The organism is Streptomyces sp. NPDC000348 (genome assembly GCF_042898795.1).
Lineage (GTDB): Bacteria > Actinomycetota > Actinomycetes > Streptomycetales > Streptomycetaceae > Streptomyces.
Genome location: NZ_JBIAZD010000001.1, coordinates 1 through 55210, shown reverse-complemented (window position 1 = coordinate 55210; position 55210 = coordinate 1). Strand labels below are relative to the sequence as shown.

Genomic DNA, 55210 nt, shown 5'->3' with positions numbered 1-55210 from the left:
GTTGGCCCGGGCGCCCTCGACCAGGGTGCCGAGGCCGTCGAGGGTGGGGGTCGCCGCCGGCTCCCGGTCGTCGGCCCCGTCGCGCAGGATGCCGATGAGCCGTCGCATCTCGGACAGTCCCTGGACGCTGTTCTCCCGGATCACGGTGAGCGCCTCGCGGGAGGTCTTCTCGTCCTCCAGGGAGAGCGCCGCCGTGGAGTGGATGGCGATCGCGGAGAGGTGGTTGGCGACCATGTCGTGCAACTCCCTGGCCATCCGGGCGCGTTCCGCGGTCACCGCCTGGGCGCGGTCCATCTCCGCGAGCAGCGCGGTCTGTTCGGCGCGCAGCCGCGCGGCCTCGGCGGCGTCGCGGTGGTTGCGGACGATCAGGCCGGTCGACGCGGGCGCGAACGACACGACGCCGACCCCCACCCCGATCAGCAGCGCCTCGGGCGTACGCCACACGGCGTACGGCACCAGCGAGCCGACGATGCTGAGCAGCCCGGTGATCCGGGGGATGCGGCGGGCGGAGGCGGGCGTGCCGTACAGGACGGCGGCGTACATCAGGTCGGTGTACATCAGGAGGGTGACGACGCTGCCCTGGGTGAGGGTGTCCGCGGTCAGGGCGGCCGTGCCGGTCAGCAGGGCGGTGCGCGGTGCGGTCCTGCGCAGCAGCTCACAGCAGGCCGTCACGAACAGCGGCAGCAGGATCGGCCAGCGGCCGTCGAACAGCACGATCGGCTCGTCGGCCGGCCGGGTGCCCAGCCCTATGCCCCACAGCAGCAGTCCGCCGAACAGTCCGGCGAGCGCGACCCACACGTCGAAGCGGCGGGGGCGGGGCAGTCGTACGGCCATGGCACCATCCAACACGGTGCGCGCACCCGGCGCCTGATCCCCGCGGACGGTCCTGGAGTGCATCCTTCGATGTACCGCGGGTTCGTCGGCGGCGACGACGAAACGGGCCGCTTGGCACGGGAGCCTGAAAGGGTGACCGAAGGGAGCGAACCGTGATCGTCGCCTTGATCGCCGCCTGTGAGATCGGCTTCTGGGTGCTGCTGGCCGCCGGACTGGCCTGCCGCTATCTGCTGAGGATGCCGCGCACCGGCCTCGCGCTGCTGCTGTGCGAGCCGCTGCTGGAGGTCGTCCTGCTGGTCGTCACCGCACTGGACCTGAAGAACGGCGCCGAGCCGAACTGGACCCACGGCCTGGCCGCCCTCTACATCGGCTATACCGTGGGCCACGGCCACCGCACGGTGAAGTGGCTCGACGGCCACGCCGCCCACCGGCTGGGCGGCGCGCCCAGGCCGCAGGGCCCGCCGAGGTACGGCATGCCCCGCGCCCGCCACGAGGCCATGGTGTGGCTGGGCACGCTGATCGGCGCCGCCGTGGCGACCGCGCTGCTCCAGCTCGCCGTCTGGTACGTCGACGACCCGAGCCGCACCACCTCCCTGGAGGCCTGGCGCCTCACGGCCTGGCGGGCGGCCGGCATCCACGGCCTGGTGGCCCTGACCTACTGGATCTGGCCGAAGAAGGCCCCGGCGGGCGGGTCCCCGGCCGAGCCGGACCTCGGCAAGGAGCGTGCCGGCCGATGACGCGGGCCTCGTGGAATCTCCTCGCGGGGGCCGCGACGCCGGTGGCCGGACCGGGGCTGTGGCTGTTCGCCGGGGGTGTGGACCTGCCGGTGGTCGACCCCGCCAGGGCCGGCGTGGTGATGACGCGCGCCGGCGGCGCCGAGGTCCTGCCGGGTCCGTACCGGGCCGCGCGCGGCCCGGCGGAGCCCCGGCAGGGCTCAGCGCTCCCCGCCGGGCACCCACAGCACGTCCCCGGTCTCCTTGTTCGCGATGCGGGCCAGGATGAACAGGAGGTCGGAGAGGCGGTTCAGATAGGTGGCGGTCAGGGGGTTCATGGTGTCGCCGTGGACCTCCAGCGCCGTCCAGGTGGAGCGCTCGGCCCGGCGCACGACCGTGCAGGCCTGGTGGAGCAGGGCCGCCCCGGGCGTACCGCCCGGCAGGATGAAGGAGCGGAGCTTCTCCAGCCGCCCGTTGAAGCGGTCGCAGTCCTCCTCCAGCCGGTCGACGTAGAACTGCTCGACCCGCAGCGGCGGGTACTCGGGGTTCTCCACCACCGGCGTCGACAGATCGGCGCCCACGTCGAACAGGTCGTTCTGGACGCGGGTGAGGACCTCGACGACCTCCTCCTCCAGACCGCCCAGCGCGATCGCCGTGCCGATCACCGCGTTCGCCTCGTTGGCGTCGGCGTACGCGGAGATCCGCAGATCGGTCTTGGCGACCCGGCTCATGTCACCGAGAGCGGTGGTGCCCTTGTCGCCGGTCCGGGTGTAGATACGCGTCAGGTTGACCATGGGGCCAGCCTAGTTACGCTCCGGCCGTCCGGAACACGCGTGTGCCCACCGTCACGGCGAGTACCGCGAAACCGACGGCGACGACGGCGCCGTACAGCATGGTGGTCGTCGCGTAGGCGCCGACGTAGGCGTCCCGCACCGCGTCGACCAGATAGCGGAACGGCATCAGGTGGGACAGGACGTCCAGCCAGGCGGGGCCCAGGGTCATCGGGAGCATGAGGCCCGACAGCAGCATCGACGGCATGGTCAGGGCGTTGACCGCGGGCCCGAACGTCTGCGGGGTCTCCAGCCTCATGGCGAGCGCGTAGGACAGCGCGGCCAGGGACACGGTCAGCAGGGCGACGAAGGCGAAGCCGATCAGCACGCCGGCCAGCGGCGCCCGCAGCCCCATCAGCAGCGCCGCCAGCACCAGCAGCACCGCCTGGAAGACGAACACGGTGGCGTCCCGCAGGACCCGGCCCAGCAGCAGGGCGAGGCGGCTGACCGGCGTGACCCGCATTCGCTCGACCACCCCCTGGCCCTTCTCGATGATGATCGAGAAACCGGCGAACGAGGCACCGAACAGGCCGAGTTGCAGTAACAGCCCCGGGACCAGCAGCTGCCAGGAGCTGCCCGGCCCGCCGAGCGGCAGACCGGTCAGCAGCGGACCGAAGAACAGCAGGTACAGCAGCGGCATCAGCACGCCGAAGAGCAGGGCGAAGCGGGAGCGCAGGGACTGGCGCAGATAGCGCCCGTAGATGAGCGCGGTGTCGTGGAGCAGCATCGTGGAGGTCCTATACGGCTACGGGGGCGGCGTCGGCCGGCGTGGCGCTGCGGCCCGTGACGGCGAGGAACGTGTCCTGGAGCGAGGCGTCGACCGAGCCGCCGTACTCCAGCTTCAGGGCGCCCGGTGTGCCCTCGGCGGCGACCACGCCCCGGTCGACGACGACCAGCCGGTCCGCGAGCGCGTCCGCCTCGTCGAGGTAGTGGGTGGTCAGGAACACGGTGGTGCCGTGCTCGTCGCGCAGCCGCCGCACCAGCTCCCAGAGGTCGGCGCGGCTGCCGGGGTCGAGACCGGTCGTCGGCTCGTCCAGGAACAGCACCGCCGGGCGGTGGGTGAGCGCCATCGCGATGTCCAGGCGGCGCCGCTGGCCGCCGGAGAGCGCGGCGCACTTCCGGTCGAGCAGTTCGGTGAGGTCCAGGTCGCGGGCCAGCTCCTCGGCGCGTTCGGCGGCCCGCGCCGCGCCGAGCCGGTACAGGCGGCCCTGGGTGACCAGCTCCTCCCGCACCGTGATCTGCGGATCGACCCCGCCGGACTGCGCCACGTAGCCGCAGGACCGCCGCACGCCGGCCGGGTCGGCCGCCAGGTCGTGGCCGGCCACGGTGGCCGCGCCGCCGGTGGGGGCGAGCAGGGTGGTGAGCATCCGCAGGGTGGTGGTCTTGCCGGCGCCGTTGGGGCCGAGGAAGCCGAGGATCTCGCCCTCGCGGACGGTGAGGTCGATGCCGCGCACGGCCTCCACCGGGCCGCGCTTGGTCTGGAAGGTACGGGCCAGTCCGGCCGTACTGATGATTGCCATGACCCCAGAAAAACAGAGTCGCTTAAATTTTGCAACGCCCCCAAATTTTCAGAGAGCCCAGCAATCCTCGGGTCGGCCTACGATGAGGGCATGGCAGAGGGGCTCAGGGAGCGGAAGAAGCGCGAGACCAGGCAGCGGATCTCGGACATCGCCACCGGACTCTTCCTGGAGCACGGCTTCGTGACGGTGACCATCGCCGAGGTGGCGGAGGCCGCCGACGTCTCCGTGAACACCGTCTACAACTACTTCCCCGCCAAGGAGGACCTCTTCTTCGACCGTTCCCGGGGCGTCGTCGACCAGCTCGCCCGCTGGGTCCGGGGCCGGGACACGGGGGAGTCGGCCGCCCACGCCGTCCTGCGCGAACTGCGCGCCGACATCGAGGCGGTGTCACCCCGGGTGGGCCTGATGGAGGGCTACGACCGCTTCCTGCGCGTCATCCACGACTCCCCGCAGCTGCGCTCCCGGCTGTGGAGCCTGCAGCAGGAGGTCCAGAACAACCTCGAGGCGGCGCTCCGCGAGGAGACGGGCGCCGCCCCCGGCGACCCGCTGCCGGGCCTGGTGGCCGGTCAGATCTGCTGGATCCACAGCACGGTGTTCGCCGCGATCGGCCGGGAGATGGTGAAGGGCCGCGCACCGGCCGAGGTGTCGCGCGAGATGCTCGGACTGGTCGACGGCATCGAGGAGCTGCTGAGCGACAGGGTGCTCGGTTACGCGGTGCGCGGCTGAACCGGGTTACGCCGTGGAGGCCGTGCGCAGGACGCAGAGGAGGCCCCGCACCCGGGTCCCGTCGGGCAGCTCCCAGGCGCCGGCGACATGGCCCGACGCCCCCGGCTCGGGAAGCGGCGAGCCGTCCGGGGCGGGCTCCGGGGTGCGCAGGACGCGCAGGACCGTGCCGTCCGGCGCGGACAGCGCGGTGTGCTCCTCGGTGTCCTCGACGGCGCCGAAGTCCGCCGGGACCGGGGCCTCGTCCGCGTAGGCGCGGACGACCTCCGGGTCGGGGGTGTCGCTGACGCTCTGGGCCTGGGCCCGCACCCGGCCCTCGATCAGCGCCGCCAACTCGGCGACGGCCACCGGGTCGTGGCAGCCGTCGTAGACCCAGCGCCGCCCGAGGACACCGTGTTCCGCGGTGCCGACGAGGGCGTGCTCCGCCCCGTCGAGGGGAGCGCCCCGGTAGGTGAGCGGCACCAGGTAGGCGGCCGGCGCGGAGCCGGAGGCGTCGGTGACGACCATGAACTCGATGCCGACCTCCCCCTTCGGGTCGTCGAGCCGGAAACCGCCGGCCCGGGTCAGCCGCGGAGCCCCCGCCCCTCCGTGGTACCAGGGGCGCGAGGGCAGCCAGGCGGCCAGCAGTTCGAGCTTGGTCGGCTCGAGGGTGGTGCGGTGGATCACGGCCATGCTGAGGTTCTCCTCCGTCGACGGGACACCGGCCCTCCTACCCTCGCACCCGCCACGGGCGCGGCGGCCGCTTCCGGCCGGGTCGGCGCACCGCCGGCGGACGCGGGACCGGGCGGTCCTGGCGGTCCTGACGGTCCGTCGGCTCCGCACGCGCCTGCCGTCGGTGTGATGTCCGTCATGTGAGACGTGACGCGCGTTACTTACCGGTCACACGGCGCCCCTCGAACGCTAATGTCCGCTCCTGGAGAACAAGACAGCGCGTATCAGGGGAGTCGCACAGTGGCACGCAAGCTCGCCGTCATCGGGGCCGGTCTCATGGGGTCCGGCATCGCCCAGGTCTCCGCCCGGGCGGGCTGGGAGGTCGTTTTGCGGGACGTCACCGACGAGGCGCTCACGCGCGGCACCGACGGGATCAAGGCCTCGTACGACAAGTTCGTGAGCAAGGGCAGGCTGGAGGCGCACGACGCCGACGCCGCCCTCGCCCGGATCACCCCGACCACCGACCTGGACGCCTGCGCGGACGCGGACGTCGTGGTCGAGGCCGTGTTCGAGAAGCTCGAGGTCAAGCACGAGATCTTCCGCGCGCTCGACGGGATCGTGCGGGAGGACGCCGTCCTCGCCTCCAACACCTCCGCCATCCCGATCACCAAGATCGCGGCCGTGACGGAGCGCCCGGAGCGGGTCGTCGGCACCCACTTCTTCTCGCCGGTCCCGATGATGCAGCTGTGCGAACTGGTCCGCGGTTACAAGACCAGCGACGAAACCCTGGCCAGGGCGCGGGAGTTCGCCGAGTCGGTCGGCAAGACCTGTATCGTCGTCAACCGCGACGTCGCCGGCTTCGTCACCACCCGTCTCATCTGCGCCCTCGTCGTCGAGGCCGCCAAGCTGTACGAGTCGGGCGTGGCGAGCGCCGAGGACATCGACCTGGCCTGCAAGCTGGGCTTCGGCCACGCCATGGGACCGCTGGCCACCGCCGACCTGACCGGCGTGGACATCCTGCTGCACGCGACGTCCAACATCTACACCGAGTCCCAGGACGAGAAGTTCGCCGCTCCCGAGCTGATGCGCCGGATGGTTGACGCCGGTGACATCGGCCGCAAGAGCGGGCAGGGCTTCTACGGGCACTGACACCGCGCATGCGCCCCGGCACGCATCACACGCCGGGGTGAATTCGGTATCGGTTCGCTCACAGGCAGCAACCTCGGGCGCCACCACGCAGTCAGAGGTTGCGTCACCTGCCGTTTCAGAAAACGCGGAGCACGAGACGTACCACGGGGAGCGCATATGTACATCAGGGGCGACCACGTCGAGCTGGTCGTCGGGGGCCGCCTCGACGTCCGCAGCGCGGCGGACGCCCGTACGGTCCTGCACTCGGCCGTCGACGACGGAGTCGGCGACCTGGTGCTCGACCTGTCCGATCTGGACTCCTGGGACGCCACCGGACTCGGTGTGATCATGGGGGCCCACCGGCGGGCCGGCCGCTGCGGCCGGCGCCTGGTGCTGCGGGACGTGCCGCCGCAGATGCAGCGCCTGTTGGTGGCCACCCGGCTGCACCGGATCCTGGCGATCGAGGGAGGCATCGGGGTGGACACGCTGCCCCGCGTGTGAGGGCGTACGCGTGCGGGACGGACGGCCCCCGACGACCCGGCCCGACCTCGGCGAACCGTGCGACGCGCGCACAATCCTCACGAGACTGTGATGTCTCGGACCACGCGGTACCCCGAACTGTCATGGATACTGAGCGAAGGTTTAGGGTTCGGCTGCCCGCTGCCCTGTAAACCCCGAGTGGGCCCGGACCGGACGTGACAGCGCGGTGTGCGGCGAGGTCGGGAGGGGCTTCCACCACACGACGCTTTTGGGGGGCTAGGACCTATGGACCCGAACAACCCGGGACCCGAGGAGTACGGCCAGGAAGGCGCCGGCCCTGCGCCGCGCCAGCGTCCGCCCCGGGAATCCCTCACGTCCGACTTCGGACAGCCCGCGCTCGCCCGCACGGTGCGGCTCGTCTCCGGCGACTTCCTGCTGACCGTCAACCCCGTCGACGGCAGCGAGATCGAGCCCTGCCCGCCCGCCGAACGGCCGGCCCGCCCCGTGAAGCTGACCGAGGCCGAGCGCGCCGAGGTCGAGCGGGCCGCCAGGCCGCCCGTCCCGCCGGGCCCCGCGCAGCTCCCGCTGCCGCTGCCGGCCCGTCAGGACGAGCGCGAGAAGCTGGTCCGGCTGCTGGCCCGCGGCCGCTCCGCACGCCTCACCGGCCCGGCCGGCTCCGGCCGCACCCGGCTCCTCGACATCGTCGCCGAGGACTGCGCGGACCTCGCCCCCGACGGCGTCGTCCGCCTGAACGGCCACCGCCGCTCCGCCGACGACCTGCTGTACGACCTCTTCCACGCCGTCCACGACGCCCCGCTGCACCGCCCGGACCGCGACGAACTCGCCGACTGCGTCCGTGAGATCGGCGCCGTCGTCGTCCTCGACGACCTGGAGTTCGGCGGCGCGGCCCTCGACGAGCTGCTGGACGCCACCCCCGAGTGCGCCTTCCTGTTCGCCGCCACCCCGGACGTGCCCGAGCCGTCCGCCGGCGCCGGCGTCGAGGAGGTCGCCCTCCCCGGTCTCGACCGTGCGGCCAGTCTCGACCTGCTCAAGCAGGCCGTCGGCCGGAGCCTCACCGAGGAGGAGGCCAACTGGGCCGGCGACCTCTGGTTCGAGTCCGAGGGCCTGCCGCTGCGCTTCGTCCAGGCCGGCGCCCTGCTGCGGCAGCGCGACCGGCTGCGGGCCGGCGCCGACGCCGTCGACGAGTTCGGCGTCTTCGAGGACGTACGGCCCGACGAGGCCGCCCACGCCCCCGCGGACGGCGACGAGGTGCCGCTGCCCTCGCTCGGCGAGGCCGCCGCCCCCGCCCCGCTGCTCGCCTCCCGGCTCAGCGCCTCCGCCCGCGCCACCCTGAGGCTCGCCGTCGCGCTCGGCGGCGAGGTGCCCCACCAGGCGCACCTGCCCGCCCTGGTGGGCGACACCCATGCCGACGCCGCGCTCGGCGAACTGGCCGCCTGCGGACTGGTCTCCCCGGCCGGCTCCCGCTACCGGCTCGCCGCCGGGGTGCCGGCCCAGCTGGAGGCCGCCGGATACGCCGACGAGGCCGAGGACCGGGCCCGCGACGCCGCCCGGCACTACGCCTGGTGGACCGGGCACCCCTCGGTCACCCCGGAGCGGGTCTGCGCCGAGGCCGACGCGGTGCTCGCCGCGCTCGCCGTGCTGTCGCCGCTCACCACGGACACCGACGAGGACGAGCGGAGCACGGCCGTGCGGCTGGCCCGTACCGCCGCGCCCGCGTTCGCCGCGGGCCTGCACTGGAGCGCCTGGGAGAAGGCGCTGCGGGCCGGTGCGGAGGCCGCCCGGCTCGCGGGGGACGTGGCGGAACAGGCCTACTTCCACCACGAGCTCGGCGTCCACGCCCTGTGCGCCGGGCAGCTCGAGCGGGCGCGCGCCGAACTGGAGGTGTCCATCGGGCTGCGCGGCGCCGTCGCCGACAAGCGCGGCACGGTCGCCGGACGCAGGGCGCTGGCCCTGGTCGCCGACCGCTCCGGAACGCCGCTGACGCTCGTGCCGACCGCGGGGGAGGAGGTGCCCGAGGCCCGCTACGAGGAGCCGGCCCCACCGCCCCGCGGAGTGCCGACGGCGTTCCCGGAGCTCCAGCCGCCCTCGGACGCCGCCCTGGTCGTCCACCGCCCGGTGCCGGCGCCGTCCACGCCGCCGGCCAAGCCGGGCGGCGGTATCCGGGGGCTGGCCAGGCGCAACCTGGTGGCGGCCGGCGCGGGCGCGTTGCTCGTCGCCGTGCTGGGCACGGTGGTCACCCTGGGCGCCACGTCGGAGAACGACGCCGGCACCCCGTCCGAGAACGTCGGCGTCAACCCCTCCGCCAGCCAGGGCGTCGACGACGGCAGCCTCGGCGCCGACCCGGCGGCCGAGGAGGGCGACGGCGACACCGGCGGGGCCACCGGCCGGCCGGCCGATCCGGGCCCGGACGGCACCCCGGGCACCTCCGACGACCCGACGCCCACGGCCGGCGAGTCGGGGGAGCCGTCGGACGGCCCGAGCGGGACGACGGAGCCGGACGATCCGACCACGTCGCCGTCCGCCTCGCCCTCGAAGTCGCCGACCACGAAGCCCACGACACCCAAGCCGCCCACGTCCCCGGATCCGGAGCCGACCGAGACGGAGCCGACCGAGGAGCCGACCGACCCCGGGACCACGGACCCGACCACCGACCCCGGGACCCCGCCGCCGTCGACCAGCGATTCCGCGAGCGGCTCCGCCCCGTCCTCTCCCGTGGAGACGAGCGCGAGCGCCCCGGAGGGCAGCGGTGCGGGCACGCCCGGCGGCCCGGAGCAGGTGATCTGACCCCGCGGGCACACGCGAGGGCCGGGTTCCCGACGGAACCCGGCCCTCGCTTTTGTGGCGGAGCGGTCAGAACAGCCGCAGCTTGTCGTCCTCGATGCCGCGCATCGCGTCGTAGTCGAGGACCTGGCAGCCGATGCCCCGGTCGGTCGCGAGGACCCGGGCCTGCGGCTTGATCTCCTGGGCGGCGAAGACGCCCCGCACCGGGGCGAGATGGGGATCGCGGTTCAGCAGCTCCAGATAGCGCGTGAGCTGCTCCACGCCGTCGATCTCGCCGCGCCGCTTGATCTCCACCGCGACGGTCCGCCCCTCGGCGTCCCGGCACAGGATGTCGACCGGGCCGATCGCCGTCATGTACTCGCGGCGGACGAGGGTGTAGCCCTCGCCCAGGATCTCGATGCGGTCAGCGAGCAGTTCCTGGAGGTGCGCTTCCACGCCGTCCTTGATCAGGCCGGGATCGACGCCCAGTTCGTGCGAGGAGTCGTGGAGGATCTCCTCCATCGTGATGATGAGCTTCTCGCCCGCCTTGTTGACGACGGTCCAGACGCCCTCTTCGTCGCCGGCGCCCTCCTTCAGCGTGCAGGGCGGCGACATCCAGTTCAGGGGCTTGTAGGCCCGGTCGTCGGCGTGGATCGAGACGCTGCCGTCCGCCTTGACCAGGATCAGACGGGGTGCCGACGGCAGGTGCGCGGTGAGCCGCCCGGCGTAGTCCACGGAGCAGCGGGCAATGACGAGACGCATGGTCGGCAACGCTACTCGACCGGCCCGCCCCGACGCGATTCGCCGTCACACATGACCCTCGGGACCCACGGGTCGCGTCCTGAATCTCCGGGAAAACGCGTGTTTCGGCGATGGCCGATTACCGGCCCACAGGAAGTCCCGCATCCGGGCGTTCGCCTGGTGCCGTCACCGTCCGTTGCTTACGGTGGTGAACGGGAGGTCGCGGACTGTGTACGCAGCGTGTTTGATATCGCGCACTCCCTTATCTGTCAGGCAACCCCTGATCGTTGGGGGTGCGAGAGGAGAACCCATGTCGCTCGACGTCTCACCGGCCCTACTCGAACAGGCCGAGCGAGGCGAGGTCGACGAAGCTGAATTCGTCGACTGCGTCCGGACCTCCCTGCCCTTCGCGTGGGAGATGATCAGCTCCCTGGTGGCCCAGCTGAAGGTGGACGGCGGAGCCTTCGCCGACAACCAGACGCCCCCGCCGGACGAGCAGGCACGCGGTCAGCTGCTGCGTGCGCTCGCGAGTGACGCGATACGCGGCGCGCTGCAACGCCACTTCGGTGTACGGCTGGCCTTCCAGAACTGCCACCGGGTGGCCGTGTTCCCGCTTGACTCCTCGGTCGACGAGAAGCTGGCCCGCTTCACCTCGGTGCGCGCTCAGGTGCTGAACCAGTCGCCGGAACTGCGCGACTGCTGACGCGCTCCGTCGTTCGCTTGCCGCTCCGTACGCGGGAGGTGCAGTGGTACCGGGGCGGCAAGCCTGCGTGAACCCCGCTCGCTCAGACGAGCCGGGGGAGCACCTCGGCTCCGAGCCGCCGCACGTTCTCCTCGGTCGCCGCCAGGTCGCCGGAGCCCTCGACGAGCAGGGCGAAGCGGGAGATGCCGGTCCGCTCGCTGGTCGCGGCGAGCCGGTCGGCGCACAGGCGCGGGGGGCCCACCGGGTGCAGTCCGCAGAGGAGTTCGGTGTACGCCAGCGGGTCGCGCATCTGCCGCCGTCGCCCGTCCACCGTGACATGGGCCTCGAGACCCTGCTTCAGCCAGCCGGGCATCGCCTTCATCAGGGTCTCGGCCGCGTCCGCGCGCCGGTCCGCGATCTGGCAGACACCGGCCGAGACGTGGGCCGCGCGGTGGACCTCCCGGGCTGGCCGGCCGCAGGCGCGCGCGTGCTGCCGCCACAGGGCGACCATCTCGGCCTTCTCCTCGTCCCCGATGTGCATGCCGAGCAGCATCGGCAGCCCGCGCTCGGCGGCCAGCCGTACGCTCGCCGGGGAGGTGCAGGCGACCACGACCTCCGGCCCCCCGGTCTCGGTGAGGGCCTCCGACGGGCGGGGGACGACGGGCACCTCGCGGAAGCGGAACCGCTCGCCATCGGCCCCGACGGACGGTTCGCGCAGCCAGCGCACCAGCAGGTCGAGCGACTCGGGGAACCCCTTCTCGTACGCCTCGAGACCGGCCCCGAACACCTCCAGGTCGACCCACGGCCCGCCGCGCCCGAGGCCCAGCGAGAACCGGCCGCCGCTCGTGACGTGCAGCAGCGCGGCCTGCTCGCCGAGGGCCACGGGGTGGGTGGTGGGCAGCACGCTGACCGCCGTGCCGACCCGCAGCCGACGGGTGCGGCCGAGCAGTAACGCGGCCAGGGTGACGGCCGACGGGCAGGTGCCGTAGGGCACGAAGTGGTGCTCGGCCAGCCAGACCGTGTCGAGCCCCGCCTCCTCGGCGACCTCGGCCGAGCGGACCGCGCGGTGCAGCGCCTCTCCCTCGCCCTGCCCGGGGAACTGGGCGGCCAACACGAAACTTCCAACGCGCATTGCTTTCCTGCTTCCTTGGCTCCGACGCGGAGCTCCCCCGCAGGGCATAACCGCCTGACACGTGCCGAGGACACGGTCGGGCGAGGGAATTTGCGGATTGTCTGCAGAATCGGCCGGTCAGCAGGGGGTGCCGCATCACCACGGAGGGGACTTGTGACGATTGGCGGCGTACGCGTACCCCTGCACGCGCCGCGTAGGCTGGACGCGGCCCCAGCATCCTGTATAGCCCCGTGAGGTGTCCTGTGTCCCCGCGTCGCAACCGACCCAAGGGAGCCGGTTCGTCCGGCCGGAGCGCCGAGGACGACCGCTCCGGCCGCTACGGCGGCTGGCAGTCGACGGAGAGCTGGCAGGGCGAGGAGTGGAGCGTGCGGCACGTGGCGGGCGCCAGTGCCCAGGGCAAGGCCTACCGGTGCCCGGGCTGCGACCAGTTGATCCCGGACGGGGTGCCGCACGTGGTGGCCTGGCCCGAGCACTCGGGCGTCGACGAGCGCCGGCACTGGCACAAGGCCTGCTGGAACGCCAAGGACCGCCGCACCACGCGGGTGCAGCGGTCCCGTAACGCGCCGAGGTTCTGAAGCCCCGTCACACGTCCCGCTTCTGCAGCAGGGCGAAGGCGCCGCCGAGCGCGGCCGCCGTGACGGCCAGCATGATCCACAGCGGGTCCCAGCCCGACGGACCCGACTCGGAGAGCGAGTTGGCGTAGAAGATGCTCATCTGGTTGGGGATGGAGTACTCGAACAGCGCCTCCTGCACGTCCGCCAGCGAGGACGAGAACATGAACAGCGCGATCACCAGCGGGGCGAGCACGGCACCGATCATGAGGGTGATGGCGCCCGCCGAGTGCCGGATGATCGACCCGACCGCCAGCGACAGCGTGCCGAGCAGCGCCACGTAGAGCGAGACGCCGACCGTGCCCTTCAGCCACTCCTCGCCGGTGGGCTCCTTGGCGTTGTTGCCCTCCAGCAGCGCCATGTGCAGGAAGCCGACCAGGGTCGCGCACACCAGGGTCACCACGAAGGCGATCAGGAAGAACACCAGGGCCTTCGCCAGGAGCACCCGTCCGCGCGAGGGGCAGGCGACCATCGTGGTGCGGATCATGCCGGTGCCGTACTCCGACGCCGTGGTCAGCACGCCCAGCGTGATGATGCACATGCCGCCCAGCAGCAGCCCGAAGAAGCCGAGGGAGAGCGGGCTCTCGCCGCCCATGTCGGGGTCGGCGCTCGAGACCACCAGTCCGGTCAGCAGGCCGATGCCGACCACGAGCAGCACGAACACGCCCAGCGTCCACATGGTCGAGCGCACGGACTTGATCTTCGTCCACTCGGAGGCGAGCGCGTGCCCGAGGTGCGTACGGACCACGGGGATCGGCGAGGTGTAGTTGGGGTACGGGGAGCCGGGCACCGCCTGCCAGTCGGGTGCGGCGGTCTGCGGCATCGGGGGCGGAGGCGTGCTCATCGGGCGTCCTCGGACTTGGTCAGGTCGGTGGCGGGAGCGGTCGGGGGCGCGGCGGGCGGGGCCGCCGGCACCGGACCGGGCGGCGCCTGGGGCGCCTGCGGGGCGGGCTGCGCGTACGGGTTGGGCGCGGGGACGCCCGGGGCCCCTCCGGGGACGCCCGGGGCGCCGTAGGGGCCCGCGGGAGCCTGTGCGGGCGCGCCCTGCGGCGCGGCGAAGGGCTGCCCGCCCTGCTGGGGCGGCGGCGGGGCGTACCAGCCGGGCTGGCCCTGGCCCGGAACCGGCATCGGCGGCTGCGCGCCGGGCGGCAGCGGCTGCTGGAGCCCGGCCTTCTGGTCGGTGGTCGAGCGGTAGTCGACGGCGCCCTGCGTCATCCGCATGTACGCCTCCTCCAGCGAGGCCTGGTGCGGCGACAGCTCCCACAGCCGTACGCCGGAGTCGTGGGCGATGTCGCTGATGCGCGGCAACGCCAGTCCCGTCACCCGCAGCGCGCCCTCCTGCTCGGGCAGCACGTGGCCGCCGGCCTCGGTGATCGCGGCGGACAGCTTCTCGCGCTGCTGCGGCTCGGTGTCGGGGGTGCGCACGCGCGCGAAGTCGGCGGAGTTGGCGGAGATGAAGTCCGTCACGCTCATGTCGGCGAGCAGTTGTCCGCGCCCGATGACGATGAGGTGGTCGGCGGTCAGCGCCATCTCGCTCATCAGGTGGGAGGAGACGAAGACCGTACGGCCCTCGGCGGCCAGCGCCTTCATCAGGTTGCGCACCCAGAGGATGCCCTCGGGGTCGAGGCCGTTGACCGGCTCGTCGAACAGCAGCACCTGGGGGTCGCCGAGCAGCGCGGCGGCGATGCCGAGCCGCTGGCCCATGCCCAGCGAGAAGCCCTTGGACCGCCGGCGCGCCACGTCGTGCAGGCCCACCACACCCAGCACCTCGTCCACACGCCGGGCCGGGATGCCCGACAGCTGGGCAAGGCTCAGCAGGTGGCTGCGGGCGGACCGGCCGCCGTGCACCGCCTTCGCGTCCAGCAGTGCGCCGACCTGACGGGGGGCGTTGGGCAGCTTGCGGTACGGGTAGCCGCCGATCGTGACCTGTCCCGCGGTGGGGTTGTCCAGGCCGAGGATCATCCGCATCGTGGTCGACTTGCCCGAGCCGTTGGGTCCCAGGAACCCGGTGACGGCACCGGGCCGCACCTGGAAGGAGAGGTTGTACACAGCGGTCTTGTCGCCGTACCGCTTGGTCAGGCCGACTGCCTCGATCATGCTCCGCACCCATCGAAAGGTTCAGGACAGCGGGGCACACGCCCCCGTAAGGGTTAGGAGCTTATCGAGGCGCTGACGGTTCCGCCCAAGCCGAGGTAAAAACCGGTCCCGCACGGGCACTCACTGCGCATCGCGCCGCTTCAGCAGGACGTAGCCGCCGACGACCGCCGCGAGCACCCAGAGCGTCATGATCCCGAGGCCGCCCCAGGGCCCGTACGGGGTGTCGTCGTCGAGGGGCGGCACCACCTGCATGATCCTGCTGCCCGCCTGGTCGGGCAGGAACCGGCCGACCTTCTCCGTGGCGTCGACGTTGCCGAGGATGTTGGAGATCAGGAAGAAGAACGGCATCAGGATGCCCAGTGACAGCATGGGGGAGCGCAGCATCGCGGCGACGCCCATCGAGAACAGCGCGATCAGCGTCATGTAGAGACCGCTGCCGATGACCGCCCGCAGCACCCCGTCGTCCCCGAGGGACGCCCGGTGCTCGCCGAGCATCGCCTGGCCCAGGAAGAACGTGGCGAAGCCGGTGGCCATGGAGACGACGAGGGCGAGCGCGGTGGCGACCGCCAGCTTGCTCAGCAGGAACGTGCCGCGCCGGGGGACGGCCGCCAGCGAGGCGCGGATCATGCCGGTGCTGTACTCGTTCGACACCACCAGCACCCCGAACACGATCATCGCGAGCTGACCGAGGCTCATCCCGGCGAAGCTGATGAACGTCGGGTCGAAGGAGAGCCGTTCCCGCGCGCTCATGGTCTCGAACTGGTTCTTCGACAACGCCGAGATCAGCATGCCGAGCGCGAGGGTGACGACCACCGCCAGGGAGAGCGTCCACACGGTGGACGCCACCGACCGGATCTTGGTCCACTCGGACCGGACGACCTGCGTTGCCGCCATGTTCAGCCCTTCTTCCAGCCGTCGCCCCACTGCTGCCGGGGCGCGGGGGTGCCGGTGTGCGCGTGGTACTCCACCGACTCCGCGGTCAACCGCATGAACGCCTCCTCCAGGGAGGCCTGCTGCGGGCTCAGCTCGTGCAGCACCAACTGGTGCCGGGCCGCCAGCTCCCCGATGTACTCGGCCTTGGAGCCGTCCACCTCCAGCGCCCCGCCGCCGCTCTCCACGGCGGTGACCCCGGCCTGGTGCAGCACGTCGAGGAGCCGCTCGCGCTGCGGGCTGCGGACCCGGACGTACGAGCGGGAGTTGTGCGCGATGAACTCGGCCATGGAGGTGTCGGCGAGCAGCCGGCCCTGGCCGATGACGACGAGGTGGTCGGCGGTCAGCGCCATCTCGCTCATCAGGTGGGAGGAGACGAAGACCGTACGGCCCTGGGCGGCGAGCGACTTCATCAGCGTGCGGATCCAGTGGATGCCCTCGGGGTCGAGGCCGTTGACCGGCTCGTCGAACATCAGGATCCGGGGGTCGCCGAGCAGCGCCGCCGCGATGCCGAGCCGCTGGCCCATGCCGAGCGAGAACCCCTTGGCCTTCTTCCGCGCCACCGCCGTCAGCCCGACCGCGTCCAGCACCTCGTGCACCCGCCGCCGCGGGATGCCGTTGCTCTGCGCGAGGCACAGCAGGTGGTGGTAGGCGCTGCGGCCCGGGTGCACGCCCCTGGCCTCCAGCAGGGCGCCGATGCACGTCAGCGGGTCCTCGAGCCGGTCGTAGCGCGTGCCGTCGATCCGCACGTCCCCGGCGGTCGGGTGGTCCAGGCCCAGGATCATCCGCATGGTGGTCGACTTGCCGGCGCCGTTCGGGCCGAGGAAGCCCGTGACGACACCGGGTCTGACGGCGAAGGTCAGACGGTCCACCGCCACCTTCTCGCCGTACCGCTTGGTCAGCCCCTCGAGCTCGATCATGCGGCCACGCTAAAACGGGACGAAGCCCTCTGCCACCCCAGTGGCAGAGGGCTTCGCCGGTGTCCGGTCGCCGTTACCGGGACTGCTGGGCCGGGACCCCGCGGGAGATCGGCTCGTCGTCGGTGCTGGGCGCACCGGTCGCGGCCACCGCGGCACCGGTGAGCGTGGCGAGCATCTCGCGGACGTTCGTCAGCTGGGCGTTGATCGAGTCGCGGCGGTTGGTCAGCGCCGCCAGCTCGCGCTCGGATTCCGAACGGATCCGGTCGGCCTTGGCGTTGGCGTCGGCCACGATGTCCTCCGCCTGACGCTGGGCCGTCTCCACCGTCTGGCGGGCACGGCGCTCGGCGTCGGTGCGCAGCTTCTCGGCCTCCAGCCGCAGCTGCTCCGCGCGGTGCTCGATCTCCGCGAGGCGCTTCTCGGCCTTCTGCTGCCGCGACGCCAGGTCGCGCTCGGACTGCTCGCGGCGCTTGGCGAGGTTCGTCTCGAAGTCGGCGGCGGCCTGCGCGGCCTTGGCGCGGGTCTCCTCGAAGAGGGCGTCCGCCTCCTCCCGCTTGGACTGTGCGTCCTTCTGCGCCTCGGAACGCAGCTGGGCGGCGTCGCCCTGGGCCTTCTCGACGATCCGCGCGCCCTCGTCCTCCGCCTTCGACTTGCGCTCGGCGGCGTACGACTCGGCGTCGTTGCGCACCTGCTGCGCGGCGGACTCGGCGAGCTCGCGGTGCTGCTCCGCCGCGCGCCGGGCCTCCTCGCGCAGGTCCTTCGCCTCCTCCTCGGCGAGGCGGAGGATCTTCTCCACGCGTGCGCCGAGACCCGCGTACGACGGCTCGGCGTCGGTGACCTGGGCCTGGGCGTTCTGCGTCTCGAGGTGGAGCTCCTCGATGCGCTTTTCCAGAGCGGTGATGCGGGCGAGAGCGCTGTCACGGTCGGAGACGAGCTTGGAGATACGTTCGTCCACCTGAGCGCGGTCGTACCCACGCCGCACAAGCTCGAAGCCGTAGGGGGAAGTGTCGCTCATGGGGTTCCTGTCGAATGAGACCGGTGAGGTGATAGGTGGAATCCTAGGGGCCGAAGCGCTGTGTCATCGAGCGGATGCACGTTTGATACGGAGATTGAGACCCCTTTTGAGTGGCTCGCCGCCGGAAGGCTTGCCAAAGCCGTGGTCAAAGGCCTCACCGTACAGGGGATTTGGTCCGTTTTGCTAGCTATCCGATGACTTGCCACCCGTACGGGTAGCACCGGCCGCGGCCCCCGCCTTGACCCCGTTGTCCTTGCCGCCCGAGGGCGCCTCGAAGGACTCCAGCGCCTCCAGCACGTCCTGCACGCGGGAGATCTCGGCGTTGATGTCCTCGCGGCGCCGCACCAGCACCTCCAGCTCGCGCTTGCCCTCCTCGACCGTGCGCCGCGCCTCCCGGACCGCCTCGGCCTTCAGCTCCTCGGCCTCCCTCACCAGGCTGGCCTTCTTCTGCTCCGCCTCCTTCAGCAGGCCCTCGGCCTTCTTCACGGCGGCGATGCGCACCTTGCCGGCCTCGGAGTTGGCCTCGGAGACGATCTCCTTGGCCTTCGCCTCCGCCTTGGCGAGCTGCTCCTCGGCGGCCTTGATGAGCGCGTCGCAGCGGTCGCCCGTCGACTTCATCGTCTCCGCCGCCTCACGGCGGGCCCGCTGGTGCAGCTCCTCGATCTCACCGGTGATCCGGTCGCGCAGCTCCTCGGCGCGCTCCCTGATCTGCGTCGCGTCCCGGCGCGCGCCGACCAGCAGCTCGTCCGCGTCCGTACGGGCCTTCTCCACCCGGGAGTTGCCCTCGACGGTCGCCTCGGAGACGATCCGCTCGGCCTCGCTGCGGGCCGCGCCGACCATCGTGTCCGCCTGGGCCTCGGCCTCCGCCGTCGTCTTCAGCGCCTGCTGCTGTGCCTCGGTGAGCAGCTTGTCCGCCTCGGCGGTGGTCTCCGTGATGAGCGTGTCCACCTGCTCGGCCGCCTCGGAGCGCCGCTTGTTGGCGTCCTTGCGGGCCTCGTCCAGCGTCCGCTCCGCCTCCTCGCGCGCGGCGGACACCATCCGCTCGGCCTCCGACTCCGCGCCGGACCTGACCCGCTCGGCCTCCTGGCGGATCCGCTCCGCGTGCGCCTGCGCCGACCCGACCGTCTCCGCGGCCTCGGCCCGCAGCCGCTCCGCGTCCCCGGTGGCGTCCGAGATCAGCTTCTCCGCCTTGGACACCGACTCCGACCGCACCCGCTCGGCCTCGGCGACCGTCTCCACGCGCAGCCGGTCGGTCTCCGCGATCGTCTCTTCGGTGAGCCGCTCGGCCTCACTGCGGGCCTCGGTGATGAGGGTGTCCGCCTGCGTCGCCGCGTCCGAACGGATCCGGTTGGCGTCCTCGCGGGCGTCCGCCCGGGTGCGCGCCGCGGCCTGCTCCGCCTCGGCGATCGCGTCCGACGCCTCCGTGCGCACCCGCTGGGCGTGCTCGGACACGTCCGTACGGATCCGGTCGGCCTCCGCGACGGCCTCGGTGACCGTGCGCTCGGCCAGCGCCTTCGCGGCCTCCGTCTCCTCCTGCGCCTCGCGCCGCAGCCGGCCCGCGTCCTCGCTCGCCCGCTCCCGCTCCGCGTAGGCGTCGGCGCGGACCCGGTCCGCCTCCTCCTCGGCCTCGCGGCGGGTGCGCTCCGCCACGTGCTCGGCGGCGCTGCGCAGCCCGGCGATCTCCTCCTGGGCCTGCTCGTGCAGCCCCGCGACGGAGTCCCGCACCTGCTGGGCGTGGAGCTCGGCCGCCGACACCATCTCGGTGGCGCGCCGGTCGGCCTCCTCGACCAGCCGCACGGCCTCGGCCTGCGCCTCCTCCACACGGGTGCGCGCCGACGCCAGCAGCTCCTCGCTCTGCTCGCGGGCCCGCTCGCGCTCCTGGCCGGCCTCCTGCCGGGCCGCGCCGAGGAGTTCCTCGGCCTCGCGGCGGCGCCGGGCGGCCTCCTCCTGCGCGGCGGTCAGCGTCTCCGACGCCTCCGCGGCGATCCGCTCGGCGGCGGCCTGCGCCTCCGCGCGCATCCGGTCTGCGCTGTCCTGCGCCTCCGACTTCAGCCGCTCCGCCTCGGCCGCGGCCTCCGACCGCAGCCGTACGGCGACGGACTCGCCCTCCGCGCGGGACGCCGACGCGTCCGCGGCGGCCTCGTCGCGCAGCCGCTCCGCCTCCGCCTCCGCCTGCTGCCGCAGCGCGCGGATCCGCTCGGCGGCCTCCGCGCGCAGCCGCTCGGTCTCCTCGGACGCCTCCCGGCGGATCCGGGCGGCCTCCTCACGCGCGTCGCTCAGCGCCTGCTCGGCCGCGGCGAGCCGCTCCTCGGCCTCCGCGTGCAGCCGCGTCAGCTCCCCGGCGGCCTCCGCGCGGCGGGCCTCCACGGCCCGCTCGGTCTCCTCGCGCAGCTCGCGCGCGGCCCGCTCGGCGTCCTCCTTGAGCGCGTCGGCCTGCTCGACGACCTCCGCGCGGTGCCGCTCGGCCTCCTGACGGGTGCGCTCCAGCGTCTCCTCGGCCTGCCGGCGCAGCGTCGTGGCGCGCTCGATGGCCTCGGTGCGGACCTTCTCGCTGTCCGTCTGCGCGGTGGAGCGCAGTTCGTCGGCGTCCGCCTTCGCCTTGGCGAGCAGCTCCTCGGCGGACTTCGCCGCCTCCTCGATCTGCGCCACGGCCTCCTTGCGGGCCTCCGCGCGGATCCTCTCGCCCTCGGCGACCGCGTCCGCGCGCAGCTGCTCGGCCTCGCCGCGCAGCCGGCGGGCCTCCTCCTGCAGCTCGACCGTCTTGGCGCGGTACTCCTTGGTGTCGTCCTTCGCCGCGCCCTTGAGCTGCTCGGCGATGTCGTGCGCCTCGGCGCGCAGCCGGTCCGCCTCGGCCTCGGCCTCCCCGCGGATCCGCTCGGCCTCCTCGGCCGCCGCCCTGGTGGTCCGCTTGGCCTCCTCCGACGCCTTGTTGAGCACGTCCTCGGCGGTCTTCGCCGCCTTGGACAGCTGCGTCGCGGACTCCTCCGCGGTGATCGCGCGGGCCTTCTCGGCGGCCTCGGCGACGATCTTCTCGGCCTCCGCGCGGGCGTCGGCGACCAGCTGCTCGGCGTCCGCCTTGGTGGACTCCGCCTCCTTGGTGGCCTCGCTGACCAGCCGCGCCACCTGCTCCTTGGCGGTCCGCGTCCGGGTCTCGTTGGCGGACTCGGCGGAGGCGAGCGCCTTCGCGGCGGACTCCTTCGCCTCGGCGAGCACCTTCTCCGCCTCGGCACGGGCCTCGCGCAGCGCGGTCTCGGCCTGCGCCATCCGCTCCTCGGCGGCCCTGCTGAGCTCCTGCGCCCGACGGCGCGCGGACTCCGACTCGGTGGCCGTGGACGTCCGCAGCTGCTCGGCGTGGTCGGTGGCCTCCTGGGCCTGCGTGGAGGCGGCGTTCAGCAGCCGCTCGGCGTCCGCGCGGGCCCGGCGCAGGATCTGCTCGGCCTCCGCGCGGGCCGACTCGGCGTCGCTCCGCAGCCGCTGGCGGGCCTCGGCGGTCAGCCGCTCGGCCTCCGCGCGGGCGGCCGCCAGGGCCTGCTCGGCCTCCGCCCGGGACTCGTCGAGCAGCCGGCGGGCCTGCTGCTCGGTGCGGGCGCGCAACTGCTCCGCCCAGGCCACGTTCTCGTTGACGTGCGACTCGACGGTCTGCCGGCGCTCCGCCAGCTCCTGGTCGAGCTGCTGGCGCCGGGTCACCGCCTCCTGGTGCAGCTCCGCCTGGAGCCGGGCTGCCTGCTCGGCGTGCTCCTGGAGGATCCGCTGGGTCTGCGCCCGCGCCTGGCTCAGCTCCCGCTCGGCGTCCGCGCGGAGCTGGTCGGCCTGCAGCTGCGCGTTGCGCAGCAACTGCTCGGCCTGGTAGCCGAGGTCACCGCCGTCGTACGCGGGCCGGGACATGATGGTGCGCCGCGCCTCGTGCAGCTTGGCGCGCAGCACCTCGACCTGGTAGCCGAGGTCCTCGGCGTGCTGGATCGCCTTTTCCCGCTCGGTCTTCAGCCGCTTCATCTCGGCTTCGAACCGAGAGAGGTGGTCGACGTCAGCCGCCGGCTCTCGCTCCTGGCTCTCGTAGCCCCGCACTGCGCGGTCCCATCCGTCCCCTGGTCGCAAGTCTGGCCGAGCTCCGTTCATCCGCCGAACGGGGCCCCCGGGGAATGGTGTCAGATCAACGGCGGAGCATGGGCTGCTGCCCCGCGCTCGCCCCCCGAAACCCGGACCCCGGCGATCCCGCCGCCAAAGACGACGGGACTCGGTCACCACGGATCGAGCGGCGACCGGACCCAACCCTACCGGCCCTTATGTACGTGGGTCAGTGCTCGGAGGACTCAACGGGCGCCGAAGTGACCAGTTCTGTGAGTACGCCGTGGCAGTCCTTGGGGTGCAGGAAGGTGATTCGTGACCCCATGGAGCCGCGCCGGGGCTCTTCGTACAGAACGCGTACGCCCTTGCCCTTGATGCCGGCGGCCTCCGCGTCCACGTCCGCCGTGCCGAAGGCGATGTGGTGGACGCCCTCGCCGTTCTTCGCCAGCCACTTGGCGACGGTGGAGTCCTCCCGGGTCGGCTCCAGCAGCTGCAGGTAGGAGGCGCCGCCGTCCGAGGTGTCGTTGATCTTGAGCATGGCCTCGCGCACGCCCTGCTCCTCGTTGACCTCGGAGTGGAACACCTCGAAGCCGTAGGTGGCCCGGTAGAACTCCACGGTCCTGTCCAGGTCGAAGCAGGCGATCCCGATGTGGTCGATTCGCGTCAGCATGAATTCAGTGCAGCGCTCCCGCGATGGTTACGCAACGTGCGCGCGATCACACCGAAAGGCCGATGACGGGGTCCACCGCACGTCAGTACATTCGAAGTAAACCCTCGTTCACTCCTCGGCTGTGCAGCCGGAAGGGGACCGCAGCTCATGACTTCCGCATCATCCGCATCATCCGCGTCTTCCGCAATGAACGGCACGACCTCCGTCATCGTCGCGGGCGCCCGCACCCCGATGGGTCGGCTGCTCGGTTCGCTGAAGTCCTTCTCGGGAGCCGACCTCGGCGGCTTCGCGATCAAGGCCGCCCTCGACCGTGCGGGGATCGGCGGCGACCAGGTCCAGTACGTGATCATGGGCCAGGTGCTCCAGGCCGGGGCGGGGCAGATCCCGGCCCGCCAGGCCGCCGTCAAGGCCGGCATCCCGATGAACGTCCCGGCGCTCACCGTCAACAAGGTGTGCCTCTCCGGCCTCGACGCCATCGCCCTCGCGGACCAGCTGATCCGCGCCGGCGAGTTCGACGTGGTCGTCGCCGGCGGCCAGGAGTCCATGACCAACGCCCCGCACCTGCTGCCGAAGTCCCGCGAGGGCTTCAAGTACGGCGCGGTGCAGATGCTCGACGCCATGGCGCACGACGGTCTGACCGACTCCTTCGAGAACATCGCCATGGGCGAGTCCACCGAGAAGCACAACACCCGCCTCGGCATCGCCCGCCCCGAGCAGGACGAGATCGCCGCCCTCTCCCACCAGCGGGCCGCCGCCGCGCAGAAGAACGGCGTCTTCGAGGCCGAGATCACCCCGGTCGAGATCCCGCAGCGCAAGGGCGACCCGGTCCTGTTCAGCAAGGACGAGGGCATCCGCGGCGACACCACCGCCGAGTCCCTGGGCAAGCTGCGCCCGGCGTTCGCCAAGGACGGCACCATCACCGCCGGCTCCTCCTCGCAGATCTCGGACGGCGCGGCGGCCGTGGTCGTGATGAGCAAGGCCAAGGCGCAGGAGCTGGGCCTGGAGTGGATCGCCGAGATCGGCGCCCACGGCAACGTGGCCGGCCCCGACAACTCCCTCCAGTCGCAGCCGTCCAACGCGATCCGGCACGCGCTGAAGAAGGAGGGCCTGGAGGTTTCCGACCTCGACCTCATCGAGATCAACGAGGCCTTCGCCGCGGTCGCCGTCCAGTCAATGAAGGACCTGGGCGTTTCCACCGAAAAGGTGAACGTCAACGGGGGTGCCATCGCGCTGGGTCACCCGATCGGGATGTCCGGCGCCCGGCTCGTGCTGCACCTCGCCCTGGAGCTGAAGCGGCGCGGCGGCGGCATCGGCGCGGCGGCGCTGTGCGGCGGCGGCGGCCAGGGTGACGCGCTGATCGTGCGGGTACCCAAGGCCTGAGCCGGATTTGTTCGCAGGTTTGCAGGGTCTTCTCTCGTGAACGGAGCTGTGATGCAGGACGTCTCCTCGCTGGTCGCCCAGGCCAGGGAAGGCAGGCCACGGGCCGTGGCCCGGCTGATCTCCCTGGTGGAGGGGGCGTCTTTGCAGCTCAGGGAGGTCATGGCGGCCCTGGCGCCGCTGACCGGGGGCGCGTACGTGGTCGGCCTCACCGGCTCCCCGGGCGTGGGCAAGTCGACGTCCACCTCGGCCCTGGTGACCGCGTACCGCAAACAGGGCAAGCGGGTCGGCGTCCTGGCCGTCGACCCGTCCTCCCCCTTCTCCGGCGGAGCCCTGCTCGGTGACCGTGTCCGCATGTCGGAACACGCCTCCGACCCCGGCGTCTACATCCGCTCCATGGCGACGCGGGGCCACCTGGGCGGTCTGGCGTGGGCCGCGCCGCAGGCCATCCGGGTCCTGGACGCGGCCGGCTGCGACGTGATCCTGGTCGAGACGGTGGGCGTGGGCCAGTCGGAGGTGGAGATCGCCTCCCAGGCCGACACGTCCGTGGTGCTGCTGGCCCCCGGCATGGGCGACGGCATCCAGGCCGCCAAGGCCGGAATCCTGGAGATCGGCGACGTCTACGTCGTCAACAAGGCCGACCGCGACGGCGCCGACGCCACCGCCCGCGAGCTGAACCACATGCTCGGCCTCGGCGAGTCCCGCGCCCCCGGAGACTGGCGCCCCCCGATCGTCAAGACGGTCGCCGCGCGGGGCGAGGGCGTCGACGAGGTCGTCGAGGCGCTGGAGAAGCACCGCGCGTGGATGGAGGAGCACGGCGTCCTGACGGACCGCCGCCTGGCCCGCGCCTCCCGCGAGGTCGAGACCATCGCGGTCACGGCCCTGAGGGAACGCATCGGCGACCTCCACGGCGACCGCCGCCTGGACGCACTCGCGGAACGCATCATCGCCGGCGAACTGGACCCGTACCGGGCGGCGGACGAACTGGTGGAGGGCCTGACGCAGGGCTGACTTCACAGCCCGCCCGGCACCCACCAGCCCGCCCGGCACCCACCAGCCCGCCCGGCATCCACCAGCCCGTCCGGCGTTTGAGGACGAGGCCCGTTCAGGGCCGAAAGGGGGGTCCGGGGGGCGCAGCCCCCCGGGGACGGGACGGGTAGGGGCGGCGGGGGCGACAACAATCAGTCGTCGTCCGAGTCGCCCTTGTCGTCGCCCCGGTCCGCCGTGACCTTGCCGCTGCTCAGGCCGACCCGCCAGTCCCGCTCGTCACCGGAGGAGGCACGCGTCTCGGCCTCCCACCCCCGGTCGTCGTCGTCATCGAGCTCCACGGAGACCACCGCTCCCTCGGCGGCAGCCGCCTTCGCGGCCTCCTCGGCCGTCACCGACGCCCCCTTCAGCGCGGCCCGCACCTCGGCGGCGTCGTCCTCGTCGTCCTTCGAGGCGCCCAGCACCTTCCCGCTGCCCGGGTCGACGCGCACGCTGTGCCAGTCGTCCCCCCTGCCGAGGACGTCGACCTCCCAGACCGAGTCGTCCAGCTCGGCGGAGACGGCCGTACCCGGCGTGTGCTTCAGCGCGGCGGCGATGGCCTCGGCGGCGGTCACCCCACCGGAGGGGGCGACGCGGGCGTCGTCGTCACCGTCCCGGTCGTCGCTGTCGTCGTCCTGACCCCCGGTGCCCGCACGCCCCCGGTCGTCGTCGCGCCCGTCGTCGTCGCGCCCGTCGTCGTCGCGCCCGTCGTCGTCCGCCGCCCGGTCCGCCGCCGTCTCCGTCACCCGCGTCGTCGGCGCGTCGTCCCCCGAGACCGCGAGGGCCGTCGCCGTACCGCCCCCGACGAGGGCCGCGGCCGTGACGACGGCGATCACGATGTTGCGCTTCATGCTGGTTCCTCCCGAGCTGCTTGGTTTTCGACGCCTTCAATCTCGCCGACCGACGCTGAGAGGAACCTGAAACCGGCTGAAGGGATCTTCAGCTTCGTTTTGCGACCCTTGGCCCCATGCGCTTGCTGATCATCGAGGACGAAAAACGCCTCGCCCTCTCCCTCGCCAAGGGCCTCACCGCCGAGGGCTACGCCGTGGACGTCGTCCACGACGGCCGGGAGGGGCTGCACCGGGCCACGGAGGGGACGTACGACCTCCTCGTCCTCGACATCATGCTGCCCGGCCTGAACGGCTACCGCGTCTGCGCGGCCCTGCGCGCCGCCGGACACGACGTGCCGATCCTGATGCTCACGGCGAAGGACGGCGAGTACGACGAGGCCGAGGGCCTGGACACGGGCGCCGACGACTACCTCACCAAACCGTTCTCGTACGTCGTCCTCGTCGCCAGGATCAAGGCGCTGCTGCGCCGCCGGCCGGCCACCGGGGCCTCCCCGGTCCATGTGCACGGCGACCTCAAGGTGGACACCGCCGCCCGCCGGGTCTTCCTGGACGGGGAGGAAGTGGCCCTGACCACCAAGGAGTTCTCGGTGCTCGAGCACCTGGTGCTGCGGGCCGGCGAGGTGGTCTCCAAGGCCGACATCCTCGAGCACGTCTGGGACTTCGCCTACGAGGGCGACCCCAACATCGTCGAGGTCTACGTCAGCGCCCTGCGCCGCAAGCTGCGCGCCGGTCTCATCCGCACCGTGCGCGGCGCCGGCTACCGGCTGGAGACGGCGCCGTGAGCCGCCTGTTCGGCTCGGTCCGCGCACGGGCGACGCTCGGCGCCACCCTCGTGGTCGCCGTCGCCCTCGTCGCGGCCGGCACCGCCGTACTGCTGTCGCTGCGCTCCAACCTGATCGGCGAGGCGGGCACCCAGGCGGAGCGCTCCGCGCGGGCGGTCGCCTCCGAACTCGCCGCCCGGACGCCGTACGACAGACTGTCGGGCCTGGACGGCGACGACCGCCCGGTGCAGATCGTCGACGAGGACGGGAGACTGGTCGCGGCCGGCGAGGACCTGGAGCGGATCACCGGCACGGCGACGACCGACGTGAAGCCGCGGCAGCCGGCACCGGGCGACGACGATGACGACTCCGACGACGACTCCGACGACTCCGGCGAGTCCCTCACCCCCGGTGAGATCGCCGACGAGACCACCTTCAGCAACGGCTCCGCCACCATCGACGGCGACACCGAGGACTACCGCTTCGCCGCCGTGGAGGTCGAGACCCCCGACCGCGGCCGCCTCACCGTCCACGCGGGCGCCCCCCTGGCCGCCGAACACAGCGCGGTGCGGACCGCGCTGACCGTGATGCTCATCGGCTTCCCGCTGCTCCTGGCGGTCGTCGCCGCGGTGACCTGGCTGGTCACCGGCCGGGCGCTGCGCCCGGTGGAGGGCATCCGGAGCGAGATGGCCGCGATCACCGCCTCCGAGGACCTCGCCCGCCGCGTCCCCGAACCGGCCACGCACGACGAGATCGCCCGCCTGGCCCGCACCACCAACGAGACACTGGCCGCGCTGGAGGCGTCCGTGGAGCGGCAGCGGCGGTTCGTCGCCGACGCCTCGCACGAGCTGCGCAGCCCGATCGCGTCCCTGCGCACCCAGCTGGAGGTGGCCGCCGCCCACCCCGAACTGCTCGACCTGGACGGTGCCGTCGAGGACACCGTGCGGCTCCAGCACCTCGCCGCCGATCTGCTGCTGCTCGCCCGGCTGGACGCGGGGGAGCGGCCCTCCGACGCCCGGATCGACCTGTCCGCGCTGGCCCGCGAGGAGGCCGCGGGACGTACGGGCGTGACGGTGGACGCGGAGCCGGTGGAGGTCACCGGATCGCGGGGGCAGCTCGGCCGGGTGCTCGCCAACCTGCTGGACAACGCCGGGCGGCACGCCCGCGAGCACGTCACCGTGACCGTGCGGCGGGAGGGCGACCGGGCGGTCCTCCGCGTGGCCGACGACGGCGACGGGGTGGCCGAGGCCGACCGGGAGCGGATCTTCGAGCGGTTCGTACGGCTGGACGCCGCCCGCAGCCGCGACGACGGTGGCGCGGGGCTGGGGCTGGCGATCGCGAGGGACGTCGCCGTACGGCACGGCGGGACGCTGACGGCGGGTGCGGCGCCGGCCGGCGGAGCCCTGTTCGAACTCCGCCTGCCGCTCGCCGGGTGAGACCGGGAGCGGGTCAGAGACGTCCCCGCTGCCCGCGCAGGTGCTCCGCGATGGGCTTGAGGGCCTTGTCGAGCTCGGTGAGCGCCTCGGGGGAGAGCAGGTCGATGAAGTGCCGGCGCACGGACGCCACATGATGGGGCGCGACCTTCTGCATGGTCTCCATGCCGTGGTCGGTGAGGACCGCGTAGAGCCCGCGGCGGTCGGACTCGCAGTTCTCCCGCCGGACCAGGTCCGCGTTCTCCATGCGGGTGATCTGGTGGGAGAGGCGGCTCTTGGACTGCATGGTCGCGGAGGCGAGGTCGCTCATCCGCATCCGCCGGTCCTCCGACTCGGACAGGTTCACCAGGATCTCGTAGTCGTTCATCGTCAGGCCGAACGGCTGGAGGTCCTTCTCGAGCTGGTACGTCAACAGCCTGTTGACCTCCAGGTGGGTGCGCCAGGCGCACTGCTCCGCATTGGTCAGCCAGCGGGTGGCCGTCTCGGTCTCCATGAATGAAGTCTACCTAAGGAAGTTGAATGGCGAACTAGTAAGGCTTCCGTGTGACACCTTGCGCAGGCGTTCGATGTCACACCCCGCACACTACCGCTCACAGCCCGAAGCGACGCTGGAGGTCGCCCAGCTGTCCGGGAAGGCGCGGTGTGCCCGCCCCCTGGCCGTGACCACCCGGAACCCCTCCCCCGGGCACCCCGGGCTCATGCGGGGTCACCCCCGTGGCCTGCTCCGCCATCAGGGTCTCGGACGACTGGAGCAGCACCGTGCCCGCCCCCACGAACTCGAACTGGTGCTCCTCGCCGGAGGCCCCGCCGAGGCCCGTCAGCGCACGTAGACCGCCCATCACGCCGGTCATGTAACCGTGGTCGTAGTGGTGGCAGGGGGAGGGGCAGTCGGCCCATCCGACCAGCGCCTGCGGGTCCACCCGGATGGGGGGTTCCATGAACACCACCGGACCGTTGGAGGCGGCCACGAACTTTCCGGTTCCGATCAGCGTCAGGAAGCCCGGCACGATCGACTGCTTCAGTGACAGACTTGGCTGAAAAGCCAGCAGGTTGCCCGAGCGAATGGTCAGGTTGCCGTCCTCGAGGTCGTACGAGTTGACGTCGAAGGCCCGGTCGGCGAGGAGCATCTTGCCCGAGCCCTCCGCCACGACCCAGTCGCTCGCGTGCAGAGGCGAATGGAACGACGTGCGGACGAGCCGGTCGAGCCGCCCGTGCCCGATGCCGTTGAACTCGATCGAGCCGTAGTAGGCGATCATCTTCCCCTTCTGCATGAACCACTGGGTGCCCTTGAGCTCCACGCAGAAGGTGTAGTGATCGACGTTGTCGTCGGCCGGCAGCGTCGTCGGGTCGAAGGCCGTGGGCCCGGCGCCCGGGGCTCCGTACGTGCTCACAGTTTCTCCTCCGAGGCCTGGACGTACACGGCACCGCTGCCGCTCAGCTCCAACTGGAAGGCCTCGCCGGAGCCGCGGCCCACCATGTCGCGCCAGCCGAGGGCGGTCGACAGCTTGTTGCGGACGTCGCCGTGGTGGGCGACGTAGGCCTGCGGGTCGACGTGCACCGGCCGCTGCGGGGTGATCGGGACCTCGATGACCCCTCCGTGGGCCATCACGGCGACGGAGCCGTGCCCCTTCAGTGAGGTGGTGAACAGTCCCTGCCCGGAGACCTGCCCCCGGACCATGCCCATCACCCCGCCCTGCGAGCCGAGGAACACCGTGCCCTGCTGCAGCGTGCCCTCGAAGGCGAGCAGCCGGTCGGCCTCGACGTACAGCGTGTCCCCGGCGAGGTGGATCACCTGGATGTGATGGCCGCCGTGCCCGAACAGGACGGTGCCGCTGCCCTCGACGGTCATCAGCGGCGTGTCCTCGTCGGCCACGCGCCGGCCGATCATCGACATCAGCCCGCCCTGGCCGCCGGCCATGTTCGGGGTGAAGCTCACCTCCCCCTTGTACGCGAGCATCGCGCCGCGCTGGCTGAACAGCCGCTGACCCGGCGACACGGTCGCCTCGATCATCTTCGCGTTGATCTCACGGAAGCCCATGTCACACATCCCCCGCGATCGTGTTCCGCTCACTGGGCTGCACGTAGACCAGCCCGTCGCCCTCGAACCGGATCTGGAAGGCCTCGCCGCCGCCCTCGCCCAGCAGCGTGCGGAAGGTCACACCCGACTGGAAGGACTGCCGCAGGTTCCCCTGGTGGGCCACATAGGCGCCGGGATCGACCGTCAGCGGGTACTGCGGGCTGACCCGGAGCAGCACCGCCGGCCCGTCCGACAGGAGCGCCGCCTGGCCGTGCCCCTCGACCGTCGTCGTGAACAGCCCGTTGCCCTGCGAGGCCCCGCGCATCCCCGTGAAACTCGTCCCCGTGCGCAGCCCCCCGTCCGTCGCCAGCAGATTGCTGGACTCCACGTACAGCTTGTCGCCCTGCAGACCCACCAGATTGATCTCGGAGGCCCGGTCCGCGAAAAAGCAGGTCCCGTGCCCCTTCACCTCCATCAGTGTCATCTGCTCGCCCGTGAGCCTGCGGGTCACCATCCCCCGCAGCCCCTCACCGCCACCGCTGAGCTTCTTGAAGGCCATCTCACCGTCGTACGCGACCATGGAGCCGTTCTTCGCCTTCACGGCATCCCCGGTCATGTCGACGGCGAGCACCTTGCTGCTCTGAAGTCGGAACATCGCCACGCCTGCGACGGTAGCCGCACCTTCGCCCCCGCCGACAGATCCCGAGGGCGGAGTCGGACCCGTACGGGGTGCGCGGTCCCGCCCCGGCGGAACGATGGGAGCGTTTCTCCCGGCAGAACACCGTATAAGCGGCATCAGGCCGGGAGGAACGCTCCCATCGCCGAAGGTTCGACGGGGACCCCCTCCGGTGATCACGGACGGCGTTTGCCACAATGGCGGGACGCTTGTGCGTGCGTTCACAAGCCGTCCGACCCGTCAACGCCGACGTCTCTCCCACCGAAGGTGACCCGTGGACATCAAGACCGCCTCCGCCCTCCGCCGCCTCCGCCTGGTCTCGGGCCCCGAAGCGATCTCGTTCCTCCTGCTGCTCGTCTGCTCGGTCCTGAAGCGGACGACCGACTTCAACGCCGTCCCGGTGATGGGCGCGGTCCACGGCTTCCTCTTCGTCCTCTACGTGCTCTTCTGGGCCGACGCCTGGAACCGCGCCAAGTGGTCGCTGGGGACCGCCGCCTTCTACTTCCTGATGTCGGTCCTGCCCACCGGCGGCTTCTTCGCCGACCGCCGCCTCAAGCGCGAGGCCGAGGACGCGGTGATCGCCTCCCGCGCCCGCAACGAGAAGGTGGTGAACGCGTGATCGTCGCCTTCTCCGTGACGCCGCTCGGTGTCGGCGAGGACGTGGGGGAGTACGTCGCCGACGCCGTGCGCGTGGTCCGCGAATCCGGCCTCCCGAACCGCACCGACGCGATGTTCACCTCGATCGAGGGCGAGTGGGACGAGGTCATGGACGTGGTGAGGCGCGCCGTGGCCGCCGTGGAGGCACGCGCGCCGCGGGTCTCCCTGGTCCTCAAGGCGGACATCCGCCCGGGCGTGACGGACGGTCTCACCTCGAAGGTGGAGACCGTCGAACGTCACCTGGCGCAGCCCGGCGGCTGACCGCGGACCGATGGGCGAGACGAGGCTGACCGACATATGACCGGCCGGTAGGGTCTGGTCCGTGCCGAAGCCGCTCAGTCTCTCGTTCGATCCCATCGCCCGCGCCGACGAGCTCTGGAAGCAGCGCTGGGGAAACGTGCCGTCGATGGCCGCGATCACCTCGATCATGCGGGCGCAGCAGATCCTGCTGGCCGAGGTGGACGCGGTCGTCAAACCGTACGGACTCACGTTCGCGCGGTACGAGGCGCTGGTGCTGCTGACCTTCTCCAAGTCCGGTGAGCTGCCGATGTCCAAGATCGGCGAGCGGCTCATGGTGCACCCCACGTCGGTGACGAACACCGTGGACCGCCTGGTGAGGTCGGGTCTGGTCGCCAAGCGCCCCAACCCCAACGACGGCCGCGGCACCCTCGCGACCATCACCGACAAGGGCCGCGAGGTGGTCGAGGCCGCCACCCGCGACCTGATGGCCATGGACTTCGGCCTGGGCGCCTACGACGCCGAGGAGTGCGGCGAGCTCTTCGCGATGCTCCGCCCGCTGCGCCTGGCGGCGGGGGACTTCGAGGAGGAGTGACCCGGGACAAGATCTCCCGGAACGGCCCGTTACGCTCGACTCCATGAAGAAGAGCGTGCTGACCCGCTACCGGATCATGGCCTACGTCACCGGTGTTCTCCTCGTCGCGCTGACCCTCGGCATGATCGGCAAGTACGTGCTCGACATGGGCGGCGCGGCCGACTTCACCCAGGTGGTCAGCATCGCCCACGGCTGGCTCTACGTCGTCTACCTGATCTTCGCCTTCGACCTCGGTTCCAAGGCGAAGTGGCCGGTCAAGAAGCAGCTCTGGGTGCTGCTCGCCGGGACGATCCCCACCGCCGCGTTCTTCGTGGAGCGCAGGATCAGCCGCGAGCTTGAGGGCAAGGTCGCGGAGGAAGCCCCCGCGGTCGCGTAACGCGTCCCACCGCCGTACGGAGCAGCGTGCGGCGGTCTCCCATCGACATTTACTTGGACGTCCTAGTAAATTCGAGAGCATGGACGCTGACGCCATCGAGGAGGGCCGCCGTCGCTGGCAGGCCCGGTACGACGCCGCGCGCAAGCGCGACGCGGATTTCACCACGCTCTCCGGCGATCCCGTGGAGCCGGTGTACGGGCCCCGGGCCGGGGACACCTATGAGGGGTTCGAGCGGATCGGCTGGCCGGGGGAGTACCCCTTCACCCGCGGGCTGTACCCGACCGGCTACCGCGGGCGGACGTGGACCATCCGGCAGTTCGCCGGCTTCGGCAACGCCGAGCAGACCAACGAGCGCTACAAGATGATCCTCGGCAACGGCGGGGGCGGGCTCTCCGTCGCCTTCGACATGCCGACCCTCATGGGCCGCGACTCCGACGACCCGCGCTCCCTGGGCGAGGTCGGCCACTGCGGGGTGGCGATCGACTCGGCGGCCGACATGGAGGTGCTGTTCCGGGACATCCCGCTCGGGGACGTCACCACGTCGATGACCATCAGCGGTCCCGCCGTGCCCGTCTTCTGCATGTACCTCGTCGCCGCCGAGCGTCAGGGCGTCGATCCCGCCGTGCTCAACGGCACGCTGCAGACGGACATCTTCAAGGAGTACATCGCGCAGAAGGAGTGGCTCTTCCAGCCCGAGCCCCATCTGCGCCTGATCGGCGACCTGATGGAGCACTGCGCGGCCGGCATCCCCGCCTACAAGCCGCTCTCCGTCTCCGGCTACCACATCCGGGAGGCCGGGTCGACGGCCGCGCAGGAGCTTGCGTACACGCTCGCGGACGGCTTCGGGTACGTGGAGCTGGGGCTCAGCCGCGGGCTCGACGTCGACGTCTTCGCCCCCGGCCTCTCCTTCTTCTTCGACGCGCACGTCGACTTCTTCGAGGAGATCGCCAAGTTCCGCGCGGCCAGGCGGATCTGGGCGCGCTGGATGCGGGACGTCTACGGCGCGAGGAGCGAGAAGGCGCAGTGGCTGCGGTTCCACACCCAGACCGCCGGCGTCTCGCTGACCGCGCAGCAGCCGTACAACAACGTCGTGCGGACCGCCGTGGAGGCGCTGGCCGCCGTGCTCGGCGGGACCAACTCCCTGCACACCAACGCCCTCGACGAGACCCTCGCGCTGCCCAGCGAGCAGGCCGCCGAGATCGCCCTGCGCACCCAGCAGGTGCTGATGGAGGAGACCGGCGTCGGCAACGTCGCGGACCCGCTGGGCGGTTCCTGGTACGTCGAACAGCTCACCGACCGCATCGAGGCGGACGCCGAGAAGATCTTCGAGCAGATCAAGGAGCGGGGCCTGCGCGCCCACCCGGACGGCAGGCACCCGATCGGGCCGATCACCTCCGGCATCCTGCGCGGCATCGAGGACGGCTGGTTCACCGGCGAGATCGCCGAGTCGGCGTTCCGCTACCAGCAGGCGCTGGAGAAGGGCGACAAGCGGGTCGTCGGCGTCAACGTCCACACCGGCTCGGTCACCGGCGACCTGGAGATCCTGCGGGTCAGCCACGAGGTGGAGCGCGAACAGGTGCGGCTCCTCGGCGAGCGCAAGGCCGCCCGCGACGACGCGAAGGTGCGCGGCGCGCTCGACGCCATGGTCGGGGCCGCCCGCTCCGGCGCCAACATGATCGGGCCGATGCTCGACGCCGTACGCGCGGAGGCGACCCTCGGCGAGATCTGCGGCGTCCTGCGCGATGAGTGGGGTGTGTACACGGAGCCCGCCGGCTTCTAGACCCGACGCCACTCGGCCGGGGCGGCGGGAGCGTCCGCCGGCGCGGACGCCCCCGCCGTCGTGCCGACCGGGACGCGCCGTCGGTCAGCGGCGTCCCGGGCGTGGAGCCGGTGTCCTGCGCCGAGACCGCGCAGAGGGGAGAGCGCCGTGGTCCGGAATCCTGATCCGGGCCACGGCGACGTCAGTGCCGGAGGCCGTGTCAGTAGCGGGTGATCTCCACGGTCACCTCGGCGGAGGCCGCGGTGTGCCAGGGGTCACCGGCGTACTCCACGCCGTACCTCACCTGACCCACCCTGCTCGGCGTGTCGGTCACGGCGAAGGTGCCGTCGGCCGACACGGTGACGGTGCCCAGCGAGGTGCCTTCCGGAGCGGTGGCGTCGTAGCGCTTCACCGCGACGGTGGTGCCGGGAGCGAAGCCGGCCGCCGGAGCCAGGGTGCCGGTGACGGTCAGTTCCCGGTACCTCCTGCTGGTCGGGGGCGCCTCCAGGGCAAGGGTGGTCTGCACGGTGGTGGCGACCTGCCGCGCGTGGAACCGGAGTCCCATGACGCCGGTCTGCTGCGTCACGGCGAAGACCCGGCTCCCGTCCGGCGCCCAGGCCAGCCCCTCCTCCACCAGCCTCTCGGTGTCACCGCCCAGCTCGACCGCGGTCAGCGGAGCGGGAGCGCCCGGCGCGTAGAAGGACAGGTCCGGCACGTCGACGCTGTTGTTGGAGGTTCCTCCGGCCACCGTGCCGTCGGGTGCGACGGCGACGGCCAGGGGAGAGGGCGAAGCCGCGGGGGTTCCCTGGCCCGAGAGGTCGTCGAGGCGGAAGGCCTGGTAGCCGGGCGAGATGAGGGCGGCCACGACGACGCTCCGGCCGTCGGGTGTCACGTCCAGGTCCCGCAGACCGTTCATCTCGGTCCCGGAGAAGACCCGTCGGGCGGTCACCTCGGGTGATCCGCTGCCCACGTCGTACACCGTGAGGGTGTTGACGTTGGGGTTGCCCGTGCCGGCCACCAGCACATCGGGGTCGGCGGGGGAGGCGACGAGCTCCGCCCCCCAGTCCAGTGAACCGTCCAGACCGAGCTCGACCACCGGCTCGGCACCGGACACGTCGACCGACCCGAGGTCCCCGCCGGAGCCGTACCCGAACCACAGCTTCCCGCCCGCGACAGCCAGGCTCCACGGGGCGGTGTCCTCGCCCACGAAGTACCGTGCGGTCTCCGTCAGTGTCGCGGTGTCGTACGCGACGATGGTGTCGATGTCCCGCGCGGCCACGTAGAGGGTCCGGGAGTCGGGCGAGAGGGCCAGCCCGCCGGCGCCCGGCAGGCCGTCCAGCCAGGTGCTGTTCCCGCCGTCGTAGTCCGTCACCACGACCCGGCCGTCCGCTCCCGCGGGCATGCTGAGGAAGACCCGCTGGTTGCTCCCGTCGACCTCCATGTCGGCGAGGGAGTACAACGGCAGCGGCACGCCGCCCGCCGCGAACGCCGGGGCGGCTCCCGGAACGGTCAGCAGCAGCGAACCGAGGGCTGCGGTGAGCGTGGTGCCCAGCGCCCGTCTGAGTATGCGCAAGGTAGTGCCCTTCTGTGTCCCATGAATCACGGCGGCACACCGGTTGGACGACCGGAGGGGACGGCGCAGGGCGCCGCCCGCCAGGATTCTGCGGCGCGGATCCCCTTGAATCACGGCGGCACACCGGTCGGACGACCGGGGAGGAAGGCGCGCGGCGCCGTCCGTCGGGACTCCGCGGCGCGGAGCCAGGAATCCGGAACTCCGTATCCGCGGCTCGACGCGCGCCCCGACCGGTTCCGCGCGTGCCGCAGTGATCCGGCCCGCACGGCGGGGCCCGCTCGACATGGGTGGGCCCCTCCGCGCGACCGTGTCACGGCTTGCGGGCCACCGCCCCGTACAGCGAGATCACCGCGTGCTCGTCGGTGGTCTCGCCGTGCGCCAGTTCGGGGTGCCAGTCGGTGAGCTGGACCAGGCCCGGCTCCACCGGCTCCAGTCCCTCGAAGAAGCGGGCGATCTCCGCGCGGCTGCGCGGCGCGAGTGTGACGCCGCCCGCCCGGTACATCTCGACCCCGCGGCCGACCGCCTCCGGGTCGAAGTCCGCCGTGAGCTGCGACAGGACCAGATAGCTGCCGGAGGGCAGCGCCCCGACGAGCCGCGCCACCAACCCGTACGGGTCGTCCTCGTCGCCGAGGAAGTGCGTCAGCGCGACCAGGGACAGCGCCACCGGCCGGCCGAAGTCCAGTTTCTCGCGGGCCTGTTCCAGGATGCGGCCGGGCTCGCGCACATCGGCCTGGACGTAGTCGGTGACGCCCTCGGGGGTGCTGCGCAGCAGCGCCTCGGCGTGCTTCAGCACGATGGGGTCGTTGTCGGTGTAGACGACGCGGGACTCGGGCGCGATGCCCTGGGCGATCTGGTGCAGATTGGGTTCGGTGGGGATGCCGGTGCCGATGTCCAGGTACTGGCGGACGCCCGCCTCACCGGCCAGCCACCGGGTGACCCGCTGCATGAACCAGCGGTTGGTGCGGGCGACGTGCCGGGCCGTGCCGTCGACGCCCATGATCCGCCGGCCCAGTTCCTCGTCGACCGGGTAGTTGTCCTTGCCGCCGAGGAACCAGTCGTAGACCCGGGCCGGGTGCGGTCTGGAGGTGTCGATCCGTGCGGTGACGGGTCCGGTCCCGGTCATGTGCGCCTCCCCGGCTGCTCGGCGTCCCGCACGTTCCGGTGCGGCGTGATCATCGATCCTCGCAGCGCACCGGGGGCGGTGACAGGCGACTACCGGCCGACCGTGGCCGGTTCGCGGCCGGTCCCGGTCAGCCGGTTCCGGGGGCGGCGGCGAGGCCCGACAGCAGGACCCGGGTGAGGCCGTGCACCCACTGCTCGTCGGCCGGTTCCGCGCTCACCAGGGTGCGGTGCACCACCGCGCCGGCCACCATGTCGAAGATCAGGTCGACCGTGCGGGCCGCCTCGCCGGCGTCGGGTTCCGGCGGCAGCTCGCCCCGCGCCTGCGCCCGCGCCCGGCCGGCGAGGACGAGACGCTTCTGCCGGTCCACGATCGAGGCGCGGATGCGCTCGCGCAGGGCGTCGTCGCGGGTGGACTCCGCCACCACCGCCATCAGGCCGTTCCTGGCCTCCGGGCGGGCCAGGATCGCGGCGAACTGGAGCACCACGCCCTCGATGTCGGCGGCCAGCGAGCCGCGGTCGGGCAGGCTCAGCTCGTCGAAGAGCTCCGCGACCGCGTCCACGACCAGTTCGTTCTTGCCCGCCCAGCGCCGGTAGAGGGTGGTCTTCGCGACCCCGGCGCGGACCGCCACGTCCCCCAGGGTGAGCTTGGACCAGCCCAGTTCGACCAGGGCCGCACGGGTCGCGGCCAGGATCGCGGCGTCCGCGGCGGCGCTGCGCGGACGCCCGGTGCGACCGGCTGGGGTGCGGCTCTGCATGGCACGACGATAACGGCGGACCCCGCGCGGCCGGGCGTGAGGGAGATCACCGGGGCGCCCTGTTCAGCGGGCCCCGGTCGGCATTACGCTACGACCCGTAGCGAAAGCACGCATGACCGGCGTGCCCGAGCGACGACCACCGGCGCGGGGTGGGGACCCGGCGCCCGACCACACACGTACGCCTGGCTTTCCCGGGCGTTTTCACGCACGCGCGGTGTACAGGGGAGGATAGACGCATGCAGCCACGGAACATGTCCATGAGCGGAGTCGTCGACCTCGCCGCGGTGAAGGCGGCCCAGGAGGCCAAGGCGAAGGCGGAGCAGGCGCGCGCGGAAGCGGCCCGCCAGGGCGGCGGGGGCGCGATCTCCCCGGCCGACCTCATTATCGACGTCGACGAGGCCGGCTTCGAGCGCGACGTACTGCAGCGGTCCACCGAGGTCCCGGTCGTCATCGACTTCTGGGCCGAGTGGTGCGAGCCCTGCAAGCAGCTGAGCCCGCTGCTGGAGCGGCTCACCGTCGAGTACAACGGGCGCGTCCTCCTCGCCAAGATCGACGTCGACGCCAACCAGATGCTGATGCAGCAGTTCGGGATCCAGGGGATCCCGGCGGTCTTCGCGGTGGTAGCCGGACAGGCGCTGCCGCTCTTCCAGGGGGCCGCGGGCGAGGCGCAGATCCGCCAGACCCTGGACCAGCTGGTGCAGGTCGGCGAGCAGCGCTTCGGTCTGACCGGCCTCACCGTCGACCCCGACGCCGAGCCGGGCGGCGGCGCGCAGGCGGGACCGGCCGAGGCGGCCGGCCCGTACGACGCCCTGCTGGAGGCGGCCGTGCGGGCCCTGGACGGCGGTGACTTCGCCGGCGCCGTCCAGGCGTACAAGAACGTGCTCGCCGACGACCCGACCAACCCCGAGGCCACGTTGGGTCTCGCCCAGGCCGAACTGCTCCAGCGGGTGCAGGAGATGGACCCCCAGCAGGTGCGCAAGGAGGCCGCCGAGAAGCCGGGGGACGCCGAGGCGCAGATCGCCGCCGCCGACCTGGACCTGGCGGGCGGTCATGTCGAGGACGCCTTCGGCCGGCTCATCGAGACGGTGGGGCGCACGGCGGGCGACGACCGCGAGACCGTACGGGTGCGGCTGCTGAAGCTGTTCGAGGTGGTCGGCGCCGACGACCCGCGGGTGATCGCCGCGCGCCGGGCGCTGGCGCGGGCCCTGTTCTGAGCCACCCGGGCGCCGCCGCCCGATTCCGGCTGGTTCGCCGGGGGTTCGGGTTCGTGGGGTCCGAGGTACCGAACGGATCACGGATGCGGATGCGGCCGCGCTTTACCAAAACTTGGTAATCGCGGCCGCTGTTACTGCCAGTAAGTCGCAGTCGGCGGTCTGTGGGATTCTGTCCAACGATCAATGGTTTTGTACTCCCCCTACGCTGCACCCAGCGTCGCCGAGCGACTCCTGTGGGCCGGTGTGCGGTTACCCGGTCGTTACTAGCGAGTAACGAACCCCCTTGTGCCGACGGCGAGAATGCACCACGATCGGCGACGCTCGGTCCCTTGCCCGTACCCCGACAGCCGGTCGGGCCGCGGGAACTCCTGGGTCCCCACCGAGCAGGACCGGCGGCAGTGACGCCGGTCCTCGGACAGGGGGGTCTTCGCCCGCCCGGCGAAGCCTGTCCAGCAGGGTTGTGCGTGATGCGTGTCAGGCGCGACCAGTGGTTGTCGCTCGGGGGTGATCGCCGGTGATCGGGTGCGTGGTACGCGCCGTCGAGCGCGGGCGCTCTCCTTTCCGAGGACGTAGCACTTCTCCCATCCCTGCCCGGCCGGGCCGCCGTTCATGGCGGAGGGCCGGGACAGGAGATGTACGTCCGAGAAGGAGGAAATATGGAGTCCCAGGTGCGTGGCGGGACCAGATGGAAGCGGTTCGCTGTGGTCATGGTGCCCAGCGTGCTCGCGACGGCGGCGGTGGGTGTCGGTCTGGCGCAGGGCGCGCTCGCGGCGTCGTTCAGCGTGTCCGGCCAGCAGTTCAAGGTGACGGCCGGCCACCTGCACGGTGAGGGTTTCGCCCAGTACGGCGGCATCGACACCGTCTACACGTCGACCGATGGTGAAGGGAAGAAGCCGGTCCCGGTCGCCATCTCGTCGTTCAAAGACGCGACGATCAACAAGATGTGCCAGTCGGTGGCGACGAAGATCCCGGTCCTCAACAAGACGATCTACCTTCGTCTTGAGGCGGGCAACGACAAGCCGGTCACGGCCAAGAACCTCTACATCGACGTCGCCCAGCTCGACGCCGATGCGACGTTCAGCAACATCGACATCGGTGTTGCTGTCCAGGACCAGAGCCGCGGCCCTGCCGTCAAGGAGGGCGAGAACGTGATGAAGGGCGGCTTCGCCCAGCAGGCGGAGACGGCCGACCTCTACGGCGTGGAGCAGACGGCGTGGGCGACCACGGCCGGCACGTTCACGCTGAACGGCCTGTCGATGCGTCTCGGCACGGAAGCCAAGATGGAGTGCTACTAGACGGCTTCCGTCACCGGGTTGTCCCGGGGCAGCTGAACTGCCCCGGGGCGGGGCGGAGAAGCCCTCGCTTCTCCGCCCCGCCGTCCGGCCGGTCCGCCCGCCGGGCCGTCCTCACAGATTTCAGACTTCCGGCTTCTCCGCGCCTACGGCCGAGCCGGTACGTACCTCCACCGGACCCAGGGAGCTTTTTCCATGAGTGCCGAGACTCCGGTCCAGAGCGCCGGTACCTTCGCCCGGCTGCGTCTGCGATTCCGTGACTGGCGGGGCACCCGGCCGTTCTGGGCCGGTCTGTTCACGCTGCTGGGCGGAATCCCCATCGCGTACTTCCCCTACGCCACGCTCAAGCTGGGCCACATGTCGCTCGCCATGGCGACGACGGCCGGCGCGGGGTCGCTGATCATCGGTGTGCTGCTGGTGACGCTGGGCCTGACCATGTGGTTCCAGTCCGCCACCCGGGTCTTCGCCGGTGTCGCGACGATCCTGCTGGCCCTGGTGTCGCTGGTGATCTCCAACATAGGCGGCTTCCTGATCGGCTTCCTGCTCGCGCTGGTCGGCGGTGCGCTCGCCCTCTCCTGGGCGCCGGGCGAGCCGCCGGTCGAGGCGGCGGGGGAGCGTCACGGCGCCGACGCGCCCACGGGGGAGGCGGCGCCGGACGGCGCGTCCCACCACCCCGCCGTGGCACCGCAGTTCCCGGCCGCCCCCTACGAGAAGGGGGAAGACGGTGAGGCGGACGGCGTCCGGGCCACAGGGGGGCACCGTGTCGGCTGACGAGGTGCGCGGGCCGCGCCACGCGGCCCCGAGGAAGCCCCTGTTCACCAGATTCCACATGCCGAGCGGCAAGGCGATAGCCCTGGCGGCGATGCCCACGGCGGTCCTCATGGGGATGGGGTTCACGCCGACCCTGGCCCTCGCCGACGGCAACGACGGGACGCCGACGGCCAACAGCCTGACCGTCGACGAGTACCAGGCCTGCCTGGAGGTCGTCGAGGGCGCGGAGAAGGACGACGCCTCCGCGTCGCCCACGCCGTCCGCGTCGGCGAGCGGGAGCGCCTCCCCGGACGGGGAGCCCTCGGCGGAGACCCCCGGCGAGCAGCAGGCGCCGGAGGCGGACCGGGGCACGGACGCGGACCAGGACACGCCCTCTTCGCCGGATTCAGGTTCCGACGACGAGGACGAGCCGGCGCCCGCCCCCTCCGCCCCCGCCACCGAGGACACGGCCGGGCCCGAGCCCGCGCCGGAGCCCTCGGAGACCGACCGCAACCTCCTGGAGGACATCGGGGACGCCCTCGAGGACGTCTTCACCCCGAAGGGCGAGGAGGCCGGGGCGACCCCCGCCCCGTCCGCCTCCGCCACGGAGGAGAAGGCGGAGGAGACGGCCGAGGGCGCGGCCGGAACCGTCGAAAAGACCACCGAAAAGGTCACCGAAGCGGCGAAGGACACGGCCGGGGAGACCACCGGCAAGGCGTCGGACGCCGAGGAGACGGCCGAGGAAGCCGCCGGGGAGGCCACCGAGGAAGCGGCGACCCCCGGGGCCACCGCCTCTCCCAGCCCCTCCGCGTCGGCCACGGTCGACCCCGAGGACTGCCCGGTCGCCACCGACGCCGAGGGCGGCGTCGACAACGAGCTCCTGCTGCCCGACGACCCCTGGACCCTGAACGCCAGCTCGCTGACGTTGAGGGACGCCTCGTACAAGGGCATCGTCGAGGTGCGGACCGCCAGCGGCGCCACCAAGAAGGTGCTCAAGTACGTCATCTCCGGCGGCACCGACATCGTGGACCTGCACCAGACGGTCAAGGACGAGCGGACCGGCGCGACCCACCACGTGCAGGCGGCCAAGGGGTCGACGTCGACCATCAGCGACGGCGCCACCGTGATGTACACCGAGAGCATCTCCGGCAACCTGCTCGGCCTGCTCCCGATCACGTTCGACCCGGAGCACCCGCCGCCGCTGGACATCCCGCTGATCCACTTCACCAAGGTGACGGTGAAGCAGGCCGGCCAGTTCGGCGGCACCCTGCACGTGCCCGGGCTCCAGCAGTACATCACCGGCTGAACGCCGCCAGGACCCTTCCGGGAGCCGCAACACACCGAGGGCGCCCCCTGCCACAGGGGGCGCCCTCGGTGCCGTACGGGTCCTACCGGCCCTTCACGGGTCAGCCGGTCGCGCCGCCCAGGTGGTGGACGCGGACCATGTTGGTGGTGCCGGGGACCCCGGGGGGCGAGCCGGCCGTGATGATCACGGTGTCGCCCTCGCCGAAGCGGTGCAGCTTGAGCAGCTCCTGCTCCACCAGCTCGACCATCTCATCGGTGCTGTTCACGAACGGCGCGACGTACGGCTCCACGCCCCAGCTGAGCGCCAGCTGGTTGCGGGTCGACTCGTCCGTGGTGAACGCCAGGATCGGCTGGACGGCGCGGTAGCGGGAGAGCCGCCGGGCCGTGTCGCCGGACTGGGTGAAGGCCACCAGGCCCTTGCCGCCGAGGAAGTCCGCGATCTCGCAGGCGGCGCGGGCCACCGAACCGCCCTGGGTGCGCGGCTTCTTGCCCGGCACCAGCGGCTGCAGGCCCTTGGAGAGCAGCTCCTGCTCGGCCGCCTGGACGATCTTCGACATCGTCCGCACGGTCTCGATCGGGTACGCGCCCACGCTCGACTCGGCCGACAGCATGACCGCGTCGGCGCCGTCCAGGATCGCGTTGGCCACGTCGGAGGCCTCGGCGCGGGTCGGACGCGAGTTGGTGATCATCGACTCCATCATCTGGGTCGCCACGATCACCGGCTTGGCGTTGCGCCGGCAGAGCTCGATCAGGCGCTTCTGCACCATGGGGACCTTCTCGAGCGGGTACTCGACGGCCAGGTCGCCACGCGCGACCATGACGGCGTCGAAGGCCGCCACGACGTCCTGCATGTTCTCCACCGCCTGCGGCTTCTCCACCTTGGCGATGACGGGGACGCGGCGCCCCTCCTCGTCCATCACGCGGTGGACGTCGGCGACGTCCTTGGCGTCCCGGACGAAGGACAGCGCGACCAGGTCGCAGCCCATCCGCAGGGCGAACCGCAGGTCCTCGACGTCCTTCTCGGAGAGCGCGGGCACGTTCACGGCCGTGCCGGGCAGGTTGATGCCCTTGTGGTCGGAGATGACGCCGCCCTCGATGACGATCGACTTCACCCGGGGGCCCTCGACGTCCAGCACCTTCAGCTCGACGTTGCCGTCGTTGATGAGGATCTGGTCGCCGCGGGAGACGTCGCCCGGCAGGCCCTTGTAGGTCGTCCCGCAGATCGTCTTGTCGCCCGGGACGTCCTCGGTGGTGATGGTGAACTCGTCACCGCGCACCAGCTCGACGGGACCCTCGGCGAAGGTCTCCAGGCGGATCTTCGGGCCCTGGAGGTCGGCGAGGACGCCGATGGCCCTGCCCGTCTCCTTGGCGGCGGCACGGACCCGGTCGTACCGGCCCTGGTGCTCGGCGTGCGAGCCGTGGCTGAAGTTGAAGCGGGCCACGTTCATGCCGGCTTCGATCAGAGCGACGAGCTGCTCGTGGGAGTCGACCGCGGGGCCGAGAGTACAGACGATTTTCGAACGGCGCATGGGGCGATCCTATCGGTTTGTTTCGCTACGGAATATTCCGTCTGACGGAAAGCGCACATGAGGAAGTCCCTGCTCAGTTGTTCTTTCCGACCAGCGCGTATGTCTGCTGAGCGATCTCCATTTCCTCGTCCGTCGGTACCACCGCGACCGCGACCCGCGCGCCCTCGGGCGAGATCAGCCGCGGCCCGCCGCCGCGCACGGCGTTCCGCCCGCCGTCCACCGCCAGGCCCAGCCCTTCCAGGCCCGCCACGGCCGCCTCCCGCACCGGAGCGGCGTTCTCGCCGACCCCGGCGGTGAAGACCACCGCGTCCACCCGCCCGAGAACGGCGTAATAGGCGCCGATGTACTTCTTCAGCCGGTGAATGTAGATGTCGAACGCGAGCTCCGCCCGTTCGTCGCCCTCGTCGATCCGGCGCCGGATCTCCCTCATGTCGTTGTCACCGCAGAGCCCGACCAGACCGCTCTTCTTGTTGAGGAGAGTGTCGATCTCGTCGGCGGACATTCCGCCAACGCGCATCAAATGGAAGATGACGGCCGGGTCCATGTCTCCGGACCGCGTACCCATCACGAGCCCCTCCAAGGGCGTCAGCCCCATCGAGGTGTCCACGCACCTCCCGCCCCGCACGGCCGAGGCGGACGCCCCGTTGCCCAGGTGCAGCACGATGACGTTCACGTCCTCGGGGGCCCTGCCCAGCAGCTTCGCGGTCTCCCGCGAGACGTACGCGTGCGAGGTACCGTGGAAGCCGTAGCGGCGGATGCGGTGCGCGTCGGCGGTCTCGACGTCGATCGCGTAGCGGGCCGCCGACTCCGGCATCGTGGTGTGGAAGGCGGTGTCGAAGACGGCGACCTGCGGCAGGTCCGGGCGCAGCGCCGTGGCGGTGCGGATGCCGGTCAGGTTGGCCGGGTTGTGCAGCGGCGCCACCGGGATCAGCCGCTCGATCTCCGCCAGCACCGGCTCGTCGATCACCGTCGGCTCGGTGAAGCGCTTCCCGCCGTGCACCACCCGGTGCCCGATCGCGGCCAGCTCGGGGGAGTCGAGGCCCAGCCCGTCGGCGGACAGCTCCTCGGCCATCGCCTTCAGGGCGGCGCCGTGGTCGGCGACCGGCCCGGTCCGCTCCCGGGTCTCCCCGCCCGCCGCGAGCGGGGAGTGCCGCACGAGGGAGGTGCGCTCACCGATCCGCTCGACCAGCCCGGCGGCCAGCCGGCTGCTGTCGCGCATGTCCAGCAGCTGGTACTTCACCGACGAGGAGCCGGAGTTGAGGACGAGGACACGGGACGGGCTCACTGGGCGGCTGCCTTCTCGCTCGGGGCCGGGGACTGGGCCTGGGCCTGGATCGCCGTGATGGCGACGGTGTTCACGATGTCCTGGACGAGGGCGCCCCGGGACAGGTCGTTGACCGGCTTGCGCAGGCCCTGGAGCACCGGGCCGACGGCGATGGCGCCGGCCGAGCGCTGCACGGCCTTGTAGGTGTTGTTGCCGGTGTTCAGGTCGGGGAAGATCAACACGGTCGCCTGGCCGGCCACCTCCGAGCCCGGCAGCTTGGTCGCCGCGACCGACGGCTCCACGGCCGCGTCGTACTGGATCGGCCCCTCGACCCGCAGGTCGGGCCGGCGCGCGCGCACCAGCTCGGTGGCGGCGCGCACCTTGTCGACGTCGGCGCCCGTACCGGACGTGCCGGTCGAGTACGACAGCATCGCGATCCGCGGCTCCACCCCGAACCGCGCGGCCGTGACCGCCGACTGCACGGCGATGTCGGCGAGCTGCTCGGCGTCCGGGTCCGGGTTGACCGCGCAGTCGCCGTAGACCAGCACCTTGTCGGCCAGGCACATGAAGAAGACGGAGGAGACGATCGAGGCCTCCGGCTTGGTCTTGATGATCTCGAAGGCCGGCCGGATCGTCGCGGCCGTGGAGTGCACCGAGCCGGACACCATGCCGTCGGCGAGGCCCTCCTGCACCATCAGGGTGCCGAAGTAGTTCACGTCGGAGACGACGTCGTAGGCCAGCTCCACGGTGACGCCCCGGTGGGCGCGCAGGGCCGCGTACTTCTCGGCGAAGGAGTCGCGCAGCTCGGAGGTGGCCGGGTCGATCAACTGGGTGTCGCCGAGGTCGACGCCGAGGTCGGCGGCCTTCTTGCGGATCTGGTCGACGTCGCCGAGCAGGGTCAGCTCGCACACGCCCCGGCGCAGCAGCACCTCGGCCGCGTGCAGCACCCGCTCCTCGACGCCCTCGGGGAGCACGACCCGGCGCAGGTCGGAGCGGGCCTGTTCGAGCAGCTTGTGCTCGAACATCATCGGGGTGACGCGGTCGCTGCTGGGCGCGGAGACCCGCTTGGTGAGGTCCGCGGTGTCGGCGTACCGCTCGAAGAGGCCGAGCGCCCGCTCCGCCTTGCGCGGGGTGGCCGCGTTCAGCTTCCCCTCCAGGGAGAACAGCTGCTCGGCGGTGGGGAAGCTGTTGCTCGGCACCGAGAGCACCGGCGTCCCGGGTGCCAGTCGGTCGGCGAGGGTGAGGATGCGCTCGCCGGGCACCTCGTCCAGGGTCAGCAGCACCCCGGCGATCGGCGGGGTGCCGGCGCTGTGCGCGGCCAGCGCGCCGATGACCAGGTCGGCCCGGTCGCCCGGGGTGACCACCAGACAGCCCGGGGTCAGGGCGGCGAGGAGGTTCGGCAGCATGGCGCCGCCGAACACGAAGTCCAGGGCGTCGCGGGCGAGCCCGGAGTCGTCGCCGAGCACCACCTTCGCGCCGAGGGTGTGCGCGATCTGGGAGACGGTCGGGGCGGACAGCGCCGGCTCGTCCGGCAGCACGTAGCAGGGCACCGGCAGCCGGGTGGCGAGCCGTTCGGCGATCTCGTCCCGCTCCTCGCCCGCGACCCGGTTGACCACCACGGCGAGCACGTCGCAGCCCAGGGTGTCGTAGGCCCGGTAGGCGTTGCGGGTCTCGGCGCGCACCGACTCGGCGGTCTGCCTGCGGCCGCCGACGACCGGGATCACCGAGGCGCCGAACTCGTTGGCGAGCCGGGCGTTCAGCGACAGTTCGTCCGGCATCTGGGTGTCGGCGTAGTCGGTGCCGAGGACGAGGACCACGTCGTAGTCGCGGGCGACCCGGTGGAACCGGTCGACGAGGGTGGACACCAGCTCGTCCGTGCCCTGCTCGGCCTGGAGGGCGGACGCCTCCTGGTAGTCCAGGCCGTAGACGGTCGACGGGTCCTGCGTGAGCCGGTACCGGGCCCGCAGCAGTTCGAAGAGGCGGTCGGGCCCGTCGTGCACCAGGGGACGGAAGACGCCCACCCGGTCGACCTGCCGGGTCAGGAGCTCCATGACCCCGAGTTCGACGACCTGACGGCCGTCGCCGCGGTCGATACCGGTCACGTACACGCTGCGGGTCACGCGCGCTCTCCGTTTCGTCGGGGGCCGCAAGAGGCATCGGCGGGCCACAAAAACCGCCCACCCGGGTGAGCGGATCCCTCTTGACAATACCTCCGGAGCTGGCTAGGGCGCCCGCCCGTAGGGCGTCGGCGGCGCCCCGGGGGACGTGAAACAATCGGGACTGGCTCACCGGTATCGACAGCGACCAGGAGACTCAGCACGATGCGCATAGGAGTACTCACCGCAGGCGGCGACTGCCCTGGACTGAACGCAGTGATCCGGTCGGTCGTGCACCGGGCGGTCGACAACTACGGCGACGAGGTCATCGGCTTCGAGGACGGCTACTCGGGCCTGCTGGACGGCCGCTACCGCCCGCTCGACCTCAACGCGGTCAGCGGCATCCTGGCCCGCGGCGGCACCATACTGGGCTCCTCCCGGCTGGAGCGCGACCGTCTCCGCGAGGCCTGCGAGAACGCCTCCGACATGATCCGCGACTTCGGCATCGACGCGCTGATCCCGATCGGCGGCGAGGGCACGCTCACGGCGGCCCGCATGCTCTCCGACGCGGGTCTGCCCGTGGTCGGCGTCCCGAAGACGATCGACAACGACATCTCCTCCACCGACCGCACCTTCGGCTTCGACACGGCGGTCGGTGTCGCCACGGAGGCGATGGACCGCCTCAAGACCACCGCCGAGTCCCACCAGCGCGTGATGGTCGTCGAGGTCATGGGCCGGCACGCGGGCTGGATCGCCCTGGAGTCCGGCATGGCCGCCGGCGCCCACGGCATCTGCCTGCCCGAGCGCCCCTTCGACCCGGCCCAGCTGGTCAAGATGGTCGAGGAGCGCTTCGCCCGCGGCAAGAAGTTCGCGGTGATCTGCGTCGCCGAGGGCGCGCACCCGGCCGAGGGCACCATGGACTACGGCAAGGGCGAGATCGACAAGTTCGGCCACGAGCGCTTCCAGGGCATCGGCACGGCCCTGGCGTACGAGCTGGAGCGGCGGCTCGGCAAGGAGGCCAAGCCGGTCATCCTCGGCCACGTCCAGCGCGGCGGCACGCCGACGGCGTACGACCGCGTCCTCGCCACCCGCTTCGGCTGGCACGCGGTGGAGGCGGCGCACCGGGGCGAGTTCGGCAAGATGACCTCGCTGCGGGGCACCGACATCGTGATGGTGCCGCTGGCGGAGGCGGTCACCGAGCTGAAGACGGTCCCGGGGGACCGGATGGACGAGGCGGAGTCGGTCTTCTAGGAAGGGTGCGGGAGGGTGGTTCGCCCCCTCCGTCCCTTCCCGGACACCCGGTGATGGGAGCGTTTCTCCCGGCGTGACGCCGCCTACGCGGTGGTTCGCCGGGAGAAACGCTCCCATCGTGCTGCCGGGACGGGTGCCTGGCGGCCGTCCGATACCGGGGTCCCTCCGCTACGCGTGGAAACGGTGAGAGCCACGTCTTCGGTCTGCTCGCGGCTGCGTGGTGCCTCGCCGTCGGGGTCGCCCAGCAGGAGGCGCACACGGCACCCGCTGTCGAGTTTCCGGTGCAGGGTCGACACGAACGCGGGCTGGTCGATCCAGAGGAAATAGTTGGTGTACCCCGCGAAGAGGATGTCCGGTGTGGACTTCTCGACGAGTTCGGCCCGGACCGTCGACGGACAGGAGGACCGGTAGGGGTAGGAATGGATGATCTCGCGGTCTCCGTCGGACTTGATCCGGTCCTTCACCGCTTTCGGCCACAGCATCTCTTCGTCAACTCCCGACACCTTGCAGGCGTCTTCCCGGTTCCTGGCGTGCGGGGTCAGTTCGGCGTCCTCGCCTATAGGAGGTGGTCGGCCTTGCCGGACTTGATGTCGCGGATGAGGGTGCGGAGGGCTTCGCGGGTGTCGGTGAGGTAGTGGTCCTCCTGGCCGGCGACGGCGATGTAGGCGTTGCCTCGGGGGTCGGTGCCTATGCGGAAGCAGTTGTTGCCCTCGGCGCAGAAGGGGTCTTCCCAGGTGATGTCGGGCATGGGGTCCTCTCGGAGGTCAGAGCTGCCGGGCGATGGAGTGGATGAGGTCGCGTGAGTCCTCGGGGCTGAGTGTGTGGCCCTGCCACCAGTCCATGTGGATCTGGTACTTGGCGAGTTGGGCCTCGGAGTGAGTGAACTCGCCGCCGTGGGCGGAATCCAGCTGAACGGTGTCGAGCCGGGGGACCGGACCGTGGGCGTAGAGCACGGCGTGCCCGGCGCCGGGAAAGGCACCGGCTTCGACGGGAAGCACGCGCAGTTCGACGTTGTCGCGTTCGGAGGCCCGGCAGATGTGGTGCAGCTGCTCGCGCATGACGCGACGCCCGCCGAACTGCATCCGCAGGGCCCACTCGTGCACGTACGCCACGTACTCGACCGGGCCCTCACGGTCCAGAACCTGCTGACGCCGCAGGCGCTGTACGACGCGGAGTTCGACTTCGGAGTCGGGCAGGGGCGGAAGCGCTGCGGCGAAGATGGCGCGGGCGTATTCGCCGAGTTGCAGCAGTCCCGGCACGTGTACGGTCTGGTAGCTCCGCAGCCGGGTGGCGAACCATTCCAACTCGGCCACATCCAGTAGACCTTGGGGGAGACTTCCCCGGTACTGCTGCCACCAGCCCCGCTTGCCCACATCGGCCATGGCGGCCAAGGCTTCGACGTACCGCTCGTCCGCGCACTCGTAGTTGCTGGCGAGTATGCGGATCCGCTCCGGCGAGATGGCCCGGACGCCCGACTCCATGTTGGACACCTTCGTGCGGTCCAGCCCCAGCAGCCCGGCGGCGTACTCCGTGGTCCGCCCGGCAGCGAGGCGCATCCTGCGCAGCTCGGCGCCCAGGCGCCTCTGGCGTTCCGTCGGCGCGGGCCGTGTCGGCATCAATGCCCTTTCTCCATGGCTGATGGGGCCAGTCTGCACTGAGTGCGTCGCACGAGTCCAATACAAAGTGGGCAATGTGAAGGAGTGAGTGGCACACGTGCCACATCGGGGCGTACATTCAGTGATGAGTCGCTCACGGTCCGACGCCGTTGGAAGTGCATCGCGCGAGCCTGCCCACGTACTCCTTCCCTGGGAGGGGCGGGCTCGCGTCAGGGAGACGGGCCACCACTGGTCGGGGCGTCGGCGCGTCATCGAATGTTCGCAGTCAGAAAGGGAGTTGCCCATGCCCGCGTCCGCAGTCGGGACCGTCTTCGCCTGTCCCGTGTTCGCCGAGAGGACGGACTTCGTTCCGCCCTCGTCCGACACGCTCTCGTACAGCCTCACGCTGCCCGCCGAGCCGGCCGGCTCGCGGATCGCGCGGGTCGCGACGCGGGCCGTGCTCCAAGGGCACGGGCTGGAGGACATGGCGGACGCGGCGGTACAGGTGGTGGGGGAGCTCATCGCCTGCGCCTGCCGGTTCACGCCCGGGAGCGAGGTGTACGTGTCACTGCGGTACCGGGAGGGAGCGCTGCGGGTGGTGCTCTACGACGGACACCGGCGGCACGAACACCCTCGGCTGGTCGCGGCCTGCGATGCGCGCAGGCGGGCGGCGCTGCGGGTGCTGGGGTGCGTGGTGCGGGAGTGCGACGGGGAGTGGGGGTTCGGGGAAGCGCGGGAGCCCGGGGGCGGGACGCGGATGTGGGCGGTGGTGCCCTGGCGGGGGGCTCGGGGGTATGCGGGGGTGGAGTGAGGGCTGGGGGAGTCGTTCCGATTGCCCGGCGGCGCGGGCGTGAGCCTGGGCCGCCGAATCGGACACCCGCCCCCTAACGCCCCTTCTCCGCCCCCCGCACCCACCGGTACACCAGCTCCGGCCGCCCCACCTGCCCGTAAACCGGAGCCCGCACAGCCCTCCCCGCCTCCACCAGGTGCTCCAGATACCGCCGCGCCGTGATCCGGGAGATCCCCACCGCCTCGGCGACCCCCGCCGCCGTCAGCCCGTCCTCGACCTCCCGCAGGGCGCCCGTCACCCGCTCCAGCGTCGGACCGCTCAGCCCCTTCGGCAGCGCGGCCGGGCCCGGTGCGCGCAGTGCCGCCAGTGCCCTGTCCACCTCGTCCTGGCCGCTGGCCTCGCCCACGGACGCGCGGAACTCGGCGTAGCGCACCAGCCGGTCCCGCAGGGTCGCGAACGTGAACGGCTTCAGTACGTACTGGACGACCCCCAGCGAGACCCCCTCCCGCACGACCGTGAGGTCCCGCGCCGAGGTCACCGCGATGACGTCGGCGTGGTGGCCGGCCGCCCGCAGCGAGCGGGCCAGCTGGAGTCCGTGCACGTCGGGCAGGTGCAGGTCGAGGAGGAGCAGGTCGACGGAGGTGCGGTCCAGGACCCGGCGGGCCTCCGCGCCGGTGTGCGCCCTGCCGACGGCGACGAAGCCGGGCACCCGGCCGACGTACATCACGTGGGCGTCGGCGGCCACCGGGTCGTCCTCGACCACCAGCACTCTGATGGGTTCCCCGGTCGTCCCGGTCATGCGGCGCCTCCCGGGCTCTTCGCGACCGCGGCGTCCCGCAGCGGCAGCCGGGCCTCGAACACCGCGCCGCCCTCGTCCCCGGCCGCCACCGACAGCGTCCCGCCGTGCCGGTCCGCCGCCTGGCGGACGAGCGCCAGGCCCAGGCCCCGCCCGCCGGGACCGGCCGGCTTGGTCGTGAAGCCGCGCTGGAAGACCGTCTCCGCGTGGTCCGGGTCCACGCCGGGGCCGGTGTCCGAGACCCGCAGGATCAGCTCCGAGCCGTCCTCCCCGGTGAGCGCCGTCACCGTGACCCGGGGCCGCACCCCGCCCTGCGCCGCGTCCACGGCGTTGTCGATCAGGTTGCCGAGGATGGTGACCAGGTCCCGGGCGGGCAGGGTGTCCGGGAGCAGGCCGTCGTCCAGGCGGCTGTCGGGCGACACCACCAGCTCCACGCCCCGCTCGTTGGCCTGGGCGGTCTTGCCCAGGAGCAGCGCCGCGAGGACCGGCTCGCTCACCGCCGCGACCACCTGGTCGGTGAGCGCCTGCGCCAGCTCCAGCTCGGCGGTGGCGAAGTCCACCGCCTCCTCCGCCCGGCCCAGCTCGATCAGCGAGACCACGGTGTGCAGCCGGTTCGCCGCCTCGTGCGCCTGCGACCGCAGCGCCTGGGTGAAGCCCCGCTCGGAGTCCAGCTCGCCCATCAGCGACTGGAGCTCGGTCACGTCCCGCAGGGTCACCACCGAGCCGCGCCGCTGGCCGCCGGTGACCGGTGAGGTGTTCACCACCAGCACCCGGTCCGCCGTCAGGTGCACCTCGTCCACCCGGGGCTCGGAGGCGAGCAGGGCGCCCGTCAGCGGTGCCGGAAGGCCCAGCTCCGCGACCGATCTGCCCACCACGTCCTCCTTCTGGTCCACGCCCAGCAGCTCCCGGCCGCCGTCGTTGATCAGCGCCACCCTGTACTGCCAGTCCAGCATCAGCAGCCCCTCGCGCACGGCGTGGAGCGCGGCCTGATGGTAGTCGTGCATGTGGCTGAGCTCGGTCGCGTTCATGCCGTGGGTGTGGCGGCGCAGCCGGGCGTTGATGACGTACGTGCCGATCGCGCCGAGTCCGAGGGCGCCGGACGCGACCGCGAGCAGCGCCGTCAGCTGCCCCTGGGCGCGCTGGCTGATCTCCTCGACCCGTATGCCGGCGCTGACCAGGCCGGTGATCCGGTCGCCGTCCCGGACCGGGGTGACCGCCCGGACCGACGGGCCGAGGGTGCCGGTGTAGGTCTCGGTGAAGGTGCGGCCCCGCAGCGCCGGGGCGGTGTGGCCCTGGAAGAGCAGGCCGATCTGGCCGGGGTCGGGGTGGGTCCAGCGGATGCCCCGCGGATCCATGATCGTGACGAAGTCGACGTCGGTGTCCCGCACCACCGCCAGCGCGTACGGCTGGAGCCGCGACGACGGGTCGGGGGTGCGGATCGCCTCCCGCACGGAGGGCGAGTCGGCGACCGAACGGGCCACCGCGGTGGCCTGGCGGCCCGCCGCCTGCTCGGCCTGGCTGCGGTCGCTGACGTACGTGAACAGCGCGTACCCGGCCACGACCACCGCGATGAGCACGGCCTGCATGGCGAAGAGCTGGCCCGCGAGGCTGCGGGGGCGGGGGAGGGGGATGCGCATGCCGCCAGTCTGCCTCCGGGGCCCGCGGTGAACTAAATGAACGGAAGGGTGACCGCGCTCACAAGGCACGACATAGTCACGGCGTTCCCCGAAAACCCATCCCCCGGACGTGAGCCGCACGCCGGTGATGCCGACGACGTCGTCAAGGAGGGCCGCCGTGACCAGCACAGCCGCTACGGCACCTGCCGAACCCAAGGCCAAGCGGGACCGCACGCACTATCTCTACATCGCGGTGATCATCGCGGTCGCTCTCGGTATCGCCGTCGGTCTGATCGCCCCCGACTTCGCGACCGAGCTGAAGCCGCTCGGCACCGGCTTCGTGAACCTGATCAAGATGATGATCTCGCCGATCATCTTCTGCACCATCGTGCTGGGCATCGGCTCCGTGCGGAAGGCCGCCAAGGTCGGCGCCGTCGGCGGTATCGCCCTGGTCTACTTCACGGTGATGTCGGTCGTCGCGCTGGCCATCGGCCTGGTCGTCGGCAACATCCTGGACCCGGGCACGGGCCTCGCGGTCACCGACGCCGTCAAGGAGACCGGCCAGGCGCAGGTCGACGCGGAGGCCAAGAGCACCGTCGACTTCCTGATGGGCATCATCCCGACCACGATCGTCTCCGCGTTCACCGCCGGCGAGGTCCTGCAGACCCTGCTGGTCGCCCTGCTGTGCGGCTTCGCGCTGCAGGCCATGGGCAACGCCGGCCAGCCGGTCCTGCGCGGCATCGAGCACATCCAGCGGCTGGTCTTCCGCGTCCTGGCGATGATCATGTGGGCGGCCCCGGTCGGTGCCTTCGGTGCCATCGCCGCGGTCACCGGCTCGGCCGGCGTCGACGCGCTCAAGAGCCTGGCCGTGCTGATGCTCGGCTTCTACACCACCTGTGTCCTGTTCATCTTCCTGGTGCTGGGCACGCTGCTGCGCGTCGTCTCGGGCGTGAACGTCTTCTCGCTCTTCAAGTACCTGGGCCGCGAGTTCCTGCTGATCCTCTCCACCTCCTCGTCGGAGTCGGCGCTGCCGCGCCTCATCGCGAAGATGGAGCACCTGGGCGTCAGCAAGCCGGTGGTCGGCATCACCGTCCCGACCGGCTACTCCTTCAACCTCGACGGCACCATGATCTACATGACCATGGCCTCGCTGTTCATCGCCGACGCCATGGGCACGCCGATGTCGATCGGCGAGCAGATCCCGCTGCTGCTCTTCCTGCTGGTGGCCTCCAAGGGCGCGGCGGGTGTCTCCGGCGCCGGTCTCGCCACGCTGGCCGGTGGCCTCCAGTCGCACAAGCCGGCCCTGGTGGACGGCATCGGCCTGATCGTCGGCATCGACCGCTTCATGAGCGAGGCCCGCGCCCTCACCAACTTCGCGGGCAACGCCGTCGCCACCGTCCTGATCGGTACCTGGACCAAGGAGATCGACCGGGGCCGGGTGGACGAGGTCCTGGCCGGCCGCGCCCCCTTCGACGAGAAGACGCTGCTCGACGACCACGGCACCGGCGACGACGCCGACGGCGCCCCCGCCGAGCTGCCCGCGAAGGACGGCGAGAAGGAGCTGGCCAAGGCCTGACGGCCGACGCCACACCACAGACCCGGGTGGCTGGGACTACTCCCCCCGTTGCTCAGCCCCCCGGTCACCGGAGGCCCGCCGCCCGTATCCGGGCCTCCGCAGCCGCCGAGCGGCCGGACCCCACCCCCGTGGGTCCGGCCGCTCGGCCTCTTCCGTCCCGTCCGCCCTTGCCTTGACGCCGACGTCAAGGCGTACGTTCCCCGGTATGCGAATCGGCGAGCTGGCCGCACGTGCCGGAACCACCACGCGGACGCTGCGGTACTACGAGTCGCGGGGGCGGGGGGGGGCGCCGCCCCCCCCCCCCCCGCCCACCCCCCCCCCCCCCCCCGAATTTTGGGGGGGGGGGCCGGTACCGCCCCGCCCCGACGTAGGGGTGGAACACGGGGGGTCCCCCCCCCACG

The 55210-nt window shown here is 71.9% G+C and carries 53 protein-coding genes and 2 pseudogenes (1 of these 55 cut by a window edge); 25 read left to right on the top strand and 30 right to left on the bottom strand.

Annotated features, from left to right (window positions below; all coding sequences use genetic code 11):
• Window positions 1-834: the 5' portion of a sensor histidine kinase gene (locus tag ACFY3N_RS00275; RefSeq protein WP_390814408.1), read on the bottom strand. The gene continues 360 nt to the left of window position 1, outside the view; only the first 834 of its 1194 coding nucleotides appear in the window; its start codon is at window positions 832-834; the stop codon falls past the left edge of the window.
• 152 nt (window positions 835-986) lie between these two features.
• Here ACFY3N_RS00275 and ACFY3N_RS00270 point away from each other — a divergent pair, with 152 nt between their 5' ends.
• Both ACFY3N_RS00270 and ACFY3N_RS00265 read left to right on the top strand, forming a co-directional pair.
• On the top strand, window positions 987-1571 hold the full coding sequence (locus ACFY3N_RS00270; RefSeq protein ID WP_390814407.1) for a hypothetical protein: 585 nt from the start codon (window positions 987-989) through the stop codon (window positions 1569-1571).
• A pseudogene (locus tag ACFY3N_RS00265) lies at window positions 1568-1687 on the top strand (DUF5708 family protein); the annotation flags it as partial. The gene ACFY3N_RS00270 and the pseudogene ACFY3N_RS00265, both read left to right, overlap by 4 nt.
• Window positions 1688-1768: 81 nt before the next feature.
• Here the strand turns inward: ACFY3N_RS00265 and ACFY3N_RS00260 are convergent.
• Genes ACFY3N_RS00260 through ACFY3N_RS00250 form a run of 3 tightly spaced genes read right to left on the bottom strand, consistent with a single transcriptional unit; the run spans window position 1769 to window position 3897 of the window.
• Entirely contained in the window at window positions 1769-2341 is a 573-nt protein-coding gene (locus tag ACFY3N_RS00260) for a cob(I)yrinic acid a,c-diamide adenosyltransferase (protein ID WP_390814406.1), read from the bottom strand.
• A gap of 13 nt (window positions 2342-2354) precedes the next feature.
• Entirely contained in the window at window positions 2355-3104 is a 750-nt protein-coding gene (locus tag ACFY3N_RS00255) for an ABC transporter permease (RefSeq protein ID WP_390814405.1), read from the bottom strand.
• A 10-nt stretch (window positions 3105-3114) separates the two neighbouring features.
• On the bottom strand, window positions 3115-3897 hold the full coding sequence (locus ACFY3N_RS00250; RefSeq protein ID WP_390814404.1) for an ABC transporter ATP-binding protein: 783 nt from the start codon (window positions 3895-3897) through the stop codon (window positions 3115-3117).
• A 90-nt stretch (window positions 3898-3987) separates the two neighbouring features.
• On the opposite strand from ACFY3N_RS00250, the gene ACFY3N_RS00245 reads away from it, so the two are divergent.
• Window positions 3988-4623 carry a TetR/AcrR family transcriptional regulator gene (locus ACFY3N_RS00245; RefSeq protein WP_390814403.1) on the top strand — a complete coding sequence of 212 codons (636 nt, stop codon included), beginning with the start codon at window positions 3988-3990 and terminating at the stop codon, window positions 4621-4623.
• Window positions 4624-4629: 6 nt separating this feature from the next.
• On the opposite strand, the gene ACFY3N_RS00240 is transcribed toward ACFY3N_RS00245, so the two are convergent.
• Window positions 4630-5292 carry a 1,4-alpha-glucan branching protein gene (locus ACFY3N_RS00240; RefSeq protein ID WP_390814402.1) on the bottom strand — a complete coding sequence of 221 codons (663 nt, stop codon included), beginning with the start codon at window positions 5290-5292 and terminating at the stop codon, window positions 4630-4632.
• A gap of 279 nt (window positions 5293-5571) precedes the next feature.
• Between ACFY3N_RS00240 and ACFY3N_RS00235 the strand changes: the two genes are divergently transcribed.
• From ACFY3N_RS00235 to ACFY3N_RS00225, 3 genes are all read left to right on the top strand, one after another.
• The gene (locus tag ACFY3N_RS00235) at window positions 5572-6420 is read left to right on the top strand and encodes a 3-hydroxyacyl-CoA dehydrogenase family protein (RefSeq protein ID WP_390814401.1); all 849 of its coding nucleotides are present in this window, start codon (window positions 5572-5574) and stop codon (window positions 6418-6420) included.
• Between the two features lie 156 nt (window positions 6421-6576).
• Complete coding sequence (locus tag ACFY3N_RS00230; RefSeq protein WP_390814400.1) at window positions 6577-6900, top strand: STAS domain-containing protein; 324 nt, start codon at window positions 6577-6579, stop codon at window positions 6898-6900.
• A gap of 264 nt (window positions 6901-7164) precedes the next feature.
• Window positions 7165-9684 (top strand): ATP-binding protein, encoded by a 2520-nt coding sequence (locus tag ACFY3N_RS00225; RefSeq protein ID WP_390814399.1) that lies wholly within the window; start codon window positions 7165-7167, stop codon window positions 9682-9684.
• Window positions 9685-9750: 66 nt separating this feature from the next.
• On the opposite strand, the gene nucS is transcribed toward ACFY3N_RS00225, so the two are convergent.
• Entirely contained in the window at window positions 9751-10422 is a 672-nt protein-coding gene (nucS, locus tag ACFY3N_RS00220) for an endonuclease NucS (protein WP_390814398.1), read from the bottom strand.
• A 289-nt stretch (window positions 10423-10711) separates the two neighbouring features.
• Here nucS and ACFY3N_RS00215 point away from each other — a divergent pair, with 289 nt between their 5' ends.
• Window positions 10712-11104: an SCO5389 family protein gene (locus tag ACFY3N_RS00215; protein ID WP_390814397.1), complete on the top strand. Its 393-nt coding sequence runs from the start codon at window positions 10712-10714 to the stop codon at window positions 11102-11104.
• An 82-nt stretch (window positions 11105-11186) separates the two neighbouring features.
• Here ACFY3N_RS00215 and ACFY3N_RS00210 read toward each other — a convergent pair whose 3' ends face one another.
• Window positions 11187-12215: an LLM class flavin-dependent oxidoreductase gene (locus ACFY3N_RS00210; protein WP_390814396.1), complete on the bottom strand. Its 1029-nt coding sequence runs from the start codon at window positions 12213-12215 to the stop codon at window positions 11187-11189.
• A 242-nt stretch (window positions 12216-12457) separates the two neighbouring features.
• On the opposite strand from ACFY3N_RS00210, the gene ACFY3N_RS00205 reads away from it, so the two are divergent.
• Entirely contained in the window at window positions 12458-12790 is a 333-nt protein-coding gene (locus tag ACFY3N_RS00205) for an ATP/GTP-binding protein (protein ID WP_361028730.1), read from the top strand.
• Window positions 12791-12797: 7 nt separating this feature from the next.
• On the opposite strand, the gene ACFY3N_RS00200 is transcribed toward ACFY3N_RS00205, so the two are convergent.
• The 7 genes from ACFY3N_RS00200 to mce form a co-directional block, all read right to left on the bottom strand.
• Window positions 12798-13670, bottom strand: coding sequence for an ABC transporter permease subunit (locus ACFY3N_RS00200; protein ID WP_390814395.1), 873 nt, complete (start codon window positions 13668-13670; stop codon window positions 12798-12800).
• Window positions 13667-14923: an ABC transporter ATP-binding protein gene (locus tag ACFY3N_RS00195; RefSeq protein ID WP_390814394.1), complete on the bottom strand. Its 1257-nt coding sequence runs from the start codon at window positions 14921-14923 to the stop codon at window positions 13667-13669. Before ACFY3N_RS00195 ends, ACFY3N_RS00200 begins: the two co-directional genes overlap by 4 nt.
• Window positions 14924-15043: 120 nt before the next feature.
• Entirely contained in the window at window positions 15044-15817 is a 774-nt protein-coding gene (locus ACFY3N_RS00190; RefSeq protein ID WP_390814393.1) for an ABC transporter permease, read from the bottom strand.
• Window positions 15818-15819: 2 nt separating this feature from the next.
• Window positions 15820-16773 (bottom strand): ABC transporter ATP-binding protein, encoded by a 954-nt coding sequence (locus tag ACFY3N_RS00185; RefSeq protein WP_390814392.1) that lies wholly within the window; start codon window positions 16771-16773, stop codon window positions 15820-15822.
• A 73-nt stretch (window positions 16774-16846) separates the two neighbouring features.
• Complete coding sequence (locus ACFY3N_RS00180; protein WP_390814391.1) at window positions 16847-17785, bottom strand: cellulose-binding protein; 939 nt, start codon at window positions 17783-17785, stop codon at window positions 16847-16849.
• A gap of 183 nt (window positions 17786-17968) precedes the next feature.
• A complete protein-coding gene (scy, locus tag ACFY3N_RS00175) occupies window positions 17969-21850 on the bottom strand; it encodes a polarized growth protein Scy (protein ID WP_390814390.1) in 3882 nt (1293 codons plus the stop codon).
• Between the two features lie 229 nt (window positions 21851-22079).
• Window positions 22080-22520 carry a methylmalonyl-CoA epimerase gene (mce, locus tag ACFY3N_RS00170; RefSeq protein ID WP_390814389.1) on the bottom strand — a complete coding sequence of 147 codons (441 nt, stop codon included), beginning with the start codon at window positions 22518-22520 and terminating at the stop codon, window positions 22080-22082.
• 186 nt (window positions 22521-22706) lie between these two features.
• Here mce and ACFY3N_RS00165 point away from each other — a divergent pair, with 186 nt between their 5' ends.
• Together ACFY3N_RS00165 and meaB are read left to right on the top strand one after the other, a co-directional pair.
• A complete protein-coding gene (locus ACFY3N_RS00165; RefSeq protein WP_390814388.1) occupies window positions 22707-23900 on the top strand; it encodes an acetyl-CoA C-acetyltransferase in 1194 nt (397 codons plus the stop codon).
• 51 nt (window positions 23901-23951) lie between these two features.
• Window positions 23952-24908, top strand: a complete 957-nt coding sequence (gene meaB, locus ACFY3N_RS00160) for a methylmalonyl Co-A mutase-associated GTPase MeaB (RefSeq protein ID WP_390814387.1) — start codon at window positions 23952-23954, stop codon at window positions 24906-24908.
• Between the two features lie 170 nt (window positions 24909-25078).
• On the opposite strand, the gene ACFY3N_RS00155 is transcribed toward meaB, so the two are convergent.
• On the bottom strand, window positions 25079-25774 hold the full coding sequence (locus ACFY3N_RS00155; RefSeq protein ID WP_390814386.1) for a PepSY domain-containing protein: 696 nt from the start codon (window positions 25772-25774) through the stop codon (window positions 25079-25081).
• Window positions 25775-25890: 116 nt separating this feature from the next.
• Between ACFY3N_RS00155 and ACFY3N_RS00150 the strand changes: the two genes are divergently transcribed.
• The gene (locus ACFY3N_RS00150; RefSeq protein WP_390814385.1) at window positions 25891-26556 is read left to right on the top strand and encodes a response regulator transcription factor; all 666 of its coding nucleotides are present in this window, start codon (window positions 25891-25893) and stop codon (window positions 26554-26556) included.
• Window positions 26553-27971 (top strand): ATP-binding protein, encoded by a 1419-nt coding sequence (locus tag ACFY3N_RS00145; RefSeq protein WP_390814384.1) that lies wholly within the window; start codon window positions 26553-26555, stop codon window positions 27969-27971. The genes ACFY3N_RS00150 and ACFY3N_RS00145 overlap by 4 nt, the downstream gene beginning before the upstream one ends.
• A gap of 13 nt (window positions 27972-27984) precedes the next feature.
• On the opposite strand, the gene ACFY3N_RS00140 is transcribed toward ACFY3N_RS00145, so the two are convergent.
• From ACFY3N_RS00140 to ACFY3N_RS00125, 4 genes are all read right to left on the bottom strand, one after another.
• The gene (locus ACFY3N_RS00140) at window positions 27985-28461 is read right to left on the bottom strand and encodes a MarR family winged helix-turn-helix transcriptional regulator (RefSeq protein ID WP_390814383.1); all 477 of its coding nucleotides are present in this window, start codon (window positions 28459-28461) and stop codon (window positions 27985-27987) included.
• 97 nt (window positions 28462-28558) lie between these two features.
• On the bottom strand, window positions 28559-29359 hold the full coding sequence (locus tag ACFY3N_RS00135; RefSeq protein WP_390814382.1) for an AIM24 family protein: 801 nt from the start codon (window positions 29357-29359) through the stop codon (window positions 28559-28561).
• Window positions 29356-30006, bottom strand: a complete 651-nt coding sequence (locus ACFY3N_RS00130; RefSeq protein ID WP_390814381.1) for an AIM24 family protein — start codon at window positions 30004-30006, stop codon at window positions 29356-29358. The genes ACFY3N_RS00135 and ACFY3N_RS00130 overlap by 4 nt, the downstream gene beginning before the upstream one ends.
• Window position 30007: 1 nt before the next feature.
• The gene (locus ACFY3N_RS00125) at window positions 30008-30640 is read right to left on the bottom strand and encodes an AIM24 family protein (RefSeq protein ID WP_390815009.1); all 633 of its coding nucleotides are present in this window, start codon (window positions 30638-30640) and stop codon (window positions 30008-30010) included.
• 295 nt (window positions 30641-30935) lie between these two features.
• Between ACFY3N_RS00125 and ACFY3N_RS00120 the strand changes: the two genes are divergently transcribed.
• The 5 genes from ACFY3N_RS00120 (at window position 30936) to ACFY3N_RS00100 (ending at window position 34306) form a co-directional block, all read left to right on the top strand.
• Window positions 30936-31280 (top strand): DUF3817 domain-containing protein, encoded by a 345-nt coding sequence (locus ACFY3N_RS00120; protein ID WP_390814380.1) that lies wholly within the window; start codon window positions 30936-30938, stop codon window positions 31278-31280.
• On the top strand, window positions 31277-31579 hold the full coding sequence (locus ACFY3N_RS00115) for an MTH1187 family thiamine-binding protein (protein ID WP_390814379.1): 303 nt from the start codon (window positions 31277-31279) through the stop codon (window positions 31577-31579). Before ACFY3N_RS00120 ends, ACFY3N_RS00115 begins: the two co-directional genes overlap by 4 nt.
• Window positions 31580-31640: 61 nt before the next feature.
• The gene (locus ACFY3N_RS00110; protein ID WP_390814378.1) at window positions 31641-32150 is read left to right on the top strand and encodes a MarR family winged helix-turn-helix transcriptional regulator; all 510 of its coding nucleotides are present in this window, start codon (window positions 31641-31643) and stop codon (window positions 32148-32150) included.
• 43 nt (window positions 32151-32193) lie between these two features.
• Window positions 32194-32526 carry a DUF3817 domain-containing protein gene (locus ACFY3N_RS00105; protein WP_390814377.1) on the top strand — a complete coding sequence of 111 codons (333 nt, stop codon included), beginning with the start codon at window positions 32194-32196 and terminating at the stop codon, window positions 32524-32526.
• Window positions 32527-32605: 79 nt separating this feature from the next.
• Window positions 32606-34306, top strand: a complete 1701-nt coding sequence (locus tag ACFY3N_RS00100; RefSeq protein WP_390814376.1) for a methylmalonyl-CoA mutase — start codon at window positions 32606-32608, stop codon at window positions 34304-34306.
• 199 nt (window positions 34307-34505) lie between these two features.
• Here the strand turns inward: ACFY3N_RS00100 and ACFY3N_RS00095 are convergent, their stop codons facing one another.
• The 3 genes from ACFY3N_RS00095 to ACFY3N_RS00085 all read right to left on the bottom strand — a co-directional run bounded on the left by ACFY3N_RS00095 (window position 34506) and on the right by ACFY3N_RS00085 (window position 37735).
• Window positions 34506-35858, bottom strand: a complete 1353-nt coding sequence (locus tag ACFY3N_RS00095) for a hypothetical protein (protein ID WP_390814375.1) — start codon at window positions 35856-35858, stop codon at window positions 34506-34508.
• A 310-nt stretch (window positions 35859-36168) separates the two neighbouring features.
• The gene (locus ACFY3N_RS00090; RefSeq protein ID WP_390814374.1) at window positions 36169-36981 is read right to left on the bottom strand and encodes an SAM-dependent methyltransferase; all 813 of its coding nucleotides are present in this window, start codon (window positions 36979-36981) and stop codon (window positions 36169-36171) included.
• 127 nt (window positions 36982-37108) lie between these two features.
• On the bottom strand, window positions 37109-37735 hold the full coding sequence (locus ACFY3N_RS00085) for a TetR/AcrR family transcriptional regulator (protein ID WP_390814373.1): 627 nt from the start codon (window positions 37733-37735) through the stop codon (window positions 37109-37111).
• A gap of 236 nt (window positions 37736-37971) precedes the next feature.
• On the opposite strand from ACFY3N_RS00085, the gene ACFY3N_RS00080 reads away from it, so the two are divergent.
• From ACFY3N_RS00080 to ACFY3N_RS00065, 4 genes are all read left to right on the top strand, one after another.
• Complete coding sequence (locus ACFY3N_RS00080) at window positions 37972-38949, top strand: tetratricopeptide repeat protein (protein ID WP_390814372.1); 978 nt, start codon at window positions 37972-37974, stop codon at window positions 38947-38949.
• 656 nt (window positions 38950-39605) lie between these two features.
• The gene (locus tag ACFY3N_RS00075) at window positions 39606-40244 is read left to right on the top strand and encodes a DUF6230 family protein (RefSeq protein WP_390814371.1); all 639 of its coding nucleotides are present in this window, start codon (window positions 39606-39608) and stop codon (window positions 40242-40244) included.
• A 192-nt stretch (window positions 40245-40436) separates the two neighbouring features.
• Window positions 40437-41012 (top strand): DUF6114 domain-containing protein, encoded by a 576-nt coding sequence (locus ACFY3N_RS00070; RefSeq protein ID WP_390814370.1) that lies wholly within the window; start codon window positions 40437-40439, stop codon window positions 41010-41012.
• A complete protein-coding gene (locus ACFY3N_RS00065) occupies window positions 41002-42297 on the top strand; it encodes a hypothetical protein (protein WP_390814369.1) in 1296 nt (431 codons plus the stop codon). Before ACFY3N_RS00070 ends, ACFY3N_RS00065 begins: the two co-directional genes overlap by 11 nt.
• A gap of 100 nt (window positions 42298-42397) precedes the next feature.
• On the opposite strand, the gene pyk is transcribed toward ACFY3N_RS00065, so the two are convergent.
• The 3 genes from pyk to pta all read right to left on the bottom strand — a co-directional run bounded on the left by pyk (window position 42398) and on the right by pta (window position 47209).
• On the bottom strand, window positions 42398-43825 hold the full coding sequence (pyk, locus tag ACFY3N_RS00060; RefSeq protein WP_390814368.1) for a pyruvate kinase: 1428 nt from the start codon (window positions 43823-43825) through the stop codon (window positions 42398-42400).
• A gap of 73 nt (window positions 43826-43898) precedes the next feature.
• Entirely contained in the window at window positions 43899-45110 is a 1212-nt protein-coding gene (locus ACFY3N_RS00055; protein WP_390814367.1) for an acetate kinase, read from the bottom strand.
• Window positions 45107-47209: a phosphate acetyltransferase gene (pta, locus tag ACFY3N_RS00050; RefSeq protein WP_390814366.1), complete on the bottom strand. Its 2103-nt coding sequence runs from the start codon at window positions 47207-47209 to the stop codon at window positions 45107-45109. Before pta ends, ACFY3N_RS00055 begins: the two co-directional genes overlap by 4 nt.
• A 201-nt stretch (window positions 47210-47410) precedes the next feature.
• On the opposite strand from pta, the gene ACFY3N_RS00045 reads away from it, so the two are divergent.
• On the top strand, window positions 47411-48436 hold the full coding sequence (locus ACFY3N_RS00045) for an ATP-dependent 6-phosphofructokinase (RefSeq protein WP_390814365.1): 1026 nt from the start codon (window positions 47411-47413) through the stop codon (window positions 48434-48436).
• Window positions 48437-48519: 83 nt separating this feature from the next.
• On the opposite strand, the gene ACFY3N_RS00040 is transcribed toward ACFY3N_RS00045, so the two are convergent.
• Genes ACFY3N_RS00040 through ACFY3N_RS00030 form a run of 3 tightly spaced genes read right to left on the bottom strand, consistent with a single transcriptional unit; the run spans window position 48520 to window position 50052 of the window.
• Window positions 48520-48939 (bottom strand): hypothetical protein, encoded by a 420-nt coding sequence (locus ACFY3N_RS00040; protein WP_390814364.1) that lies wholly within the window; start codon window positions 48937-48939, stop codon window positions 48520-48522.
• A gap of 53 nt (window positions 48940-48992) precedes the next feature.
• Window positions 48993-49184 carry a hypothetical protein gene (locus tag ACFY3N_RS00035; protein ID WP_390814363.1) on the bottom strand — a complete coding sequence of 64 codons (192 nt, stop codon included), beginning with the start codon at window positions 49182-49184 and terminating at the stop codon, window positions 48993-48995.
• Between the two features lie 16 nt (window positions 49185-49200).
• Window positions 49201-50052 carry a helix-turn-helix domain-containing protein gene (locus tag ACFY3N_RS00030; protein WP_390814362.1) on the bottom strand — a complete coding sequence of 284 codons (852 nt, stop codon included), beginning with the start codon at window positions 50050-50052 and terminating at the stop codon, window positions 49201-49203.
• Between the two features lie 283 nt (window positions 50053-50335).
• Between ACFY3N_RS00030 and ACFY3N_RS00025 the strand changes: the two genes are divergently transcribed.
• Window positions 50336-50842 carry an ATP-binding protein gene (locus tag ACFY3N_RS00025; protein WP_390814361.1) on the top strand — a complete coding sequence of 169 codons (507 nt, stop codon included), beginning with the start codon at window positions 50336-50338 and terminating at the stop codon, window positions 50840-50842.
• 73 nt (window positions 50843-50915) lie between these two features.
• Here ACFY3N_RS00025 and ACFY3N_RS00020 read toward each other — a convergent pair whose 3' ends face one another.
• Together ACFY3N_RS00020 and ACFY3N_RS00015 are read right to left on the bottom strand one after the other, a co-directional pair.
• A complete protein-coding gene (locus ACFY3N_RS00020; RefSeq protein WP_390814360.1) occupies window positions 50916-51620 on the bottom strand; it encodes a response regulator in 705 nt (234 codons plus the stop codon).
• Window positions 51617-53254 (bottom strand): ATP-binding protein, encoded by a 1638-nt coding sequence (locus tag ACFY3N_RS00015; protein WP_390814359.1) that lies wholly within the window; start codon window positions 53252-53254, stop codon window positions 51617-51619. Before ACFY3N_RS00015 ends, ACFY3N_RS00020 begins: the two co-directional genes overlap by 4 nt.
• Window positions 53255-53411: 157 nt before the next feature.
• Between ACFY3N_RS00015 and ACFY3N_RS00010 the strand changes: the two genes are divergently transcribed.
• Window positions 53412-54809 carry a cation:dicarboxylate symporter family transporter gene (locus ACFY3N_RS00010; protein ID WP_390814358.1) on the top strand — a complete coding sequence of 466 codons (1398 nt, stop codon included), beginning with the start codon at window positions 53412-53414 and terminating at the stop codon, window positions 54807-54809.
• 205 nt (window positions 54810-55014) lie between these two features.
• Window positions 55015-55095: pseudogene (locus tag ACFY3N_RS00005) on the top strand (MerR family DNA-binding transcriptional regulator); the annotation flags it as partial.
• Between the last annotated feature and the right edge of the window lie 115 nt (window positions 55096-55210).

Coding starts and splice junctions, on each gene's coding strand:
- ACFY3N_RS00070 (WP_390814370.1), top strand. CDS start 40,437: ATGAGTGCCGAGACTCCGGTCCAGAGCGCCGGTACCTTCGCCCGGCTG.
- ACFY3N_RS00165 (WP_390814388.1), top strand. CDS start 22,707: ATGAACGGCACGACCTCCGTCATCGTCGCGGGCGCCCGCACCCCGATG.
- ACFY3N_RS00225 (WP_390814399.1), top strand. CDS start 7,165: ATGGACCCGAACAACCCGGGACCCGAGGAGTACGGCCAGGAAGGCGCC.
- ACFY3N_RS00245 (WP_390814403.1), top strand. CDS start 3,988: ATGGCAGAGGGGCTCAGGGAGCGGAAGAAGCGCGAGACCAGGCAGCGG.
- meaB (WP_390814387.1), top strand. CDS start 23,952: ATGCAGGACGTCTCCTCGCTGGTCGCCCAGGCCAGGGAAGGCAGGCCA.
- ACFY3N_RS00155 (WP_390814386.1), bottom strand. CDS start 25,774: ATGAAGCGCAACATCGTGATCGCCGTCGTCACGGCCGCGGCCCTCGTC.
- ACFY3N_RS00100 (WP_390814376.1), top strand. CDS start 32,606: ATGGACGCTGACGCCATCGAGGAGGGCCGCCGTCGCTGGCAGGCCCGG.
- ACFY3N_RS00130 (WP_390814381.1), bottom strand. CDS start 30,006: ATGGGCTTCCGTGAGATCAACGCGAAGATGATCGAGGCGACCGTGTCG.
- ACFY3N_RS00150 (WP_390814385.1), top strand. CDS start 25,891: ATGCGCTTGCTGATCATCGAGGACGAAAAACGCCTCGCCCTCTCCCTC.
- nucS (WP_390814398.1), bottom strand. CDS start 10,422: ATGCGTCTCGTCATTGCCCGCTGCTCCGTGGACTACGCCGGGCGGCTC.
- ACFY3N_RS00075 (WP_390814371.1), top strand. CDS start 39,606: ATGGAGTCCCAGGTGCGTGGCGGGACCAGATGGAAGCGGTTCGCTGTG.
- mce (WP_390814389.1), bottom strand. CDS start 22,520: ATGCTGACGCGAATCGACCACATCGGGATCGCCTGCTTCGACCTGGAC.
- ACFY3N_RS00185 (WP_390814392.1), bottom strand. CDS start 16,773: ATGATCGAGCTCGAGGGGCTGACCAAGCGGTACGGCGAGAAGGTGGCG.
- ACFY3N_RS00085 (WP_390814373.1), bottom strand. CDS start 37,735: ATGCAGAGCCGCACCCCAGCCGGTCGCACCGGGCGTCCGCGCAGCGCC.
- ACFY3N_RS00250 (WP_390814404.1), bottom strand. CDS start 3,897: ATGGCAATCATCAGTACGGCCGGACTGGCCCGTACCTTCCAGACCAAG.
- ACFY3N_RS00195 (WP_390814394.1), bottom strand. CDS start 14,923: ATGATCGAGGCAGTCGGCCTGACCAAGCGGTACGGCGACAAGACCGCT.
- ACFY3N_RS00200 (WP_390814395.1), bottom strand. CDS start 13,670: ATGAGCACGCCTCCGCCCCCGATGCCGCAGACCGCCGCACCCGACTGG.
- ACFY3N_RS00180 (WP_390814391.1), bottom strand. CDS start 17,785: ATGAGCGACACTTCCCCCTACGGCTTCGAGCTTGTGCGGCGTGGGTAC.
- ACFY3N_RS00255 (WP_390814405.1), bottom strand. CDS start 3,104: ATGCTGCTCCACGACACCGCGCTCATCTACGGGCGCTATCTGCGCCAG.
- ACFY3N_RS00080 (WP_390814372.1), top strand. CDS start 37,972: ATGCAGCCACGGAACATGTCCATGAGCGGAGTCGTCGACCTCGCCGCG.
- ACFY3N_RS00260 (WP_390814406.1), bottom strand. CDS start 2,341: ATGGTCAACCTGACGCGTATCTACACCCGGACCGGCGACAAGGGCACC.
- ACFY3N_RS00230 (WP_390814400.1), top strand. CDS start 6,577: ATGTACATCAGGGGCGACCACGTCGAGCTGGTCGTCGGGGGCCGCCTC.
- ACFY3N_RS00020 (WP_390814360.1), bottom strand. CDS start 51,620: ATGACCGGGACGACCGGGGAACCCATCAGAGTGCTGGTGGTCGAGGAC.
- ACFY3N_RS00190 (WP_390814393.1), bottom strand. CDS start 15,817: ATGGCGGCAACGCAGGTCGTCCGGTCCGAGTGGACCAAGATCCGGTCG.
- ACFY3N_RS00015 (WP_390814359.1), bottom strand. CDS start 53,254: ATGCGCATCCCCCTCCCCCGCCCCCGCAGCCTCGCGGGCCAGCTCTTC.
- ACFY3N_RS00215 (WP_390814397.1), top strand. CDS start 10,712: ATGTCGCTCGACGTCTCACCGGCCCTACTCGAACAGGCCGAGCGAGGC.
- ACFY3N_RS00090 (WP_390814374.1), bottom strand. CDS start 36,981: ATGACCGGGACCGGACCCGTCACCGCACGGATCGACACCTCCAGACCG.
- ACFY3N_RS00030 (WP_390814362.1), bottom strand. CDS start 50,052: ATGCCGACACGGCCCGCGCCGACGGAACGCCAGAGGCGCCTGGGCGCC.
- ACFY3N_RS00045 (WP_390814365.1), top strand. CDS start 47,411: ATGCGCATAGGAGTACTCACCGCAGGCGGCGACTGCCCTGGACTGAAC.
- ACFY3N_RS00035 (WP_390814363.1), bottom strand. CDS start 49,184: ATGCCCGACATCACCTGGGAAGACCCCTTCTGCGCCGAGGGCAACAAC.
- ACFY3N_RS00140 (WP_390814383.1), bottom strand. CDS start 28,461: ATGGAGACCGAGACGGCCACCCGCTGGCTGACCAATGCGGAGCAGTGC.
- ACFY3N_RS00025 (WP_390814361.1), top strand. CDS start 50,336: ATGCCCGCGTCCGCAGTCGGGACCGTCTTCGCCTGTCCCGTGTTCGCC.
- ACFY3N_RS00105 (WP_390814377.1), top strand. CDS start 32,194: ATGAAGAAGAGCGTGCTGACCCGCTACCGGATCATGGCCTACGTCACC.
- ACFY3N_RS00210 (WP_390814396.1), bottom strand. CDS start 12,215: ATGCGCGTTGGAAGTTTCGTGTTGGCCGCCCAGTTCCCCGGGCAGGGC.
- ACFY3N_RS00125 (WP_390815009.1), bottom strand. CDS start 30,640: ATGTTCCGACTTCAGAGCAGCAAGGTGCTCGCCGTCGACATGACCGGG.
- pyk (WP_390814368.1), bottom strand. CDS start 43,825: ATGCGCCGTTCGAAAATCGTCTGTACTCTCGGCCCCGCGGTCGACTCC.
- ACFY3N_RS00240 (WP_390814402.1), bottom strand. CDS start 5,292: ATGGCCGTGATCCACCGCACCACCCTCGAGCCGACCAAGCTCGAACTG.